Source organism: Pseudomonas sp. O39 (assembly GCF_045447295.1).
GTDB lineage: Bacteria > Pseudomonadota > Gammaproteobacteria > Pseudomonadales > Pseudomonadaceae > Aquipseudomonas > Aquipseudomonas antarctica_A.
Window position 1 is genome coordinate 1 of record NZ_JBJGXV010000029.1, and the last position, 56,367, is coordinate 56,367.

Annotated in this window: 52 protein-coding genes and 1 pseudogene (1 of these 53 only partly in view); 23 read left to right on the forward strand and 30 right to left on the reverse strand. The window is 59.8% G+C overall.

The window, feature by feature from the left end; translation table 11 throughout:
- The 4 genes and pseudogenes from ACI77D_RS26135 to hrpB all read right to left on the reverse strand — a co-directional run.
- Positions 1 to 1,146: pseudogene (locus ACI77D_RS26135) on the reverse strand (integrase); the annotation flags it as partial.
- Positions 1,143 to 3,068, reverse strand: coding sequence for a hypothetical protein (locus ACI77D_RS26140; protein ID WP_407017767.1), 1,926 nt, complete (start codon positions 3,066 to 3,068; stop codon positions 1,143 to 1,145). The gene ACI77D_RS26140 and the pseudogene ACI77D_RS26135, both read right to left, overlap by 4 nt.
- A complete protein-coding gene (locus ACI77D_RS26145; protein ID WP_407017768.1) occupies positions 3,061 to 4,530 on the reverse strand; it encodes a site-specific integrase in 1,470 nt (489 codons plus the stop codon). The genes ACI77D_RS26140 and ACI77D_RS26145 overlap by 8 nt, the downstream gene beginning before the upstream one ends.
- A gap of 194 nt (positions 4,531 to 4,724) precedes the next feature.
- Complete coding sequence (gene hrpB, locus ACI77D_RS26150; RefSeq protein ID WP_407017769.1) at positions 4,725 to 7,217, reverse strand: ATP-dependent helicase HrpB; 2,493 nt, start codon at positions 7,215 to 7,217, stop codon at positions 4,725 to 4,727.
- 252 nt (positions 7,218 to 7,469) lie between these two features.
- On the opposite strand from hrpB, the gene ACI77D_RS26155 reads away from it, so the two are divergent.
- Together ACI77D_RS26155 and ACI77D_RS26160 are read left to right on the forward strand one after the other, a co-directional pair.
- Positions 7,470 to 7,889, forward strand: coding sequence for a polyribonucleotide nucleotidyltransferase (locus ACI77D_RS26155; protein WP_128587755.1), 420 nt, complete (start codon positions 7,470 to 7,472; stop codon positions 7,887 to 7,889).
- Between the two features lie 15 nt (positions 7,890 to 7,904).
- The gene (locus ACI77D_RS26160; RefSeq protein WP_064454258.1) at positions 7,905 to 8,798 is read left to right on the forward strand and encodes a cation diffusion facilitator family transporter; all 894 of its coding nucleotides are present in this window, start codon (positions 7,905 to 7,907) and stop codon (positions 8,796 to 8,798) included.
- Here the strand turns inward: ACI77D_RS26160 and ACI77D_RS26165 are convergent.
- A complete protein-coding gene (locus ACI77D_RS26165; protein ID WP_407017770.1) occupies positions 8,795 to 9,886 on the reverse strand; it encodes a DUF6515 family protein in 1,092 nt (363 codons plus the stop codon). The two genes, ACI77D_RS26160 and ACI77D_RS26165, sit on opposite strands and share 4 nt — an antisense overlap.
- A 457-nt stretch (positions 9,887 to 10,343) precedes the next feature.
- Between ACI77D_RS26165 and ACI77D_RS26170 the strand changes: the two genes are divergently transcribed.
- Both ACI77D_RS26170 and ACI77D_RS26175 read left to right on the forward strand, forming a co-directional pair.
- Complete coding sequence (locus tag ACI77D_RS26170) at positions 10,344 to 10,823, forward strand: Lrp/AsnC family transcriptional regulator (RefSeq protein WP_003194418.1); 480 nt, start codon at positions 10,344 to 10,346, stop codon at positions 10,821 to 10,823.
- Between the two features lie 200 nt (positions 10,824 to 11,023).
- A complete protein-coding gene (locus tag ACI77D_RS26175) occupies positions 11,024 to 11,233 on the forward strand; it encodes a DUF2788 domain-containing protein (RefSeq protein ID WP_007975837.1) in 210 nt (69 codons plus the stop codon).
- On the opposite strand, the gene ACI77D_RS26180 is transcribed toward ACI77D_RS26175, so the two are convergent.
- The 4 genes from ACI77D_RS26180 to ACI77D_RS26195 form a co-directional block, all read right to left on the reverse strand.
- The gene (locus ACI77D_RS26180) at positions 11,228 to 11,863 is read right to left on the reverse strand and encodes a pseudouridine synthase (protein WP_407017771.1); all 636 of its coding nucleotides are present in this window, start codon (positions 11,861 to 11,863) and stop codon (positions 11,228 to 11,230) included. The genes ACI77D_RS26175 and ACI77D_RS26180 overlap by 6 nt on opposite strands.
- Positions 11,864 to 11,934: 71 nt before the next feature.
- Positions 11,935 to 13,407: an AMP nucleosidase gene (gene amn, locus ACI77D_RS26185; protein WP_162238864.1), complete on the reverse strand. Its 1,473-nt coding sequence runs from the start codon at positions 13,405 to 13,407 to the stop codon at positions 11,935 to 11,937.
- 182 nt (positions 13,408 to 13,589) lie between these two features.
- The gene (locus ACI77D_RS26190) at positions 13,590 to 15,239 is read right to left on the reverse strand and encodes an acyl-CoA dehydrogenase family protein (protein WP_407017772.1); all 1,650 of its coding nucleotides are present in this window, start codon (positions 15,237 to 15,239) and stop codon (positions 13,590 to 13,592) included.
- An 88-nt stretch (positions 15,240 to 15,327) separates the two neighbouring features.
- On the reverse strand, positions 15,328 to 17,706 hold the full coding sequence (locus tag ACI77D_RS26195; RefSeq protein ID WP_407017773.1) for a 7TM diverse intracellular signaling domain-containing protein: 2,379 nt from the start codon (positions 17,704 to 17,706) through the stop codon (positions 15,328 to 15,330).
- A 288-nt stretch (positions 17,707 to 17,994) separates the two neighbouring features.
- Between ACI77D_RS26195 and ACI77D_RS26200 the strand changes: the two genes are divergently transcribed.
- From ACI77D_RS26200 to ACI77D_RS26215, 4 genes are all read left to right on the forward strand, one after another.
- Positions 17,995 to 18,792, forward strand: a complete 798-nt coding sequence (locus tag ACI77D_RS26200) for a hydroxymethylpyrimidine/phosphomethylpyrimidine kinase (protein ID WP_064454263.1) — start codon at positions 17,995 to 17,997, stop codon at positions 18,790 to 18,792.
- Positions 18,793 to 18,824: 32 nt separating this feature from the next.
- Positions 18,825 to 19,454: a thiamine phosphate synthase gene (gene thiE, locus ACI77D_RS26205; protein ID WP_064454264.1), complete on the forward strand. Its 630-nt coding sequence runs from the start codon at positions 18,825 to 18,827 to the stop codon at positions 19,452 to 19,454.
- Positions 19,455 to 19,465: 11 nt separating this feature from the next.
- Positions 19,466 to 20,749, forward strand: coding sequence for a glutamate-1-semialdehyde 2,1-aminomutase (gene hemL, locus ACI77D_RS26210; protein WP_064454265.1), 1,284 nt, complete (start codon positions 19,466 to 19,468; stop codon positions 20,747 to 20,749).
- Positions 20,750 to 20,974: 225 nt separating this feature from the next.
- Positions 20,975 to 21,529 carry a tetratricopeptide repeat protein gene (locus ACI77D_RS26215; RefSeq protein ID WP_064454266.1) on the forward strand — a complete coding sequence of 185 codons (555 nt, stop codon included), beginning with the start codon at positions 20,975 to 20,977 and terminating at the stop codon, positions 21,527 to 21,529.
- A gap of 129 nt (positions 21,530 to 21,658) precedes the next feature.
- On the opposite strand, the gene ACI77D_RS26220 is transcribed toward ACI77D_RS26215, so the two are convergent.
- Entirely contained in the window at positions 21,659 to 21,985 is a 327-nt protein-coding gene (locus ACI77D_RS26220; RefSeq protein WP_003194436.1) for a DUF1820 family protein, read from the reverse strand.
- A 131-nt stretch (positions 21,986 to 22,116) separates the two neighbouring features.
- On the opposite strand from ACI77D_RS26220, the gene miaB reads away from it, so the two are divergent.
- From miaB to lnt, 5 genes are all read left to right on the forward strand, one after another.
- Positions 22,117 to 23,445: a tRNA (N6-isopentenyl adenosine(37)-C2)-methylthiotransferase MiaB gene (gene miaB / locus ACI77D_RS26225; RefSeq protein ID WP_053258162.1), complete on the forward strand. Its 1,329-nt coding sequence runs from the start codon at positions 22,117 to 22,119 to the stop codon at positions 23,443 to 23,445.
- A 226-nt stretch (positions 23,446 to 23,671) separates the two neighbouring features.
- Entirely contained in the window at positions 23,672 to 24,673 is a 1,002-nt protein-coding gene (locus tag ACI77D_RS26230; protein WP_407017775.1) for a PhoH family protein, read from the forward strand.
- Complete coding sequence (gene ybeY / locus ACI77D_RS26235; RefSeq protein ID WP_407017776.1) at positions 24,666 to 25,124, forward strand: rRNA maturation RNase YbeY; 459 nt, start codon at positions 24,666 to 24,668, stop codon at positions 25,122 to 25,124. Before ACI77D_RS26230 ends, ybeY begins: the two co-directional genes overlap by 8 nt.
- A 43-nt stretch (positions 25,125 to 25,167) precedes the next feature.
- A complete protein-coding gene (locus ACI77D_RS26240) occupies positions 25,168 to 26,007 on the forward strand; it encodes an HlyC/CorC family transporter (protein ID WP_015373027.1) in 840 nt (279 codons plus the stop codon).
- Positions 26,008 to 26,015: 8 nt separating this feature from the next.
- On the forward strand, positions 26,016 to 27,539 hold the full coding sequence (lnt, locus tag ACI77D_RS26245; protein ID WP_064454269.1) for an apolipoprotein N-acyltransferase: 1,524 nt from the start codon (positions 26,016 to 26,018) through the stop codon (positions 27,537 to 27,539).
- A 123-nt stretch (positions 27,540 to 27,662) separates the two neighbouring features.
- Here the strand turns inward: lnt and ACI77D_RS26250 are convergent, their stop codons facing one another.
- Positions 27,663 to 28,424, reverse strand: coding sequence for a YdcF family protein (locus ACI77D_RS26250; RefSeq protein WP_407017777.1), 762 nt, complete (start codon positions 28,422 to 28,424; stop codon positions 27,663 to 27,665).
- Between the two features lie 97 nt (positions 28,425 to 28,521).
- The gene (locus ACI77D_RS26255) at positions 28,522 to 28,839 is read right to left on the reverse strand and encodes a hypothetical protein (RefSeq protein ID WP_064454271.1); all 318 of its coding nucleotides are present in this window, start codon (positions 28,837 to 28,839) and stop codon (positions 28,522 to 28,524) included.
- Between the two features lie 261 nt (positions 28,840 to 29,100).
- Here ACI77D_RS26255 and leuS point away from each other — a divergent pair, with 261 nt between their 5' ends.
- From leuS to ACI77D_RS26280, 5 genes are all read left to right on the forward strand, one after another.
- Positions 29,101 to 31,707 (forward strand): leucine--tRNA ligase, encoded by a 2,607-nt coding sequence (gene leuS, locus ACI77D_RS26260; RefSeq protein ID WP_407017778.1) that lies wholly within the window; start codon positions 29,101 to 29,103, stop codon positions 31,705 to 31,707.
- 88 nt (positions 31,708 to 31,795) lie between these two features.
- Positions 31,796 to 32,401, forward strand: a complete 606-nt coding sequence (gene lptE / locus ACI77D_RS26265) for an LPS assembly lipoprotein LptE (RefSeq protein WP_064454273.1) — start codon at positions 31,796 to 31,798, stop codon at positions 32,399 to 32,401.
- 39 nt (positions 32,402 to 32,440) lie between these two features.
- Positions 32,441 to 33,478, forward strand: a complete 1,038-nt coding sequence (gene holA / locus ACI77D_RS26270) for a DNA polymerase III subunit delta (protein ID WP_064454274.1) — start codon at positions 32,441 to 32,443, stop codon at positions 33,476 to 33,478.
- A 240-nt stretch (positions 33,479 to 33,718) separates the two neighbouring features.
- Positions 33,719 to 33,883, forward strand: a complete 165-nt coding sequence (gene arfA / locus ACI77D_RS26275) for an alternative ribosome rescue factor ArfA (protein WP_003176285.1) — start codon at positions 33,719 to 33,721, stop codon at positions 33,881 to 33,883.
- A 61-nt stretch (positions 33,884 to 33,944) separates the two neighbouring features.
- Entirely contained in the window at positions 33,945 to 35,270 is a 1,326-nt protein-coding gene (locus ACI77D_RS26280) for a lytic murein transglycosylase (RefSeq protein WP_064454275.1), read from the forward strand.
- A gap of 502 nt (positions 35,271 to 35,772) precedes the next feature.
- Here the strand turns inward: ACI77D_RS26280 and ACI77D_RS26285 are convergent.
- From ACI77D_RS26285 to ACI77D_RS26345, 13 genes are all read right to left on the reverse strand, one after another.
- On the reverse strand, positions 35,773 to 36,705 hold the full coding sequence (locus tag ACI77D_RS26285) for an LD-carboxypeptidase (RefSeq protein ID WP_407017779.1): 933 nt from the start codon (positions 36,703 to 36,705) through the stop codon (positions 35,773 to 35,775).
- A gap of 183 nt (positions 36,706 to 36,888) precedes the next feature.
- Positions 36,889 to 37,890: a lipoyl synthase gene (gene lipA / locus ACI77D_RS26290; RefSeq protein WP_167353740.1), complete on the reverse strand. Its 1,002-nt coding sequence runs from the start codon at positions 37,888 to 37,890 to the stop codon at positions 36,889 to 36,891.
- A gap of 26 nt (positions 37,891 to 37,916) precedes the next feature.
- Positions 37,917 to 38,564: a lipoyl(octanoyl) transferase LipB gene (gene lipB / locus ACI77D_RS26295; RefSeq protein WP_064454278.1), complete on the reverse strand. Its 648-nt coding sequence runs from the start codon at positions 38,562 to 38,564 to the stop codon at positions 37,917 to 37,919.
- Positions 38,564 to 38,839, reverse strand: coding sequence for a DUF493 domain-containing protein (locus ACI77D_RS26300; protein WP_407017780.1), 276 nt, complete (start codon positions 38,837 to 38,839; stop codon positions 38,564 to 38,566). The genes lipB and ACI77D_RS26300 overlap by 1 nt, the downstream gene beginning before the upstream one ends.
- 85 nt (positions 38,840 to 38,924) lie before the next feature.
- On the reverse strand, positions 38,925 to 40,082 hold the full coding sequence (locus ACI77D_RS26305) for a D-alanyl-D-alanine carboxypeptidase family protein (protein ID WP_064454280.1): 1,158 nt from the start codon (positions 40,080 to 40,082) through the stop codon (positions 38,925 to 38,927).
- 178 nt (positions 40,083 to 40,260) lie between these two features.
- Positions 40,261 to 41,265, reverse strand: a complete 1,005-nt coding sequence (locus ACI77D_RS26310; protein WP_262666334.1) for a septal ring lytic transglycosylase RlpA family protein — start codon at positions 41,263 to 41,265, stop codon at positions 40,261 to 40,263.
- Positions 41,265 to 42,275 (reverse strand): lytic murein transglycosylase B, encoded by a 1,011-nt coding sequence (gene mltB / locus ACI77D_RS26315; RefSeq protein WP_064454282.1) that lies wholly within the window; start codon positions 42,273 to 42,275, stop codon positions 41,265 to 41,267. The genes ACI77D_RS26310 and mltB overlap by 1 nt, the downstream gene beginning before the upstream one ends.
- A gap of 17 nt (positions 42,276 to 42,292) precedes the next feature.
- Complete coding sequence (rodA, locus tag ACI77D_RS26320) at positions 42,293 to 43,396, reverse strand: rod shape-determining protein RodA (RefSeq protein ID WP_057703348.1); 1,104 nt, start codon at positions 43,394 to 43,396, stop codon at positions 42,293 to 42,295.
- Positions 43,397 to 43,427: 31 nt separating this feature from the next.
- On the reverse strand, positions 43,428 to 45,326 hold the full coding sequence (gene mrdA / locus ACI77D_RS26325; RefSeq protein WP_064454283.1) for a penicillin-binding protein 2: 1,899 nt from the start codon (positions 45,324 to 45,326) through the stop codon (positions 43,428 to 43,430).
- Between the two features lie 15 nt (positions 45,327 to 45,341).
- Positions 45,342 to 45,809 (reverse strand): 23S rRNA (pseudouridine(1915)-N(3))-methyltransferase RlmH, encoded by a 468-nt coding sequence (gene rlmH, locus ACI77D_RS26330; protein WP_003176297.1) that lies wholly within the window; start codon positions 45,807 to 45,809, stop codon positions 45,342 to 45,344.
- A 9-nt stretch (positions 45,810 to 45,818) separates the two neighbouring features.
- Complete coding sequence (rsfS, locus tag ACI77D_RS26335) at positions 45,819 to 46,313, reverse strand: ribosome silencing factor (RefSeq protein ID WP_003215432.1); 495 nt, start codon at positions 46,311 to 46,313, stop codon at positions 45,819 to 45,821.
- A gap of 69 nt (positions 46,314 to 46,382) precedes the next feature.
- Positions 46,383 to 47,027 carry a nicotinate-nucleotide adenylyltransferase gene (nadD, locus tag ACI77D_RS26340; protein WP_048724668.1) on the reverse strand — a complete coding sequence of 215 codons (645 nt, stop codon included), beginning with the start codon at positions 47,025 to 47,027 and terminating at the stop codon, positions 46,383 to 46,385.
- Positions 47,027 to 48,292, reverse strand: coding sequence for a glutamate-5-semialdehyde dehydrogenase (locus tag ACI77D_RS26345; protein ID WP_407017781.1), 1,266 nt, complete (start codon positions 48,290 to 48,292; stop codon positions 47,027 to 47,029). Before ACI77D_RS26345 ends, nadD begins: the two co-directional genes overlap by 1 nt.
- Positions 48,293 to 48,467: 175 nt before the next feature.
- Here ACI77D_RS26345 and ACI77D_RS26350 point away from each other — a divergent pair, with 175 nt between their 5' ends.
- Both ACI77D_RS26350 and ACI77D_RS26355 read left to right on the forward strand, forming a co-directional pair.
- Entirely contained in the window at positions 48,468 to 49,151 is a 684-nt protein-coding gene (locus ACI77D_RS26350; RefSeq protein ID WP_064454286.1) for a DNA-3-methyladenine glycosylase, read from the forward strand.
- Positions 49,152 to 49,264: 113 nt separating this feature from the next.
- Positions 49,265 to 50,581 (forward strand): bifunctional DedA family/phosphatase PAP2 family protein, encoded by a 1,317-nt coding sequence (locus ACI77D_RS26355; protein ID WP_407017782.1) that lies wholly within the window; start codon positions 49,265 to 49,267, stop codon positions 50,579 to 50,581.
- On the opposite strand, the gene ACI77D_RS26360 is transcribed toward ACI77D_RS26355, so the two are convergent.
- From ACI77D_RS26360 to ACI77D_RS26370, 3 genes are read right to left on the reverse strand one after another with little or no spacing between them, the layout of a single operon-like run.
- On the reverse strand, positions 50,575 to 51,168 hold the full coding sequence (locus ACI77D_RS26360) for an LON peptidase substrate-binding domain-containing protein (protein WP_064454288.1): 594 nt from the start codon (positions 51,166 to 51,168) through the stop codon (positions 50,575 to 50,577). The two genes, ACI77D_RS26355 and ACI77D_RS26360, sit on opposite strands and share 7 nt — an antisense overlap.
- 21 nt (positions 51,169 to 51,189) lie before the next feature.
- Positions 51,190 to 51,906 carry an LrgB family protein gene (locus tag ACI77D_RS26365; RefSeq protein WP_064454289.1) on the reverse strand — a complete coding sequence of 239 codons (717 nt, stop codon included), beginning with the start codon at positions 51,904 to 51,906 and terminating at the stop codon, positions 51,190 to 51,192.
- The gene (locus ACI77D_RS26370) at positions 51,903 to 52,256 is read right to left on the reverse strand and encodes a CidA/LrgA family protein (RefSeq protein WP_064454290.1); all 354 of its coding nucleotides are present in this window, start codon (positions 52,254 to 52,256) and stop codon (positions 51,903 to 51,905) included. Before ACI77D_RS26370 ends, ACI77D_RS26365 begins: the two co-directional genes overlap by 4 nt.
- 159 nt (positions 52,257 to 52,415) lie before the next feature.
- Here ACI77D_RS26370 and ACI77D_RS26375 point away from each other — a divergent pair, with 159 nt between their 5' ends.
- From ACI77D_RS26375 to ACI77D_RS26385, 3 genes are all read left to right on the forward strand, one after another.
- A complete protein-coding gene (locus tag ACI77D_RS26375; RefSeq protein WP_128587790.1) occupies positions 52,416 to 52,871 on the forward strand; it encodes a MaoC family dehydratase in 456 nt (151 codons plus the stop codon).
- A 105-nt stretch (positions 52,872 to 52,976) separates the two neighbouring features.
- Positions 52,977 to 54,695 (forward strand): C13 family peptidase, encoded by a 1,719-nt coding sequence (locus tag ACI77D_RS26380; protein ID WP_064454292.1) that lies wholly within the window; start codon positions 52,977 to 52,979, stop codon positions 54,693 to 54,695.
- A 29-nt stretch (positions 54,696 to 54,724) separates the two neighbouring features.
- Positions 54,725 to 55,366 (forward strand): oxidoreductase, encoded by a 642-nt coding sequence (locus ACI77D_RS26385; protein ID WP_064454293.1) that lies wholly within the window; start codon positions 54,725 to 54,727, stop codon positions 55,364 to 55,366.
- Between the two features lie 102 nt (positions 55,367 to 55,468).
- On the opposite strand, the gene ACI77D_RS26390 is transcribed toward ACI77D_RS26385, so the two are convergent.
- The gene (locus tag ACI77D_RS26390) at positions 55,469 to 55,753 is read right to left on the reverse strand and encodes a YceK/YidQ family lipoprotein (RefSeq protein ID WP_064454294.1); all 285 of its coding nucleotides are present in this window, start codon (positions 55,751 to 55,753) and stop codon (positions 55,469 to 55,471) included.
- Positions 55,746 to 56,367, reverse strand: the 3' portion of a protein-coding gene (gene ubiX / locus ACI77D_RS26395; RefSeq protein ID WP_003219402.1) for a flavin prenyltransferase UbiX. 8 nt of this gene lie beyond the right edge of the window; 622 of the gene's 630 nt are visible here — the last part of the coding sequence; its start codon lies beyond the right edge, outside the window; the stop codon is at positions 55,746 to 55,748. The genes ACI77D_RS26390 and ubiX overlap by 8 nt, the downstream gene beginning before the upstream one ends.

The following is a 56,367-nucleotide window of genomic DNA, read 5'->3' on the forward strand; positions in this document are numbered from 1 at the left end:
GACTGCCTGAGCTACTTCAACTGCCTTGATAACTTCTACTGGCGCGTACCATGTGCCTTCTTTTCTATAGCCTGTAAATTTTGTCGTACTTGATATCACCATTACGGTTAGGGGCTGATCGCGTACCAAACCGTGATCATCAATCACAGGTGGTCTAGAAATTTCCGACGAAAGACAGGAATAAGACATCCGCATCACTTCCTGTTCGCGCATACCGGTATATAGATGAATTACAGTTTTCGCCAAATGCTGAATTTTAAGCAAAACTGTCTGAACATCTTTTTTAAAGTCGCATTGAAATTCATCAACTAACACTTTCTCCAGGCCGTGCTCTCGAAGCGCTTGCGCCATGTCGGGTCTATAGTTAGCTTTTCCACCAAGCTTGCGACCTTTCTGGTTGCGTAAATTAATCCCGTAATGCTCGTCAGAAAACGATTTGACGAAAGACTGATAAGAACCAACCCCTTCGTAAAGCTGATCTAGCAGATCCGCTACCACATTGATCAGATTCAAATATATTCGCGTCGGTATCACGGGATACTGTTTAGACTCAGGCCTTCTAAGATCAAAGCGGTTGGGATTCAATATGTCGTACCCGATCCGCTCTCGGCCAACACGCACTAACTGGGACAATAGTCCGGACAAAGCTGATCTATCTGTTCCTGAAAATTGTTCACGAATGGCTGATGCTAGATAAACCGGAGTAGAAAAAATCTGTTGCAGAGACAGCACGCCGACAATTGGTTTTTGCTTCTGGGCGTAACCAAATTGAATCACCCCTCGAAGTATCCCCCAATACCTATACAGTGTCGCAACACTAAGTTTGCCGAGCCGCCCACCTCCACCAAAGTAAATCAGACAATACAAGAGATATTTTGCCTCTTCAACCAGTGCGTTCTGTTCGTCATCCTGATTGTCAAATACGACAAAGGATATCCTGCTAATTTTATTAGCTGACAACCTATAAGGATTGAAATCCCAAACGCTCTGCCCATATATAGCAGTAGGCTGACCGTTTGCGCTACGACACAATACAAAATCAGCGCCAGGTTTAGAAATTTTTACCGGAGCATTATCTGGCTCACAAGTAACAGAAAAATTTCCGCTACCAAAAAGACTACCTATCGACTCGACACCTCGTTTCAAAATACTACTCCTATCTGTTCGTAGCGACTCAAACGATTTTCCCAAAACGGGGTCAATATACCGTAGCTATAAACTTTCTCTCTGACGATCTCGACCAATTTCAGAGTAGATACGGAGCGTTCACCAATAGCGCTAATTATAAAATTAATTCTTATCGACAAGTCCTTAAACAGAGCATCAGCATGCCCTACGTCTGCGTTTATTTTCCGTACCGAATCAATTACATATTGCAAACTAAAGAGCTTATGCAAATCTTCTTCATCGGAATGACATATATAATGCGAACAGTATAAGCAGCCATATTGTGTTCTACAGTTCGGCTCGATAAACGAAGTGCCCCAGCCCCCTAGGGCAGATGGTTGATTAAAGTCATCACAATGACCGGCCGCAGTTGAGATTCTATCGCCAGAAGAAGTCTCACTACGCTCACGAACTACATCTGCGGCATGGCGCACAGACTGCCAAAACAGACTAAATTCCGTTTCCTGTTGCTCCAATGTAGCCTCAGCATAGGTCGACAGATTAACTGCTTCGGTGTGATTCAGCGACTTGGAAACTGTAGAAGGAGATAAGCGAGCCGAATGCTGTACGTTGCTCTTGTGCTTTCGCATTTTTCGCGAAGATAGCTTTGGAACCTTAGGGTCTAAAAAGACGCCTGAAATAGACCCATGAAATTTTTTCATCGTGCTCGACGCTGAAAACTCTTCAAAACTCCCATTGTTGCCTTGCGTACCTTTAGTCATAGCGAAGAATAAATTAGGCACCTCTTTCCCATTCAATATCCACTCGCGAAGTTTGAGGTACTGCCTTAGTAGCGGTAAACCGTTGTGTCGCCCGATGTTATATAAAGTAGTCTTCCCGCCAGCCCGAAACTTTATAGCTTTTAATTCCTTTTTCAGTGGTGACTTCTCAACCTCTATCGCCTCCTTATAGGTAAATTGAGAAAACTCGGTAGGTGAGGCACCTGTAATCAGCAGAAAGAGTCCGGCGTAAGCTTTTGCAGCGAGAGCGCTCAGATATAATCGATGCCAATGACGATTATTTTCATTAGCCGCATTGACATTTTCTTGCGCCCGCAATACGGCACGATTTGAATCAAACTTAACCACAGTTTCTCGGTCTAGTTTTTTCTTCGCGACCATATGTTCTGCCGGCGTCGCTACACGCCGCTGAACGGGATTATAAATTGCCGGGGGTATTTTAAACGGCCCAATCGCTCCGTGATTTGATGGAAACATCACAACTTCATAATCCCTTATATTCACCACGCAAGGATAAGAGCTATTATTCAAAACAAAGTCACTGCAATGCTGCGCTATTGCCAAGAAAACGTCTTTATATAACTGCACATGAGCATCACTTGGCGTTGCAGAACCACTGGGAGCGAGTATTTTTACAACACCAGATAAAATATAGTGAAAAGTATCAGGATATAATAACTCGATAATATTTACAGCCCCATCTTGATATCCACTTGCAGTCAAGGGCTTGATCTCTCCAACCATTATTCGGTGATTGAGATAAGACGTAAAATCTCGGTACGCTTGCTGCGCATATACGTCACTTGCGAAAATCTCTTTATAACCATTATTATTTAACCATTCAATAAAATACTCCGAGCGATAGTTCCACGTCAGAATTGAAGACTCACGCATTACGGCGTAGCTCTCAAGCAGCATCATAATCAAATTGCGACGACTCTCAACAAATGAAGATTTGACGACTGGCGTCCCACAATCATCATGACTATTAAGGTTTTTCCCTCGTACGAAATATGCCAAACTACCTATATCGATCGGTTTTTTCCTTATTTTTTTTGACAGCTGTAAGCGCAACAACTCAGGCTCGAGGATTGGCTGCATAGCATCCACAAGTGTAATTACATTAGTCTCACGGAGCTCCATTTTCGCCAATTCACACATGGCGGCTATCCACTATCAGCACATCGTAACTACCGTTAAATAGCTTTTTTTCCCATAACTCCTGGGCACATATTTTCTCATGCGTCATTTTAAACAACTTCAAATACCCCTCAGTAGTTTGCCGCGACTCATGATGCATTCGCTTTTGTATGAAATCTATATCGTCACCCACATGCATTAGCCCTTCTCGGATTAAAACCTGAAGACGCTGATATAGTTGGTAAGCAAAAGTTGCTCGTAACCAGTGGTAAGAAAAATCGCTGGGAAAACCTGATGTTATACTTTTTAGCAACTTACGCTTTATCGTCTCCGTCACCTGACCTGTTTGAGGTGACTTAGTCATAAAATATCTAGGATCAGATTTTTCCATATAGTAGCTATTACATTGATCAGATAAAAACAAGTAAACGTCATCCTCCTCAAATGACTGATCAGGAAAGAGCACTCGCAATTCGTTCAAGAATATGCTCTGCCGCTTTTTCATCGCTGGGCTGCTGGCCAGCACGATCAATTCTTCAGCAAGCTGTTTGGGAAAATATAGAGTCTGTGCTTTATCATTTTTTGTATCGATACCAGTCGATGGTCCTGCGTGCAATTTATAGGCTCCTTCCGATAACAGCCTGGTTTCTTCGAAAGCTTTTAAATGTTTTAGACGCATCGTTAAAACTGTTTGCTTGCGCGCACCGGTCATTAAGGAAGTGAGCAGTATCAATCTCTCAACTGTAGACCAAAATCCCCCCCCATTAATTGTTTCCAACAGCAGACGAAGCTCAATATTGGTAAGTGGTCTTAAGTCGTCGCCACCGTCTCTAACAAAACCAATTTGAATTGCGTTACTAGAAGGCGTGCGTCGAGTCTGACTACGCTTCATAACATCAATTACTTGGGCGCCTCGCGGGGTCTGAACAAGGAATTTAACTTGCTTAACCGTATCCACTCGCCTTATATCGAGTGGATGCCAATATTGCGATACATATTTGTAAAAGTGATATACCACCGAGGTATATTGATTTATTACACCACCACTTCGTTTTCCGGCAATCACTAAATTATTAAAATATTTATAGGTCGGGCGAAGAGGGGGGCGCGAACCAGAAAAGTCCAGCCAATCCAAGTTATTGGTCTCACAGAACAAAAGGTAGTCGAGTAATTTACTGCCACGACGCCGCACCTCATCAGTTCGCCGTTCTAAAGGGGATTTGTCGCGCATACACCAGAGAAGGTATGAGTTTGCTTCATGCCAAGGCTCGCCATTTGGATGAAGCAGGAATGGGACGTGGTAGAGATCGTGCGTATCTTCAGCGCCGCCTTCATTAACCTTATATACAACCTCCGAAGCCCCCCCTTCAAGCATTGAGCAAACAGCGCCAGGGATTTCTCGCGTGTAGAGATCAGCGAAAGCATCACGCGCGAGGGAGATGATTATCAGACGGCCTTCAAGATTTGGATTGGTGTAAGACATGGCTCACCTCGAATATGGTGAGTTCACGTTAAAGGTTGGGGCGTCGCGATGCCTCCCAAGTCGTTGCAGATTGTCCAGCCCCCTTGATTTACAAGGCGCACGCAACGTACCCGAGAGGTATGTGTCTTATGCGAGCACCATCAACTCTGTCAATGGTGCTCGTTATGGGAGAGCTCTCTAGTGAAAAGCGTCAATCACTTTTTGTTAAGCGATTCAACCCAAGGGTCCAACTTATGGAATAGCTTCGGATACCGGCCCTTCAAATCCTTCTTCACCTCGGTATACGTGCTGCGCCAGAAGTTCGCCAGGTCTTGCGTCACCTGCACTGGCCGTCGCGCCGGGGACAGCAGGTGCAGCTTGACCACCTGGCGCCCACCGGCGATGCGCGGTGTGTCCGCCAGGCCGAACAATTCCTGCAAGCGCACCGCCAGAATCGGTGGTTGTTCGCTGTAGTCCAAACGCACCGAAGAGCCCGACGGCACTTTCACATGCTGCGGCGCCAGCTCGTCCAGGCGTTGGGGCAGCGGCCAGGGCAGCAGGTTGTGCAGGAAACTGGAAATATCCAGGTTGGCGAAATGGCTCAGGCGCGAGACTTTGCCCAGATACGGCATCAGCCAGTGCTCCAGGCTGGCAAGCAACGCCTTGTCACTGATGTCGGGCCATTCGCTGGTTTTACCGGCGTCCAAGTGGCGCAGCAGCATGACGCGGGCCTGCCATTGGCGCAGTTCAGGCGTCCACGGCAGCAGCTCCAGGCCTTTGCGGCGCACAAGGTTGACCAGTGCCTGGCTGCGGGCGGACTCGTCCAGCCCGGTCAATGGTTCACGGCTCAGCACCAGTTCGCCGACTTTGCGCTGGCGTTCAGCACGCAAGACGCCTTCGCGTTCATCCCAATCCAACTGGTCGACGTTGCGCACTTGCTCGGCGAGCACCGTGTCGAACAGCGCCGGATCGAAGTCCGCCGCGAGGTAGATGCGTTCTTCACGCTGGCCCTGCCGGCTGCCGAGGTCGGCGATAACCAACCAGGGTTGTTTCATCAGGCTGTCGGCTTCGGCGAACAGCGCGGCGCGGCCGTTGGCCAGGCGGTACTCGGCGCCACCGGGGCGACGTTGCTGAGCGACACGGTCCGGGTAGGCCAGCGCCAACAAGGCGCCGAGCCAGCGCGGGTGGTCGGGGTCGGCCACGGCTTGAATCGCCGGGCCGCGTAAATAGCCACGGTATTGCCGCGCCAGTTGCTTGGCCCGCTGCACGCCACCTTGGGTGCCACGCGCGCGTTCTTCACCGGACATCAAGGCCAGGCGGCTGTGCAAATCGGCGCCGCCACCGCGCAAGATATCGCGCTCACCTAACAGCGCGGCCACATCACACGCTGTCGACGCCAGCCCCAGGTCCTGCCCGCGCAGCAGCAGATGGGCGATACGCGGATGGGCCGGCAACTCGGCCATTTTCTGGCCATGGGCGGTCAGTTTGTCGTCATTCAAGGCGCCAAGGCGCACCAGCAGATCCTGGGCCTGGGCATACGCGGCAGTCGGCGGCACATCCAGCCACACCAACTGCGTGGGCGTGACGCCCCAGCGCGCCAACTGCAAGGCCAGGCCTGCGAGGTCGGCGGCGAGGATTTCCGCGCTGCCGTACGCAGCCAGACCTTCGTGCTGGTCCTCGGACCACAGGCGATAACACACGCCCGGCTCCAACCGCCCTGCCCGGCCGGCGCGCTGAGTAGCGCTGGCACGGGAAATACGCTGAGTGTCGAGACGGGTCATGCCGCTGCCTGGGTCGAACCGCGGCACCCGCGCCAGCCCGGCGTCGATCACTACGCGCACACCGTTGATGGTCAGGCTGGTCTCGGCGATGTTGGTGGCCAGCACGACCTTGCGTTTACCCGCCGGCGCCGGGTCGATGGCGGCGCGCTGGGCATTAAGGTCGAGCTCGCCATGCAGCGGGCACAGCAGCACATCACTGCGATCCCCCAAAGCGTCGGCCAGTTGCTGGTTAACCCGGCGAATCTCCGCCTGCCCCGGCAAAAACACCAGCACGCTGCCGGTTTGGTCATGCAGGGCTTCGAGGATGGTCTGCACCACACGCGGTTCGATGAATTCACCGGGCTGGTACGGCCGCCCCCAGCGCATCTGCACCGGGAACATGCGCCCTTCACTGCGCAGGATCGGCGCGTCATCCAGCAGCCCGGCCAGGCGCTCGCCTTCGAGGGTGGCGGACATCAGCAGGATTTTCAGTGGCTGCTCATCGCGAAACAGGTCGCGGCCGTTCAGGCTCAGGGCCAGCGCCAGGTCGGCGTCGAGGCTGCGTTCATGGAATTCGTCGAAGATCAGCAGGCCCACGCCCTCCAGCGCCGGGTCGTCCTGCAGGCGGCGGGTGAGGATGCCTTCGGTGACCACTTCGATGCGCGTCGTGGGGCCGACCTTGCTGTCGAGGCGGATACGATAGCCGACGGTTTCGCCGACCTTTTCACCCAACTCACTGGCCAGGCGCTCGGCGGCCGCGCGCGCGGCGAGACGGCGAGGTTCGAGCATCAGGATGGTTTGCCCCGCCAGCCAAGGCTCGTTCAATAGCGCCAAGGGTACGCGGGTGGTTTTACCGGCGCCGGGCGGCGCTTCCAGCACGGCTTCATGGCGATTCGCCAAGGCGTCACGCAAGGCGGGTAAAACATCATCGATCGGCAACGAATTCATACTGGCTCCAAAGCAGAGCGGCGAGTATAACGGCGAACTGCCGGATGCCGGTGGTGGTCTCAAAGACACCACTGGCTTCGAAGATAAAAACGGTCAAAAGTGGGAGCGGGCTTGCTCGCGAAAGCAATCTGTCAGTCGACGAATATGTTTCTGAAAGACCGCATTCGCGAGCAAGCCCGCTCCCACATTGGATAGTCGTCGTCGCGTAGATCTGGCTTATAGTCACCTTTCAACCGTGTTCAGGAGAATTTTATGCGTATCGCTTCCCGTGTCATCGGCGGTGTCCTCGCCGTCACCCTGCTGAGTCAACTGACGGCCTGCGGTTCGATTTTCTACCCGGACCGCCGGGGCCAGATCGGCGGCAAGATCGACCCGGCGATTGCCGTGCTCGATGCCGTTGGCCTGCTGTTTTATGTCATCCCGGGGTTGATCGCATTCGGCGTCGACTTCGCCACCGGCGCTATTTATTTCGAGCCGGGCAAAACCGCACAAGTCGCGCCGGAGAAGTTGCACGAAGCCATCGGCGCCGACGGCAAAGTCGACAACGCCAAGCTGCAAACCATCATCCAGAAAGAAACCGGCCACACCCTGCCGCTGGATGACCCGCGCATGATCCAGTTCAAGGGCAGCGTGCAACAACTTGCGTCCCTGGGCCTGCAACCCGCCGCTTAAGGATTCGACCCGTTTATGACCAGCAGTCCCGAACACGCACGGCTCTTGCGCCTGGCCACCCGCGCTTCGGTGGGCGTGGCCTGTGCGCTGATTATCACCAAGGCCATCGCCTGGTGGCTCAGTGGCTCGGTGAGTATGCTCGCCGGGTTGACCGACTCGCTGCTGGACGGCGTGACCTCGCTGCTGAATCTGCTGGCGGTGCATTACGCGCTGCGCCCGGCCGATGATGATCACCGCTATGGGCATGGCAAGGCGGAATCGCTGTCAGGCATGGCCCAGGCGCTGTTTATCGCTGGCAGTGCGGTGTTGATCGCATACCAGGCGTACCAGCGCTTGCAGCACCCGGAACCGGTAGGCGCGCCGTGGTTGAGCATCGGGGTGATTGTGTTTTCACTGGTGATGACCGTGGCGCTGCTGATGTTGCAACACCGCGTGATCCGCGAAACCGGCTCCAACGCCGTGCGTGCCGACTCACTGCATTACCGCTCGGACTTGATGCTCAACGGCAGCATCCTGGTGGCGCTGGTGTTGGCCGGTTTTGGTTTCCATCAGGTTGACGCGTGGTTCGGCCTGGGGATTGCCGTCTACATCTTGTGGAGTGCGATCCAGATCGCCCGGGAAAGTTTTGCGGTGCTGATGGACGAGGAACTGCCGCCGGACGTCAGCCAGCACATGCTGGAACTGGCGCGTGGCATACCCGGCGTGCTGGGTGCCCATGATTTGCGCACGCGGATCTCCGGCAGCCATTGGTTTGTACAACTGCATCTGGAATTGCCCGGGGAATTGACGCTGTCAGTGGCCCATGGCATCAGCGACCAGGCCGCCGATGCCATTCACAAAGCCTACCCTCGGGCCGAAGTGCTGGTGCACGCCGACCCGCTGGAAGTCGTCACGGGCGCCAAGGCCTAATACTGCACCTGATACCCGCGACTGGTCAGGCAGTTGCCCTGGGCCTGGCGGTAGGTTTGTACCACTGCCGGGGCCGGGGCGTAGGAGACCGCCTGCGGATCGAAACCACTTTGCTGCACCGCCCAGCGATAGCAGTCATAGCCATCCTGCTGCACCTGGGCCGCTGATTGGCCGTTCGCCGGATAGGCAATCACGTCATAACCATTGCCTTGCGGCGCGGGTTGCGGCGCCGGCACTTCTGTCGGCGGTTGCACCACCACGTACTGCTGAGTGGCGCTTTCATAGGTGTAATAGGAACCTGCCGCGAGGAAGAACAACGCGCTGCCTACCCATACTTCCCGGGCGTAGTCCGGCAGGTATTGCACGCGGATGCCGTACGGCGGCGTGACCACTACGTAACGCGGGCCTTGCGGGCGATACCAGTAGCCGCCGGAGAAGAAGTAATCCTGGCCACGGTATGGCACGCGGTAATTGCGGTCGGGGAAGCGATCAACCATATAACCAGGGCGATATTGCGGCCCCGGGCCCCAGCCGTTGCCGTGCCCATCAGGGCGACCTGGCCAGCGGTTGTCATTGGGGTGGCCATTATTGAAGCCGCCACCTGGGCGTGCGCCATTCCCAGCCTGCCAATGCGGGTTGCCGTCGTTGCGGCGCGGGATGTCCTGATAGTTGCCCTGACGCGGCTCCTGGGTTTGTCGAACCGTGTCCGGGCGACCTTGAATCGGCAGATTATTCGCCGGTTGTGGCGCTGGCCGAGGCTGTTCGGCGCCTTGCGGGCGACCTTGCCACTGCCCGCCGCCGTGAGGCTGTTGCTCAGCGCGATCAAAATGCTGGTTTTGCGGGCGCGGCTGATTGTTCTCGACATGCGGGTTCTGTGGCCGCGGCTGGTTATTCTCCGGACGCGGTTGATTGTTCTGCGGGCGCGGCTGGTTATTTTGCGGGCGCGGCTGTTCGTTACCTTGCCGCCCGCCTTCCGGGCCTCTTTCATGCTGACCGCCCCCTTCGGAGCGCGGGTCGTCGGCCATCACTTGCGTGCCGACGGTAACCATCAGCAAACCTACACCTGCCATACGCCAGATGCGCTTCATGCTATTCCTCACTGCGGATTAGGGCCTCGAGTGTCCGGCCTCATAGTATGAGACTGGAAAAGCCTCACCCGGTTCTGAGACAGGTTATCAGTCACGAGAACTTTCTTTGCAGTTAAAAAGAGGCAGGTAAAACCCACGCAAAAGAAAAGGGGTGACCCGTCGGCCACCCCTTGAGAATTTCGTCCTGGCTCAACGCTTTTGACGTTGGCTCACCTCACGCCGTCTTGTGGACAGTGTGCAGCCTGGAGGCCGGCTCAACCCTGCTGGGGTGGCGGCCGCAGCGGGCCTGATTGGGCTCGCTGTAAGTGGACTGTTGTCCAGGCGGTGATTCTGTTGGTAATCATAGGCCCGACGCGCCGATAGATGATTGCGAAGATTGCGTCAATAAACAGTGCTTGCGCAATTTTTAACCCTTCATAGATAATTCGCCGCAATAGTTACGACAAAGGCTAACCCAATGAGCAAGCTTGACCGATACGACCTGAGTATTTTGGCGGAATTGCAGCGCGACGCGAGGATCTCCAACCAGGAGTTGGCCGAACGCATCGGCCTGTCGCCGTCGCCCTGCTCGCGCCGGGTCAAGCAGCTGGAAGATGACGGCTATATCGCGCGCCAGGTCGCCCTGCTCGACCGCAAGATGCTGGGCTTGAGCCTTACGGCCTATGTGCTGATCGGCATGGACCGCCACACACCCGAGCGTTTCGAGAATTTTGAAGCCGCGATCCGCACGCTGCCGCAAGTGCTGGAATGCAGTCTGGTGACCGGGATGGATGCTGACTATCAGTTGAAAGTGGTGGTGCCGGACATGGATCACTACCAAAAACTGCTGCTGGGCCATCTGACCCGCATTGAAGGCGTGACCAGCGTGCGCTCCAGCTTTGTGCTCAACCAGGTGCTCAACAGCACCGAGTTGCCGCTGACGCACCTGCGTACCTGATCTCAAACACATCGCCGATCAAATGTGGGAGCTGGCTTGCCTGCGATAGCATCAACTGGGGCTGGCTGATACACCGAGTTGCCTACATCGCAGGCAAGCCAGCTCCCACATTGACCGCGTCAAGACTCAGGTCAATATTGCGTCTGTAACGCTGCCGTATACTTGCCCGCCTGCCCTGTCGGAAGAAGCCCATGAACAACATCGATCCCGCCGTTTTTGAAGAATGGATGATGACCGGCCTGGTCACCATTCTGATCATTTTCATGGGATTCATCGTCTGGGACCTGGCGAAGAAATCCAAAGCCGGGCGCTTTGGCTCGTTCATCCTGTTCTTCGTATTGGGCCTGGGCGTGGCCGCCTTCATCATCAAAAGCGTGGTGATCGGCCTGATCGAGTCCGGCGCCCTATAACCGCGCCGGCACTTCCTTCCATTGGCCTTGATCCAGGCCATCAATCGACCAATCCCCGATACGCACGCGCACCAGGCGCAAGGTCGGCAAGCCCACCGCAGCGGTCATGCGCCGTACCTGGCGGTTACGCCCTTCGCGAATCACCAGCTCCAGCCAGTGCGTCGGCACGCTTTTGCGAAACCGTACCGGCGGGTTGCGCGGCCATAGCTCGGGCTCATCGAATTGCCGGGCTTCGGCGGGCAAGGTCATGCCGTCGTTAAGCTCCACGCCGTCACGCAGGCGTTTCAGTTGTTCTTCGGTGGGTTCGCCTTCGACTTGCACCCAGTAGGTTTTCGCCAGCTTGTGCTTGGGGTCGGCAATGCGCGCTTGCAGTTGGCCATCGTTGGTCAACAGCAACAGGCCTTCGCTGTCACGGTCCAGGCGGCCCGCCGGGTAGATGCCGGGGATGTCGATAAAATCCTTGAGGGTCGCACGCCCGCCTTCGTCGCTGAACTGGGTCAGCACGTCGAACGGTTTATTGAACAGGACCAACTTCGGCTCGGCCGGTGGCGCCTTGGCGACACGACGCGCTGCGGAGTGCGGAGGTTTCACGCCAAGGCGGCGCGAATCGGGACGGGTGGGACGGGACATGGCAAAGGAACATCTAACGGTCAGGACCGACAATGCTAGTGGCCTGACCGTTAAATGACCATCCCAACCGCTTAGCGGAACGGCGGTTCGTCGAAACTGCGCAGTTTGCGCGAGTGCAGCGAGTTGAGTTCGGTGCGCAACAGGTCCACCGCCTCGATGCCGATCTTCAAGTGCTGGCTGACCGCACGCTCATAGAACGCGTTGGCCGAACCCGGCAGCTTGATTTCGCTGTGCAGCGGTTTGTCCGAGACACACAGCAACGTGCCATACGGCACCCGCAAGCGGTAACCCTGGGCGGCGATGGTGCCGCTTTCCATGTCCACGGCCACGGCGCGGGACAGGTTGATCAACGGCCGTTCCTGGGCCCAACGCAGCTCCCAGTTGCGGTCGTCGTAGGTCAGCACGGTGCCGGTACGCAGGCGTTTTTTCAGCTCTTCGCCTTTTTCGCCCGTGACATTCGCCGCCGCTTGTTGCAAGGCCATCTGCACTTCGGCCAGGGCCGGGATCGGGATGTTCGGCGGCACCACGCGGTCGAGAATCCCGTCGCGGCGCATATAGGCGTGGGCCAATACGTAGTCGCCGATTGTCTGGGATTGGCGCAGGCCGCCGCAGTGGCCAATCATCAGCCAGCAATGTGGGCGCAGCACCGCGAGGTGGTCGGTGATGTTTTTCGCGTTGGACGGGCCGACGCCGATGTTCACCAGGGTCACGCCGTGGCCGTCAGTGGCCTGCAGGTGATAGGCCGGCATCTGGTAACGGTGCCAGACCACGCCGGCAGCAATCGCCGACGCTTCGCCGTGGTCCATGCTCTTGTCGATGATCACGTTGCCCGGCAGCACCATGCGGATAAACCGTGGGTCGCTGCGCAGTTGCTCCAGGCCATGCAGGATGAACTGGTCAACATAGCGGTGGTAGTTGGTCAGCAGGATCCACGGCTGCACATGGCGCCAGTCACTGCCGGTGTAGTGCACCAGGCGGCGCAGGGAAAAGTCCACACGGGCGGCATCAAACAGCGCCAGCGGCAGCGGGTCGGTGTTTTCCCAGTCATAGAGGCCGTCGGCAATGCCATCGGTGGCGGCAGACAAATCGGTGCTGGGGAACACGCGCGCGAGGGTCGCGGCGGTCACGCCGGAGCCGGCCAATTCGTCGCCCTGCTCCACCACATACGGGTAAGGAATGTTCTGCTGGCTGACGCCGACTTCCACCGTCACGGTGAAGTCGTGCATCAGCGGCACCAGTTGCTCCAGCAGGTATTTACGGAAGGCGGCCGGATGAGTGACGGTAACGCTGTAGGTCCCGGGCAGCTGGACCTTGGCATACGCGCGAGTAGTCTGTGGGACTTCGCCGTGGCAGTGGTAAGTCAGGCGCAGTTCCGGATAGCGAAACTGTGCGCGCTGTTCGGCGTCGGGTTCGACGCGGTCCTTGAGGTATTGCTTGAGGGCCTGATTGAGCGCGCCGGTAGCACGCTCATGAAGAGCCGCCAGCCGATCCACGGCTTCTTCGGCGGTTTGAACGACAACAAAAGCTTCGGTCACGGTAAGCATCCTGTGTTCTGACTTGCAGACCTTTATCTTGCCTGTATCCCGGCCTCACTGAAACAGTGGAATTGGATTGCGATCAATGTGGGAGCGGGCTTGCTCGCGAATACGGTCTGTCAGTTGCTGAATATGCGACTGATACGGCGCATTCGCGAGCAAGCCCGCTCCCACATTTTGACCGAGTTTAGTCAGAGGTTTGGGGTCGAGCGGGCGACAATCGCCTCAACATTCACACCGCGCGGCAAAGTGCCGTAAACCCGACCGGACGACTCGCCCAAGCGGCTGGCGATAAAACCATCACTGACCGCCGCATTCCCGGCCTCCAGCAGCAGCTTGGCCTGCAACGCCACGGCAATGTCCTCAGTCAATTGACGCGCCCGGTACTGGATATCTTGAGTGTCCATAAACGCCGACTTCAGCTGCTCAATATGCTGCGCCAGTTGCGGGCTGCCATGCCCATTCCCCAGCTCGACAAACAGCGCCTCCAGCACACCCGGCTCCTTGGACAGCGCCCGCAGCACGTCCAGGCACTGAACATTGCCGGAACCTTCCCACGTCGAATTCACAGGTGCCTCACGGTACAGGCGCGGCAGGATACTGTCCTCGACATACCCGGCACCGCCCATGCACTCGGCGGCTTCGTTGATCATCGCCGGCGCGCGCTTGCAGATCCAATACTTGCCCACCGCCGTCACCAGCCGGGCGAATTTGGCTTCCTGCTCGTTATCGAGGTGATCCAGCGCGCGGCCCATGCGCATGCTCAGGGCCAGCGACGCTTCACTTTCCAGGGCCAGGTCGGCCAGTACGTTTTGCATCAGTGGCTGTTCACTAAGGACGCGACCGCCGACCAAACGATGGGCGCAATGATGGCTGGCCTGGGTCAGCGCCTGGCGCATCAACGCGCTGGAGCCCACCATGCAATCGAAACGGGTCATGGCGACCATTTCGATAATGGTCGGCACACCACGCCCCTCTTCGCCGATCATCCAGGCCAGGGCGCCCCGAAACTCCACTTCGCTGGAGGCGTTGGAGCAGTTGCCAAGTTTGTTTTTCAGGCGCTGGATGTAGAACTCGTTGCGTGTGTCATCCGGCCGGTGCCGGGGCAGCAGGAAACAGGTCAGGCCTTTGTCGGTCTGGGCCAGGGTCAGGAACCCATCGCACATCGGCGCCGAGCAGAACCACTTGTGCCCCACCAGTTCATAGGCTTGCCCCGGGCCACCCGCCCCCACAGGGTAGGCGCGCGTGGTATTGGCGCGCACGTCGGTGCCGCCTTGTTTCTCGGTCATGGCCATGCCAATGGTGGCGCCGGCTTTGTGGGCGATGCCGACGTTGCGCGGGTCGTATTCGGTGTTGAGGATCTTCGGCAGCCAGATCTGCGCCAGATCCGGTTGCAGGCGCAGGGCCCGGACGCAAGCGAACGTCATGGTCAGCGGGCAACCGGTGCCGGCTTCGGCCTGGCTGTGCAGGTAAGTCATGGCGGCGCGGGCCACATGGGCGCCGGACTGCGGATGGGCCCATGGCAGTGACGGCAGGCCATGCTCGACGGCGGTGCGCATCAGTTCGTGATACGCCGGATGAAACTCCACCAGGTCAATGCGATGGCCATAACGGTCATGGCTGTTGAACACCGGTTTGTTCTGGTTCGCCAGGAACCCGGCCGCCATCAGTGGCCCACCGGCCAGCGCGCCATACGCATCGATACGCGTCTCGGCCCAGCCGGCGCCAAAGCGGCGCGACCACTCTTGCAGCGGCAGGTCGATGCGGTACAGGTTAGTGCCGTCCAGGGACGGCGGCTGGTTGGTGACGTCGTGGGTTTCGGCGAACTGATGCAGGTTCATGACGGGCCTCCTGGAAAAAGGCCACGTGCGTTGAGGCCTGAATTTCAGTTAAGCACCGTCATCCGGCTTAAAAAAGTGGCATACGCGCCTAATGTCCGGCGCTTTCGCCCTCTAGAGGGCACAACAGACGGCGCTCCAGCACGGCCTGCAATGCCTCGAAACGCACCGGCTTGGTGAGACGATCCGTAATGCCTACGCCATGACAGCGCTCGCGATCCGGCGCCTGCAGCGAGGTACTCAGGGCGATCACCGGCAGCTCGCCGCAGCCGGGCAATGCACGAATCTGACAGCACAAAGAGAAGCCGCCTTCAGGCACATCCAGCAGTACCGCATCAAACGTTTCGGCCTGCAAAAGGGTCAGTGCGGCCGCACCGTTATCCACGGTTTTCACCCGGTAACCCAGCTTGAGCAGCATGCCGCGCACCGCCAGTTGGCCCACGCTATTGTCGTCCACCAACAGCACCGTGCAATCCTGCGCAGTGCGTTGCGTGAGGGGCGCCTGCCCCACCGGCTTTGGCTCCGCCGGCACCGGGCTGACGCTCACTTCCAATTGGAAACGACTGCCCTTGCGCGGTTCGGAATGATGGGTCAGGCGCCCACCGAGCAGTTCAATCAACTGCCGGCAAATCGCCAGGCCGATACCCATGCCGCCGTATTCGCGGGTGGTCGAGCCGTCGAGCTGGAAGAACCGCTGGTACAACGTGGCCTCGTCGAGGAAGGCAAAGCCGATACCGCTGTCGGTCACAATAAAGCTCAAGCGCAGCCCGCCATCACTTTGCGGCACACCCACCACGCGCAAGCGCACAGCGCCTTCGTGGGTGAACTTGAAGGCGTTGTCCAGCAGGCAGTCCAGGCAGTGGATCAGTTTGTCCGCATCACCGATCACCCGGTCCGGCAGCTCATCCGCCACGTCGATGGAAAATGCCAGGCCTTTGCTCTGGGCGCTGGCGCTGAATTGCTGGCGCAAGGTGTCGAGTGCACCGCGCAGGCTGAACACCTGCGGCTGGGCCGTGAGGCGTCCGGCTTGCAATTCGGTCAGGGTGAGGATGCCGTTGACCATGCGCATCATGTCCCGCGCAGAACCGGCGGCGGTTTGCTGGTACTGCGCCAGGTCTTCGTCCAGCGGCACGGTTTGCATCAGCTCCAACGAGCCAATCACACCGTTCATCGGTGTGCGCAGCTCGTGGGTCAGGGTGGCGAGGAATTCGTCTTTCAGCCGGTTACTGCGGGCCAATTGCTGGTTGAGCACTTCAAGCTTCTGGCTGGCGTCGAACAGGATCTGTGCCTGCTGCTCGCGCATGCCGTTGATGCGATCCGCCAAGGCCAGGGAAAGCAGTGCCACTTCGATGGCCGAGCCGAGTTGGCTGGCGTACATGGTGAGGAACATATTGGGCAGGTAACCCAACACCATCAGGGTGTTGACCACCCCACCCAGCAGAAACGCCGACCAGGCAATGATGAAATAGCGCGCCATGCGCTGGCCGCAACACCAGGCCTTGATTGCAGCAATAAAGATGGTCACGGTGAACACCAGCGCCAAGCCAGTGGCCAGGCGCAGGGCCACGGCGTAGCTGGTCAACAACGCCAATACCATCACCACGCCACCGCAAGCAGCCAGCGTCAGCAATATGCGATTGAGCCAGCGGCTGTGCTGCGCGGTGTGCAGGAAGCTGCGGGCAAACAAGCTGCCGAACAGCGCTGCCGACCCGATCAGGAATGGCACCGCAGCATTCGCCCACCACGGGTTGTTAGGCCAGAAGTACTCCACGGCCACGCCATTGACCGACAGTTGGTAGACGCCAAACGAGGCGATATAGAGGATGTAATACAGGTAGCTGGTGTCGCGTACGCTCAAGTAGATGAACAGGTTGTAGACCAGCATCCCCAACAAGACGCCATAGATTGCGCCCAACACATACAGGCGCAGGGGCTGTTCTTCCAGGTAGGCGGTGGCGGACCAGAGCGTCAATGGGGCCTGGATCGAGCCTTCGCTTTGCAGGCGCAGGTAGACGGTGTGTTGCTGGTTGGGCAAAAAGTTGAGCTTGAAGAGGTAGTTGCTCGCGCGCACTTCACGGCTGGAAAAAGGCAACGTGCTGCCGGTGCGGGTGGCCAGTCGGTAGTTGCCAGTGCCGTCGTTCTGGTACAGGTCCAGATGATTCAGCGGTGGGTACGCCAACTCCAGGAACCAGGTGCGTGGCGCACGGGGGTCAATGGCGGTGTAATGCAGGTCGACCTTGAGCCAGAACACCGAACGCGAATAGCCGGCGTTGAGGGTGGCTTTGTCATGGGGTTTGAATTGAGCAGCGTAAGCGAGGGAACTGACGTCGGCGACGGTGAGGGAACCGGTTGGGTCTTCAAGCACTTGCATGACCCGGCCCAGCGGCAGGCTTCGAGTGTCCTGGTTGAACTCGGCGGCGCCGGCGAGCATCGGCAGCCCGCAGAATAATAAGATCAGCAAATAGCGCATAGAGCCCCAGCGTGGCCTGTCCGGTTGTGTCAAAAGCCCCCCATTCCTTTTGAGTAGACGTACACCGGCGATACAGTAAGTTGTTTGGGTGCACTTTAGCATAGCCAGTAGAGGCCATTGGACACCATTGAAATAATTTTTTGAAAGGCTCTATAACGGGCCTTTCAGCGCGTTTTTTCGACGTAAAAAGCAACCCATAAACAGCCATAAACACGCCTGTGCTGACACTGAAATTTCCCCTTCGCCCAACAGCCACGCAAAAAGCGTTTGGTGGTAAGCTCGCGCACCATGAATATCTACAGCTCTCGCCCCGTTGTCCTCTGTCTCTCCGGCCATGATCCCAGTGGTGGCGCCGGCTTGCAGGCAGATATCGAAGCCCTGCTCGCCCAAGGCTGTCATGCGGCACCGGCCGTCACCGCGTTGACCGTGCAAAACACCGTCAATGTCATCGACTTCCGCGTGCTCGACCGCGAGTGGGTAATGGCCCAGGCCAATGCCGTGCTCAGCGACTCCGAAGTGGCAGCCGTGAAGCTCGGCATGCTCGGTTCCACCGCGATGGTCGACACCGTGGTCGAACTGCTGCAGGCGCACCCGCACCTGCCGGTGGTGTGCGACCCGGTGCTGCGTGCCGGCGGCGGCGGCAGCCTGGGCAAGGACGAAGTGGGTTATGCCATGCGTGAGCGGCTGTTGCCGCTGTCGTTGATCGCCACGCCCAACTTGCCGGAAGCGCGCATTCTCGCCGAGTTGCCAAATGGCACGGCCGACGAATGCGCCGAGAAGCTGTTGCCGTTTATCAAGCATCTTCTTATTACCGGCGGGCACGGCGACGAGCACGAAGTGCACAACCGCCTCTACAGCCGCGACGGCACGCACCAGACCTTCACCTGCCAGCGCCTGCCCGGCAGCTATCACGGTTCAGGCTGCACGCTCGCCAGCGCCCTGGCCGGTCGGATCGCTCAAGGCGAAGGCCTGGTCAGCGCCGTGCAATCGGCGCTCAACTACACTTGGCGCACCCTGCGTGACGCTGAACAACTCGGCCAGGGCCAGTTTGTGCCGCGCCGGCTGCCGCTGGATTTCTGCTCGTAACTTTGTGCTTTTAACCGCAAGAGGCCTGCCCCATGAAACTACGTGGCCTTTACGCCATTACCGACAGCCAACTGTTGGCCGGCAAATTCCTCGCCTACGTCGAAGCGGCGCTGGACGGCGGTGTGACCCTGTTGCAGTACCGCGATAAAAGCAGCGACGAAGCCCGCCGCCTGCGTGAAGCCGAGAAGTTGCGAGAGCTGTGCTCGCGCTACAAGACCCATCTGATCATCAACGATGACGCCGAGTTGGCCGCGCGCCTGGGCGTCGGCGTGCACCTGGGCCAGACCGACGGCCCGCTGACCCCGGCCCGAGCATTACTGGGCCCCAAGGCGATCATCGGCGCCACCTGCCACAGCCAGATCGAACTGGCCGAACAAGCCGCCAAAGAAGGCGCCAGCTACGTCGCCTTCGGTCGCTTCTTTAACTCCAGCACCAAGCCCGGCGCACCCGCCGCCACCGTTGAAATGCTGGCCCAGGCCCGTACACGCTTGCAACTGCCGATCTGCGTGATCGGCGGCGTCACCCTGGAGAACGCCGAACCGCTGGTGGCCCACGGTGCCGACCTGCTCGCCGTGGTGCACGGTCTGTTCGGTGCCGACAGCACCCAGGAAGTCACGCGCCGTGCGCGCGCGTTCAACGATCTTCTTAAGTATTCAGTTTAGAGAGCCCGATCATGTCCCGTTCCGAAACCCTGTTTGCCAATGCCCAGAAACACATCCCCGGCGGTGTGAATTCCCCCGTGCGTGCGTTCAAGAGCGTGGGCGGCACGCCATTGTTCTTCAAGCATGCCGAAGGCGCGTACGTCACCGACGAAGATGACAAGCGCTACGTGGACTATGTGGGTTCCTGGGGCCCGATGATCCTCGGCCACAGCCATCCGGACGTGCTGGACGCAGTGCGCCAGCAACTGCAGCACGGTTTGTCCTATGGCGCCCCGACCGCCATGGAAACCGAGATGGCCGACCTGGTGTGCTCGATCGTGCCGTCGATGGAAATGGTGCGCATGGTCAGCTCCGGCACCGAAGCCACCATGAGCGCGATTCGCCTGGCCCGTGGTTTCACCGGCCGCGACAGCATCATCAAGTTCGAAGGCTGCTACCACGGCCACTCCGACAGCCTGCTGGTGAAAGCCGGTTCAGGCCTGCTGACCCAGGGCGTACCGAGCTCGGCCGGTGTGCCGGCAGCGTTTGCCAAACACACTCTGACGCTGCCGTTCAATGACATCGCCGCCGTCGAGCAGATGCTCAGCGAAGTCGGTCAAGAGGTCGCGTGCATCATCGTCGAGCCGGTCGCCGGTAACATGAACTGCGTGCCACCGGCGCCGGGCTTCCTTGAAGGCCTGCGCGAACAGTGCGACAAGCACGGCGTGGTGCTGATTTTCGACGAAGTGATGACCGGTTTCCGCGTTGCCCTCGGTGGTGCCCAGGCTTATTACGGCGTCACGCCGGACCTGAGCACCTTCGGCAAGATCATCGGTGGCGGCATGCCGGTGGGTTGCTTCGGCGGCAAACGCGAAATCATGCAGCACATCGCACCGCTGGGCCCGGTCTACCAGGCCGGCACCCTGTCGGGTAACCCACTGGCCATGGCCGCCGGCCTGACCACCCTGCGCCTGATCAGCCGCCCGGGCTTCCACGCCGAGCTGACTGACTACACCACCCGACTGCTGGATGGCCTGCAACAGCGCGCCGATGCTGCCGGCATTCCGTTTGTCACCACTCAGGCGGGCGGCATGTTCGGCCTGTACTTCAGTGGCGCCGACGATATCGTCACTTTCGATGACGTGATGGGCAGCGATGCCGACCTGTTCAAGCGCTTCTTCCACTTGATGCTGGAAGGTGGGGTTTACCTGGCACCGAGCGCCTTCGAAGCCGGCTTCACGTCGATCGCCCATGGCGAAGCGGAGTTGAAACTGACCCTGGATGCTGCCGAGCGCGCCTTCGCGGCCCTGAAGTAAGGGGCAGATAAATCTGACGCTGCCCCTGGCGGCGTCAGATTTGCTACCTTGCCTACAGAGATTTCCTACTTTTTTCGAGAAATCACCTGCAATCCGGCAGATAACTTGCCTACGCAGCAGAAAAACGAGTAAAGACTTTGTAAGCAGGGGCCTGCTTATTTCATAATGCGCGCTTATTGGACTCCCCGAGGGTCCGCGTGCCCCGTCAGAGGTAAGTCGATTCCCATGAAACGCACCGGCCGCACCCTGGTTCTGGGCTGCCTGTTGCTCCTTCAGCCGCTGCTGGCACATGCACAAGCAGGCGGCAACTCGTTGTTAATCCCAGCGATGGGTCGTTGCACCCTCAATACCCAGCCAGACAGCCAGGCCGAAGCCCTGAGCGCGTGCCAGAAACAGGCTGAAGGCGGGGATGCGCAGGCGCAATACGAGTTGGGCCAGTACTACCACGACGAAAAAAACCCTGCCCGCGACCTCAACAAAGCCCTGAGCTACTTCGAGAAGGCTTCGTTGCAGGGCCACGCCCAGGCACAATTCCAGCTGGGCAATATGTTCTTCAAAGGCGAAGGCGTGCCGGCCAATAACGTCCAGGCGTACATTGTGCTGAAAATGGCGGCGGTCAACGGTGCGGAAGACGCACTGGACACGGCCGACGAAGTTGCCGAGCACATGCAGCGCGATGAGTTGGAAGTGGCGACGCAGGTGCTGGGGCAGATCTTCCGCAATTACCTGCAGGAATTGCAGAGTGCCGATGGGCGTTCGCCCTTCTCGCCACTGCCCTGAATTATTCAGCGCTTCTACTACCGCTTTCGCGAGCAAGCCCGCTCCCACACTTAATCGAGTTCCAGCCTTGGAATGCGGTTAAGTGTGGGAGCGGGCTTGCTCGCGAAAGGGTCGACTCGGTCTAACGGCCTACTTCTCAGGCATCGGCATCGGAAACGGCATCACATTGCTGGTGCCACGTGCCTCGCTGATCTTCGGCGTGCCCAGGCGCTCCACTTCATCGATGCGCACAATCGAATGCATCGGCACAAAGCTGCGCACCACGCCTTCAAACTGCGCCTTGAGTTTTTCTTCGCCCGGGTCGACGACCAACTGGGTGCGCTCGCCAAAGACGAACTCTTCCACTTCCAGGAAACCCCACAGATCACTTTGATAGATCTGCTTGGCGTACATTTCGAACACCTGGCCCTGGTTAAGGAAAATCACCTTGTAGATTGGAGCTTCACGTTTCGTCATGGTGGGCGAATAACACATCGGGGATATAAAAGAGGGCGCGAACTATAGCATGGCACCCGATGCACAGCGCTAGGAACCAATGGACATGCCCCCTATAATGCGCGGTTCTTTACCACCAGTTGACGATTCCCATGGCCAAGAAGCTTTACATCGAAACCCACGGTTGCCAGATGAACGAGTACGACAGCTCGCGCATGGTTGATCTGCTGGGCGAACACCAGGCCCTGGAAGTCACTGCCCGCGCCGAAGATGCCGACGTCATCCTGCTCAACACCTGCTCGATTCGTGAGCGGGCCCAGGACCGTGTGTACTCGCAGCTGGGCCGCTGGCGCGAATTGAAACTGGCCAACCCGGAGATGGTGATCGCCGTCGGTGGTTGCGTGGCCAGCCAGGAAGGCGCTGCGATCCGCGACCGCGCGCCGTATGTCGATGTGGTATTCGGCCCGCAAACCCTGCACCGCCTGCCGGAAATGATCGACGCAGCACGCATCACCAAGCTGCCGCAGGTGGACGTGTCGTTCCCGGAAATCGAAAAATTCGACCACTTGCCCGAGCCGCGCATCGACGGGCCGAGTGCTTACGTGTCGGTAATGGAAGGCTGCAGCAAGTACTGCACCTTCTGCGTGGTGCCCTACACCCGTGGCGAAGAAGTCAGCCGGCCGTTTGACGACGTGATGTCGGAAATCATCCACCTGGCCGAAAACGGCGTGCGCGAAGTCACCCTGCTGGGCCAGAACGTCAACGGCTATCGCGGCCAGACCCACGATGGGCGCCTGGCAGACTTGGCGGAGCTGATCCGCGTGGTCGCCGCCGTCGATGGTATTGAGCGTATTCGCTACACCACCTCGCACCCGCTGGAGTTTTCCGACAGCCTGATCCAGGCCCACGCCGAGGTGCCGGAGCTGGTCAAACACCTGCACTTGCCGGTGCAGTCAGGCTCGGACCGCATCCTGTCTGCGATGAAGCGCAACCACACCGCGCTGGAGTACAAATCCAAACTGCGCAAATTGCGTGCGGCGGTGCCGGGTATCTGCATCAGCTCGGACTTTATCGTCGGCTTCCCTGGTGAAACCGAGAAAGACTTCCAGCAAACCATGAAGTTGATCGAGGACGTCGGCTTCGACTTCTCATACTCGTTCGTCTACAGCCAGCGCCCAGGCACCCCGGCCGCCGACCTGTTGGATGAGACGCCGGAAGCGCTGAAAAAAGAGCGTTTGAATGCGCTGCAGCACCGCCTGAACCAGCAAGGTTTCGAGATCAGCCGACAAATGGTCGGTTCGATCCAGCGCATCCTGGTCACCGATTATTCGAAAAAAGACCCCGGCGAGTTGCAAGGCCGTACCGAGAACAACCGAATCGTCAACTTCCGTTGCGACAACCCAACCCTGATCGGCCAGTTCGCCGATGTGCACATTGATGCGGCGCAACCGCACTCGTTGCGCGGCTCGCTGGTGCAGTAACCCACCCATATTTCTGACTGATTGAGATCAAAATGTGGGAGCGGGCTTGCTCGCGAAGGCGGTGGATCAGTTGATACATGTATTAGCTGACCCACCGCCTTCGCGAGCAAGCCCGCTCCCACATGGGAACCGTGCTGCACTTGGGCTAGATAAGTGCTTTCGTACCCGCGCCACTGGCGTTATCCTCTCTTTCATCTCAACAGCCAAAGGGCGGCTAAAAGCGACCTTGAACGCACCCATAGAACCCCATCGTTTTCTCCTCGAGCCTTTTGAGGCTCGCCGTTTCGCCAACCTGTGCGGACAGTTCGACGAGCACCTGCGCCTGATCGAACAACGCCTGAGTATCGAGATCCGCAACCGCGGTAATCAGTTCGAGCTTATTGGTGAACCCCAGCACACCACGTCTGCAGAACACCTGCTCCGCCGCCTCTACCGCGAAACCAAGGGCAGTGAGCTGTCGCCGGAGACCGTGCACCTGTACCTGCAGGAATCTGCCGTGGAAGACCTGGCCAACAACCCGGTGGCCGAAGCCAGCGTGGCCCTGCGTACCAAAAAAGGCATGATTCGCCCACGCGGCTTGAATCAGCAGCGCTACGTCAAGGAAATCCTCGGCAACGACATCAACTTCGGCATCGGCCCCGCCGGTACCGGCAAGACCTACCTGGCCGTGGCCTGTGCGGTGGATGCCCTGGAGCGCGAGCAAGTGCGCCGCATCCTGCTGGTGCGCCCGGCGGTCGAGGCTGGCGAGAAGCTCGGCTTCCTGCCCGGCGACCTGGCCCAGAAGATCGACCCGTACCTGCGCCCGCTCTATGACGCGCTCTACGAGATGCTCGGCTTTGAATACGTGGCCAAGCTGATCGAGCGCCAGGTTATCGAGATCGCCCCGCTGGCTTACATGCGTGGCCGTACCTTGAACAACAGCTTCATCATTCTCGACGAAAGCCAGAACACCACCGTCGAACAGATGAAGATGTTCCTCACCCGTATCGGTTTCGGTTCCACGGCCGTTATCACCGGTGACGTGACCCAGGTCGACCTGCCCAAGGGCACCAAGTCGGGGCTGGCGCAGGTGATCGACGTACTCAAGGACGTGCCGGGCATCAGCTTCACGCATTTCATGCCGAAGGACGTGGTGCGTCACCCGTTGGTGCAGCGCATTGTCGAGGCTTACGAGCGTTTCGAGCACAAAGATGACGCCCCCGCCAAGGACGTTCGCCGCGATGCTTGAGCTTGACCTGCAGCTGGCCACCGAAGCGCCCGCCCCCAGCGAAGCCCAGTTCCGCCAATGGTGCGCACTGGCCCTGCGCCAGCGCACCGCGGATTCGGAACTGACCATCCGCCTGGTGGACGAGCCCGAAGGCCGTGAACTGAATCACACCTGGCGCCAAAAGGATTACGCGACCAACGTGCTGTCCTTCCCCGCCGACGTACCGGATGAGTTACTGGATATCCCGTTGCTGGGCGATCTGGTGATCTGCGTCGAGGTGGTGGAACGCGAAGCAAAGGAACAAGGCAAGGAACTTGAGGCCCATTGGGCCCATCTAGTCATCCACGGCTGCTTGCATCTCTTGGGTTACGACCATATAGACGATGACGAAGCCGAGGAAATGGAAACACTGGAACAAACGTTGCTTGCAGAATTGGGTCACCGTGACCCTTACGCTGACGACGAAAACTGAAACGACACCTTACTGACACAACAAAGGATTTAGAGTAATCGCTATGAGCGAAGACCGATCGAGCAACGGGCAGAAGTCATGGCTGGGTAAACTGACCCAGGCTTTTGCCCACGAGCCGAAAAACCGCCAGGAGCTGCTTGAGCTGCTGCGCGAGGCCCATCAGAACAAGTTGCTGGACAGCGAAGCGCTGGCCATCGTCGAAGGCGCCATCCAGGTGGCTGACCTGCAAGTTCGGGACATCATGGTCCCGCGTTCGCAGATGATCAGCATCAAGGCGACCCAGACCCCACGGGAATTCCTCCCGGCCGTGATCGATTCGGCGCACTCGCGCTACCCGGTTATCGGTGAAAGCCATGACGACGTCATGGGTGTCCTGCTGGCCAAGGACCTGCTGCCGTTGATCCTCAAGGAGAACGGCGACAACTTCAACATCAAGGACCTGCTGCGTCCGGCCACCTTCGTGCCTGAATCCAAGCGCCTGAATGTGCTGCTGCGCGAATTCCGCGCCAACCACAATCACATGGCCATTGTGATCGACGAATACGGCGGCGTAGCGGGCCTGGTGACCATCGAAGACGTGCTGGAACAGATCGTCGGCGACATCGAAGACGAGCACGACGTCGAAGAGGACAGCTACATCAAGCCACTGCCCAGCGGTGACTTCCTGGTCAAGGCTCTGACGCCGATCGAGAACTTCAACGAGTTCTTCGACAGCGAATTCTCCGACGATGAGTTCGACACCGTGGGTGGCCTGGTGATGAGTGCGTTCGGGCACCTGCCCAAGCGTAACGAAACCACGGAGATCGGCGCGTATCGCTTTCGCATCCTGAATGCCGACAGCCGCCGCATCCATCTGATTCGCCTGACACCTATTGCCCGCTAAGGACTGACATGCGCCGTATGATCGCACCCGGCTGGCCCGGTAATTTGCTGGCTGTGGTGGCCGGCGCCATCACTACCCTGGCGCTGGCGCCGTTCGACTTGTGGCCGTTTGCACTGGTGGCAGTCGGATTGTTCTATATCGGCCTGCGCGAACTGACACCCCGTCAGGCCCTGGGCCGTGGCTGGTGTTTCGGGTTCGGCCTGTTTGGCGCCGGCACCAGCTGGATCTACTACAGCATCCACCACTTCGGCGGCGCTTCGGTGTTGCTCGCTGGCTTTTTGATGCTGCTGTTTACCGCTGCCATTGCCTGGTTCTTCGCCCTGCCCGCCTGGTTATGGGCACGCTGGTTGCGTCGTAATGAAGCGCCGCTGGCCGATGCGCTGACGTTTGCTGCGCTGTGGGTTGGCCAGGAGGCGTTTCGTGGCTGGTTCCTGACCGGTTTCCCATGGCTGTACTCCGGCTACAGCCAGTTGGACGGCCCACTCACCGGCCTCGCGCCGCTGGGCGGGATGTGGCTGATCTCCTTCGCCCTGGCACTGACCGCTGCCGTGCTGTGCAACCTGCCGCGCCTGCTGGCGAGCAAGCGCAACGGCTTTATCGGTGCGGGCCTGGTGCTGCTGGTTGCGCCGTGGGCCATCGGTTTGGCGCTCAAGCATCACGCCTGGACGACGCCTTCTGGCGCCCCCCTGAGCGTGGCCGCCGTGCAGGGCAATGTCGAACAAAGCATGAAGTGGGACCCCGAGCAGCTCAATGCGCAGCTGGCGCTGTACCGCGACATGAGTTTCAGCTCCAAGCGAGTCGACCTGTTGGTGTGGCCGGAAACCGCCGTACCGGTGCTCAAGGAATCCGTCGAAGGCTACCTGGGCATGATGGGCAAGTTCGCTGCCGACCGGCACACCGCGCTGATCACCGGCGTGCCGATCCGCCAGGAAGTGCACCACCAGAAGCGCTACTACAACGGCATCACGGTGGTCGGCGAAGGCGAAGGCACTTACTTGAAGCAGAAGCTGGTGCCCTTTGGCGAATACGTGCCGCTGCAAGACATGCTGCGTGGCGTGATTGCCTTCTTCGACTTGCCGATGTCGGACTTCGCCCGCGGCCCTGCCGATCAGGCGATGCTGCAAGCCAAGGGCTATCAGATTGCGCCGTTCATTTGTTATGAAGTGGTGTACCCGGAATTTGCCGCCGGCCTGTCGGCCCAGAGCGATCTGTTGCTGACGATCAGCAACGACACCTGGTTCGGCCGTTCCATCGGCCCGCTGCAACACCTGCAAATGGCGCAGATGCGCGCACTGGAGGCGGGACGCTGGATGATCCGCGCGACCAACAACGGCGTCACCGGCCTGATCAACCCGTTTGGGCAGATCACCGAGCAGATCCCGCAGTTCGAGCGCGGGATTCTCTACGGTGAAGTGGTGCCGATGCACAACCTGACGCCGTACCTGCAATGGCGCTCGTGGCCGCTGATCATCGTGTGCCTGGGCTTGTTTGGCTGGGCGCTGCTGGCGGGCCGGATGTCCAAAACGGTTTAACAGACACTGCAAAACCAATGTGGGAGCGGGCTTGCTCGCGAAAGCGGGGTGTCAGTCACTGTATGGGCTGGCTGAACCACTACATTCGCGAGCAAGCCCGCTCCCACATTTTGAATTGCGGCGTTATCGACAAAACAACCGATACCCCACCTGCCCCACCGCCTCATTGATCAACTGCCCGCTGCGCCACACCGACACAAACTCAGGCATCCAGCCGCCCAACGGTCGGGCATTGTCCACGCCCAAAAAGCCCACCGGCCCCGGCACCACAGTGAAACCGGCCTTCTCAAAGCTCCAGACTGCGCGCGGCATATGCCAGGCCTGGGTCACCACCACCACACGCTTGATGCCTTGCGGCAATAGAATCCCGGCGCTCATCTGCGCGTTTTCCCAGGTGGTACGGCTGCGCTCTTCCTTCCAGCGTACCGTAACGCCGAAATCATCCTGCATCGACACCGCCATAAGCTCGGCCTCACTCGGCGGCGTGTCGTAGTGCAAGCCGCCGCTGGTCAGCACCGGCAAGCCGGACGCCTTGGCCAGCCGCGCGGCATAACGCTGGCGTTCAAGCCCGATCCCGGTGGGTTGGTCGGTGCCCCATGCGGGGTCACCCCGTTCACGCCCGGAGCCCAGCACCACAATCGCATCGGCGCGCTGGGCCAGCGTTGCCCACTCTTCACGAGCCAAGGGCGGTTCGGTCTCCAGGGCATGTGCGCCCCATTGCACCGCCACCGGCAAGCTGATCAGCCACATCCCGCCCAACCCCACCGCAAAGCAGAAGCCCGCCAGGCGCGGGCGGCTTTTACGAAACCACCAGGCAAACGCCAGCAACAGCAAAAAAATACCGGGCGGCAAGAGCAATTGTTTAATGAAATAACGAAAAGGCATCGGGCATCTCCACAGATGCCCGAAGCCTAGATGCAACGGGGTTTAGCGACAATCTTTACCAGCCTATTTCGAGAAGGCTAACGGGTAACGCTGTGCTTCACTTGCACCGTACGGCCCGGTGTTTTTCGGGGCCGCGACCGGCAGCCACATCTTTCAGCCAGATCACCTTGGCCGAACGCGAGGGCCCTTGAACAGGCGGGGAAGCCTGCTCCTGAGAGGCACGGTGGTGATTCAATTCCAGGTAGACCTTGATCAATTCAAGCTCTGCCTGGCTCAAGCCTCGCAACTCCAGTTCCAGAGGCCGTTCATCACGCAATCGGCCTGCGGTTCTTGCAGCATCCAATGCCCGACCCAAACGGTCGATCAGTCCTTCGTACAACTGCGGTTTCGTTAAAGTTCGCTGCGATTCAACCATCCCTCACCTCATTGAAGATAAGACTCACTCCCCAATAAACAGCGTAGTCTCCATCGCTGCACCTGCCTGGCGCCGCGACAGACGGCCCTGCCTGCGCAATCAGGGTTTCCCTCGATAGAGTGGGGTCATGTATGCTACGGCGCTTCCTGTAACTCCACTTCCCGCAGGGTTTAGGCACGGACGCGCCGCTTTTTGGTGTCGATCAACCTGAACGTTGCACCGAAGAGGATTAGGCCACCCCTATTCAGTTCAAAAGTAGCCATGCACGAACAATATCAGCCCCGTGAAATAGAAAATGCCGCCCAAACCTTCTGGGACGAGCAAAAGTCCTTTGAAGTCAGTGAACAGCCAGGCAAGGAGACTTACTACTGCCTATCGATGTTCCCTTACCCCAGCGGCAAGCTACACATGGGGCACGTGCGTAACTACACCATCGGCGACGTCATCTCGCGCTACCAGCGCATGCTCGGCAAGAACGTCCTGCAACCCATGGGTTGGGACGCCTTCGGCATGCCGGCGGAAAACGCCGCGATGAAAAACAACGTGGCGCCCGCCAAGTGGACCTACGAAAACATTGCCTACATGAAGACCCAGCTGCGCAGCCTGGGCCTGGCGGTGGACTGGTCCCGCGAAGTGACCACCTGCAAGCCGGATTACTACCGTTGGGAACAATGGCTGTTCACTCGCCTGTTCCAAAAAGGGGTGATCTACAAAAAGAGCGGCACCGTGAACTGGGACCCGGTCGACCAGACCGTACTGGCCAACGAACAGGTCATCGACGGTCGCGGCTGGCGTTCCGGCGCGCTGATCGAAAAGCGCGAAATCCCGATGTACTACTTCAAGATCACCGCCTACGCGGATGAACTCTTGTCGAGCCTCGACGATCTGCCGGGCTGGCCTGAACAGGTCAAGACCATGCAGCGCAACTGGATCGGCAAATCCAAGGGCATGGAAGTGCAATTCCCGTACAACGTCGATTCGATCGGCGAAGCGGGCGCACTCAAAGTCTTCACCACCCGTCCGGACACCCTGATGGGCGCGACCTATGTCGCCGTGGCCGCCGAACACCCGCTGGCCACCCAGGCCGCACAGAACAACCCTGAGCTGCAGGCGTTCATCGCCGAATGCAAAGGCGGCAGCGTGGCCGAAGCCGACGTCGCCACCCAGGAGAAAAAAGGCCTGCCAACCGGGCTCTTCGTCGAGCACCCACTGACCGGCGAGAAGCTGCCGGTATGGGTCGCCAACTACGTGCTGATGCACTACGGCGATGGCGCGGTAATGGCTGTGCCGGCCCACGACGAGCGCGATTTCGAATTCGCCACCAAGTACAACCTGCCGATCAAATCGGTAGTACGCACCAGCTCGGGTGATACCAACCCGGCCCCGTGGCAAGATGCCTACGGCGAGCACGGCGAACTGATCAACTCCGGCGAATTCGACGGCCTGGACTTCGCAGGCGCCTTCGACGCCATCGAAGTCGCACTGATCAAGAAAAACCTCGGTGCTTCGCGCACCCAGTTCCGCCTGCGCGACTGGGGCATCAGCCGCCAGCGCTACTGGGGCTGCCCGATCCCGATCATCCACTGCGAAACCTGCGGTGATGTGCCGGTGCCGGAAGACCAGTTGCCGGTGGTACTGCCGGAAGACGTGGTGCCGGATGGCGCGGGTTCGCCATTGGCGCGCATGCCCGAGTTCTACGAATGCAGCTGCCCGAAATGCGGCGCACCGGCCAAGCGTGAAACCGACACCATGGACACCTTCGTCGAGTCCTCCTGGTACTACGCTCGCTACGCCTCGCCGCACTATGAAGGCGGCCTGGTGGAAAAATCCGCAGCCGACCATTGGTTGCCGGTGGACCAGTACATCGGTGGCATCGAGCACGCCATTCTCCACCTGCTCTACGCGCGCTTCTTCCACAAGCTGATGCGCGACGAAGGCCTGGTGAGCTCCGATGAGCCGTTCAAGAACCTGCTGACCCAGGGCATGGTGATCGCCGATACTTACTATCGCCGCGAAGCCAATGGCGCCTACACCTGGTTCAACCCGGCCGACGTCGAACTCGAGCGTGACAGCAAAGCCAAGGTCATCAGCGCCAAGCTGATCGCCGACGGCCTGCCGGTGGAAATCGGCGGCACCGAGAAGATGGCCAAGTCGAAGAACAACGGCGTCGACCCTCAGTCGATGATCGATCAGTTTGGCGCCGACACCTGCCGCCTGTTCATGATGTTCGCCTCGCCGCCTGACATGAGCGCCGAATGGTCCGACTCCGGCGTCGAGGGTTCGCACCGCTTCCTCAAGCGCGTCTGGCGCCTGGCGCACGCCCATGTCAGCCTGGGCCTTCCGGGCAAGCTGGACGTGGCGTCCTTGAACGATGAACAGAAAGCCATTCGTCGCAGCACGCACCTGGCCATTCGCCAAGCGAGCCAGGACGTCGGGCAGAACCACAAATTCAACACCGCCATCGCTCAGGTGATGACGCTGATGAACGTGCTGGAAAAAGCGCCGCAAGCCACCGAACAGGACCGCGCGCTGGTACACGAAGGCCTGGAAACGGTCGTGCTGCTGCTGGCGCCAATCACGCCGCACATCAGCCACGAACTGTGGAACCGTTTGGGCCACGACGGCGCGGTGATCGACGCCGAATGGCCGGTTCAGGATGACAGCGCCCTGGTACAGGACACGTTGCAACTGGTGATTCAGGTCAACGGTAAACTGCGTGGCCAGATCGACATGCCGGCCAGCGCCAGTCGTGAAGACGTGGAAGCGGCTGCGCGTATCAACGAGAACGTGCTGCGCTTTACCGAAGGCCTGACGATCCGCAAAGTGATCGTAGTGCCTGGCAAACTGGTCAATATCGTCGCCAGCTAATCGGATCGGGCGCAGGGCTTGAGCCCTGCGCCGAACTAAACCTTTAAGGCCTCGATAAGGCCCACATGGTTTCAAGGGGAGCAACAAAATGATCAAACGCAATTTGCTGGTGATGGGCCTCGCTGTGCTGCTGAGCGCTTGCGGCTTTCAGCTGCGTGGCACCGGCACCAACGAACTGAGCATCAAGGAACTGGACGTCAGCGCCCGTAACGCCTATGGCGATACCGTGACGCAACTGCGCCAGACCCTGGAAAGTAGCGGTGTGCGTGTCGCTGCCGGCGCGACCTACAAACTGGTCCTGGTGGACGAGAAAGAAACCCAGCGTAACCTCAGCTACGCCAGTGCCGGCCGTGCGTCCGACATTGAGCTGAACAGCCTGGTGATCTACGAACTGCAAGGCCGCGACCACCTGCCATTGATGGGTGACAAGGTTGAAGTGCAGAAGGTCGTGAGCCACGACGGTAACAACCTGGTGGGTTCGGACTCGGAGATCATCCAGGTTCGCAAGGAAATGCGTCGTGAGCTGGTGCAGCGTCTGATGGTCCGCTTGCAGCAGCTGACCCCGGACAAACTCGCAGCCTTGCAGCAAACTGCCGACAACAAGGCCAAGGCTGACGCCGATGCCCTGAAAGCCGCGAAAGAGTATGAAGACAACACGCCGAAACAATCGCCTGTTGAAGTCCCTGTCGAGTAAGCCAGACGGGGCGCCTTTGGCGCCCCGTTCGCCCCGCCTATGAAACTCGCCCCCGCCCAACTCGCCAAACACCTGCAAGGTGGCCTTGCGCCTGTCTATATCGTCAGCGGTGATGACCCGCTGTTGTGCCAGGAAGCCGCAGACGCCATTCGCACCGCCGCACGCCAGCAAGGCTTCGACGAACGCCAGGTGTTCAGCGCCGATGCCAGTTTCGACTGGGGGACGCTGCTGCAAGCGGGTGCGAGCATGTCGCTGTTCGCCGAAAAACGCCTGTTGGAACTGCGCCTGCCTTCAGGCAAGCCCGGGGACAAGGGTGCGGCGGCCTTGATGGAATACTGCTCGCGCCCCGCTGAAGACACGGTGTTGCTGATCAGCCTGCCCAAGCTGGATGGCAGCGCGCAGAAAACCAAGTGGGGCAAGGCGCTGGTAGAAGGCCCGCAAACCCAGTTTATCCAGATCTGGCCAGTGGACAGCAACCAGTTGCCGCAATGGATTCGTCAGCGCCTGTCCCAATCGGGGCTGTCGGCGACACAAGACGCGGTAGAGCTGATTGCCGCCCGGGTCGAAGGCAACTTGCTTGCCGCCGCCCAGGAAATCGAAAAGCTCAAGCTGATGGCTGACGAAGGGCAGATAACGGTCGAAACCGTCCAAGGCGCAGTGGCCGATAGCGCTCGCTTTGACGTGTTCGGGCTGGTGGATGCGATCCTTAACGGCGAACCCGCCCACGCGTTGCGCATGCTTGAAGGGCTGCGTGGCGAAGGCGTGGAGCCACCGGTGATTCTGTGGGCCCTGGCCCGGGAGCTGCGGGTACTGGCTAATATTTCCCTGCAATTCAGTCAGGGCACACCGTTGGACAAATGCTTCAGCCAGGCCAAACCTCCTGTGTGGGACAAACGGAAACCGCTGATGAGCAAAGCCCTGCAACGGTACTCGGCGCAACGCTGGGCGCAACTGTTGCTGGAAGCCCAGCGCATCGATGCGCAGATCAAAGGCCAGGCGGCGGGCTCGCCGTGGATGAGCCTGAGTCGTTTGTCACTGTTGATGTCTGGCCAGCGCCTGACATTGCCTGCTGAATAGCTGTTTCACCTGACAGCACAGAACCTATGTGGGAGCGGGCTTGCTCGCGAATACGGTGGTTCAGTCAACCTGTATAGTGACTGACACACCCTATTCGCGAGCAAGCCCCACCTTTTAACGGTGCACACGTTCAGATCTTCTATATTTCCTACACAGCGCCGGGCTTTACAGCGGCGCCACTTCGGCAGATGATTTGCACCGCTTCATCCCATCTCAAGCCCACATAAAGAGAGCACCGACATGAGCAAAAAGCCATCCAAGCATGGCCCCAACAAGGCCAAATCCATCATCGCCCAGCCACTGTTCCGCAGCCGTCAGGAACGCGCCGGCAAGGGCAAAGGCAGCTACCGCCGCGAAGCCTTCCAGTCTAATAGCTGGGAGGCTTCTTACTTTCTGGCTGCCTGAAGGCAAGCGCCCCTCCGGCATGATAAGGTCTGTACCTGATTTGTAATCCCTGGACCTGTGCATGCCCTCTAGTCTTTCCCGTCGTTGGCACCTTCGCCAATTGATTGCTGCCTCCAGCCTCATTCTGCTTGTCGCCTGCGCGGAAAAACCTACCGCCGCGGACGCTCAACCCCTGCCAAGACTCCAGACCGTGCCGGCCGTTGCGCCTGCTGTGGTTGCGCCCTTGGCTGTGGACAACCTTGATATCCAACCGACCCAGACCTTTGCCGAATGGCAGGCTGGCTTTCGAGTGGAAGCCCTCAAAGCGGGTATCACCGCTGCCGTTTTTGATAACGCCTTCGCTAACGTCACACCCGATATGGCGGTGATTCGCGCAGACCGCAGCCAACCGGAATTTTCCCGGCCAGTATGGGAATACCTCGACGGTGCCCTGTCGCCGGTGCGCGTGCGTAACGGCCAGGCCTTGCTGATCAAGTACGCCGATATCCTGCAAAGTATCGAGCAACGTTATGGCGTCGACCGCCAGGCGTTGGTGTCGGTGTGGGGTATGGAAAGCAACTTTGGCCAGTTCCAGGGCAATAATTCGGTGATTCGCTCCCTGGCGACCCTGGCTTATGAAGGCCGTCGCCCGGCGTTCGCCCAGGCACAACTGCTGGCGGCGCTGCAAATCATCCAGCATGGCGACATCCAGGCCGACCAGATGAAAGGCTCCTGGGCCGGTGCCATGGGCCAGACCCAGTTCATCCCGACCACCTACAACACCCACGCCGTCGACTTCGATGGCGACGGTCGTCGCGATATCTGGAACAGCCCAGCCGACGCCCTCGCCTCCACCGCGCACTACCTGCAAAGCTCCGGCTGGCAGAAAGGCCAGCCGTGGGGCTTTGAGGTGAAACAACTGCCGGCGAACTTCGATTACGCCCTCGCCGATGGCGGTATACGCAAAAGCGTTGGCGAGTGGATGAAGCTTGGCATCCAACTGCCACCGGGTGCGAGCATGCCGCCAAACGTCGACTCCTTGTCCGCCGCCCTGCTGCTGCCGGCAGGCTACCGTGGCCCGGCGTTCCTGGTGCTGGATAACTTCCGCGCAATCCTCAAGTACAACAACTCGTCGTCCTACGCGCTGGCCGTGGGCCTGTTGTCAGAGCGGTTTGGTGGCGCGGGTGTGATTCGTGGCGATTGGCCAAAAGATGAACTGCCGCTGAGTCGTTCCCAGCGCATTGATTTGCAGACGGCGCTCAGCGCCAATGGGTATGACGCTGGTAACCCGGACGGCATTATCGGCGCGAATACGCGTAAGGCGATCCGGGCAGCACAGCAGTCGTTGGGTTGGCCGGCGGATGGGTATCCGACGGTGAAGCTGCTGGAGTCGTTGCAGAGCCGGTAAATCGGCTTACGGCGACTGCCGCTTTCGCGAGCAAGCCCGCTCCCACATTAGACCGCACTCCAAAGTATGGACACGGTTGAATGTGGGAGCGGGCTTGCTCGCGAAGACGGCATGACAGGCGAAAATTACTTCAGAACAACATCCTGTTCCAACACCACCCGCTGCTCCCACATTAGACCGCACTCCAACGTATGGACACGGTTGAATGTGGGAGCTGGCTTGCCTGCGAAGACGGCATGACAGGCGAAAATTACTTCAGAACAACATCCTGTTCCAGCCCCACCCGCTGCTCCACATTAGACTGCACTCCAACGTATGGACACGGTTGAATGTGGGAGCTGGCTTGCCTGCGAAGACGGCATGACAGGCGAAAATTACTTCAGAACAACATCCTGTTCCAGCCCCACCCGCTGCTCCCACATTAGACTGCACTCCAACGTATGGACACGGTTGAATGTGGGAGCTGGCTTGCCTGCGATAGCGGCCTGACCAGCGACAAAAATCAGCAGTTGGACACGACATCCTGTTCCAACACCACCCGCTGCTCCCCGGCATCCAACCGCACCAACGCGCCCATTGGCAACGTCAGGTTCGGATCGCAGTGGCCACTGCGCCAGCCGGACAACACCGGTATGCACAACGGCTCGAAGGTCTGCTTCAGCAGTCGCGAAAGCGCAGCGTTATCCACACCCGACACATCCCCCACCAACACACCCGCCACCTGGGCCAGCTTGCCCGCCAGGCGCAAATGGGTCAGCAGGCGGTCAATCCGATAAATCGGCTCGTTGACGTCTTCGATAAACAGGATGATGCCTTCAGCGTCGATTTCGTAGGCTGTGCCCATCACCGCCGCGATCATCGACAGGTTCCCCCCGAGCAAACGCCCACACGCGATACCGGGCTCAATCGTCGTCAGCGGATAAGCCACCGGGTGCGCGAGCACGCTACCGGCGCGGAGTTGGCCACGTAGCATGCTGAACAAGGACGACTCGGTAGGCTGCTGCTTGTCACCGAGCAGGTCGGCGTTAAGCATCGGCCCATGAAAGGTCACGAAACCCGCATAACGGTTGATGGCAAGGTGCAGAGCCGTGATATCGCTATAACCCACGAACGGTTTGGGATTGGCGCGAATCAGCTCGAAATCCAGCCGGTCAAGCAAGCGCGGTGTGCCGTAGCCGCCACGCAGACAGAAGATGGCATCGATTTCAGGATCGGAGAAAGCAGCATGCAAGTCACGCAGGCGCACGTCATCACTGCCGGCCAGGTAGCCGTCGCGCTCATACACACCCGAAAATATCCGCAGTTCGTGGCCACGGGCGCGCATCCATTGCCCGGCTTTTTCAACATCCAGTGCGGCAGGACCGGCAGGGGCGATCAGGCCGATCACACCTTCGGCACGTAAAGCAGGCACAGCCGCCGCGAGTTGAGTCTTCATCCATGCTCTCCCTCTATATAACAACGCAGAACGAAATGTGGGAGCGGGACCTTGTGGGAGCTGGCTTGCCTGCGAATGCATCACCTCGATAAACGGATAGATCGAGGTGATGCATTCGCAGGCAAGCCAGCTCCCACACAAGCCCGCTCCCACATTGGATAAGCGGCGTTACGCAAACCCCTATCAGGAAACCAGGCTTGCCTTGACCAGCTTGGCCTGCTCATCAGCGTGGTACGAGGAACGTACCAGCGGGCCTGACGCCACGTTCTTGAAGCCCATCTTGTAACCTTCCTCGGCAAACCAGGCGAAGATGTCCGGGTGCACGAAACGCTGCACCGGCAAGTGGCTGCGGGACGGTTGCAGGTACTGGCCCAGGGTCAGCATGTCGATGTCGTGTTCGCGCATGCGCTTCATGACTTCGATCACTTCTTCGTCGGTTTCGCCCAGGCCCAGCATCAGGCCGGATTTGGTCGGGATGTGCGGCATCATCTGCTTGAATTTCTGCAGCAGGGTCAGCGACCACTGGTAGTCCGAACCCGGGCGCGCCGCCTTGTACAGGCGTGGCACGGTTTCCAGGTTGTGGTTGAACACATCCGGTGGCTCGGCCGCGGTGATTTCCAGCGCGACGTCCATGCGACCGCGATAGTCAGGAACCAGGGTTTCGAGCATCACGTTCGGCGACAGCTTGCGGATTTCGCGGATGCAGTCGGCAAAGTGCTGGGCACCGCCGTCACGCAGGTCGTCGCGGTCTACCGAGGTGATTACCACGTACTTGAGTTTCAGGTCGGCAATGGCGATGGCCAGGCTTTCCGGCTCGTTGACGTCCAGTGGCTTCGGCCGGCCATGGCCAACGTCGCAGAACGGGCAACGACGGGTGCAGATGTCACCCATGATCATGAAGGTGGCCGTGCCGCCGGAGAAGCACTCACCCAGGTTCGGGCAGGACGCTTCTTCGCACACGCTGTGCAGCTTGTGTTTGCGCAGCAGGGCCTTGATACGGTCGACTTCCGGCGAGACCGGGATGCGCACGCGAATCCAGTCCGGTTTTTTCGGCAGTTCGGTGGTCGGGATGATCTTGACCGGGATGCGTGCAACCTTCTCGGCGCCGCGCAGCTTGACGCCGGCTTCCACCTTGGCACGCGGGGCCGGGGCCGGACGTTCGGTAACATCCAGCGTCGGGATCATGGTTTGCACTGCATCAGTAGTCATAATCAGTCGATTCCGCCCGTGAGGGTCGTCTGCTCAGCATAGTCGAGGTGTTTGACGAGCTGCGCACGCAGCCGGGCACTTACCTCGGCAAATTTAATCGGTGTGGCGTGGTCGCTCAGTTGGGTCATCGCCAGCCCGGCGTAACCGCACGGGTTGATCCGCCGAAACGGCGCCAGGTCCATGTCCACATTCAGGGCCAGGCCATGAAAGGAACAACCGTGGCGAATCCGCAAACCGAGTGAGGCGATTTTCGCGCCGTCCACGTACACACCGGGTGCATCGGGCTTGGCCGCAGCGCTCACGCCGTAACTGGCCAACAGCTCGATCAGGCAAGCCTCCATGCGGCTTACAAGGTCACGTACGCCAAACCCAAGCTTGCGCACGTCCAGCAATAGATACGCTACAAGCTGACCCGGCCCATGGTAAGTCACTTGACCGCCTCGGTCGACCTGCACCACCGGGATATCCCCCGGCAGCAGCAGGTGCTCGGCCTTGCCAGCCTGGCCCTGGGTGAACACCGGCGGGTGCTCCACCAGCCAGATCTCATCCGGTGCCGAACTGCCGCGCTCATTGGTGAAGCGCTGCATGGCGTGCCAGACGGGCTCGTAGGCCATCTGGCCGAGCTCGCGAAAGCCCAGGACCTGTGACATCACAGCACCATGTGCACGAAGCCGGTGGCCCGCAGTTCGCTGTTGATGTCGTAGAGCTGGTCTTGACCGGTCGCAACGATGTGCAACTGGATCGTGGTGTATTTACCGTTGGAGCTCAAACGCTCGTCCACCCGGTTGTCGTTGATCGTCGCGTGTTTACGCACAATCTCGAGAATCTTGTCTTTGTTGCCCGCACCGGTATCGCTGATCACCTTGACGGGATAGTCCACGTTTGGGAATTCGATCTTTGGCGCCTTTACTTCTTTATCGGTCATGGCGTAACGGCCTCGTAAGCGTAAGCCGTGGCGACGGGCAAAGCCCCGTGTCGGATCAACACGGGGCTTTGCAGGTGCACACTTATCAGTTGAACAAGCTGTAGAAGAATAGACGGATGCTATCCCACACGCGGCGGAAGATACCACCTTCGTCGACGGCGTCCAGCGCGATCAGGTCGGCGCTGTGCACCACCTTGTCGTCCAGTTTCACTTCGACTTTACCGATAACGTCACCCTTGGCGATTGGCGCTACCAATTGCGGGTTCATGGTCATGCTGGCAGCGAGCTTTTTCAGCTGGCCTTTAGGCATGGTCAGGGTCAGGTCTTCAGCCAGGCCGGCTTTGACTTGATGGGTTGCGCCTTTCCATACCGGCGCCTGCGCCAGTTCAGTGCCCTTCTGGTAGAAGGTCTGGGTTTCGAAGAAGCGGAAGCCGTAGGTCAGCAGTTTTTGCGTTTCGGCCGCACGGGCCTGCTCGCTGTTGGTACCGAATACGACGGCGATCAGGCGCTGGCCATCACGTACGGCGGACGACACCATGCAGTAGCCGGCTTCGTCGGTGTGGCCGGTTTTCAGGCCGTCGACGGTCTTGTCGCGCCACAGCAGCAGGTTGCGGTTAGGCTGCTTGATGTTGTTCCAGAAGAATTCCTTCTGGGAGTAGATCGCGTAGTGCACCGGGTCGACACGAATAATCGCGCGAGCCAGCAGCGCCATGTCGTGAGCCGACGAATAGTGCTCCGGGTTCGGCAGACCCGTCGGGTTCATGAAGTGGCTGTTGGTCATGCCCAGGTCGCCAGCGGTTTTGTTCATCATGTCGGCGAACGCATCTTCGCTGCCGGCGATGTGCTCGGACAGGGCCACGCTGGCGTCGTTACCGGACTGGATGATGATGCCGTGCAGCAGGTCGCTCACGGTGACTTGCGAACCCACCTTGATGAACATCCGCGAACCGCCGGTGCGCCAGGCATTTTCGCTGACGGTGACCGGGTCGTTTTCGCCGATCTGCCCGCGACGGATTTCCAGGGTCGCGATGTAAGCCGTCATCAGCTTGGTCAGGCTGGCCGGTGGCAGGCGCTGGTCACCGTTGTTCTCGACCAGCACGTTGCCGCTGGCGGCATCCATGAGAACCCAGGCCTTGGCGGCCAGTTGCGGGGAAGCCGGCACCATTTCAACCGCCCAGGCGGCCGGAGTGATGATCAGCGAAAGAAGCAGGCACGTGCGTTTGGCTAAGGTGGTGATGTTCATCCGTCTCTCGAAATTGCTTATGGAAACTTGCCCTCGCGGGCAAAACTATTCAGACAGCCCGCTGCCAGACTGTCACGTGTTCGGTTGCCCGCTCACCCCTTGCCCCTGGGTTTTTATTGTTCAACGAGCCAACAACCAGGGCCCAGGCCCGCGTACGCGCCTGAGCCATCAATCTTTGTTATTCGGCGGTGACCACGCTGGGTTGCCCCAGATTGGCCAGGCGCACGCTATTCTGAACCTGCGCCACTTCGCTTGGCGACCCGATCGGCCCCATGCGCACACGGTGCAAGGTCTGCTGGTTACGCACGATGGAGCTGATGAAAACCGGCGCGTTGACCATGCCGCTGAGCTTGGACCTTAACAGTTCTGCCGCATCCGGGTTGGCGAAAGCACCCACTTGCAGGTACTGACCGCCCACGGTAGAAGCCCCCGGAGCCGCGCGAGGCACGACAACGGTGTCCGGCGCGTGCTGCGCCGGAGGTGGCGTCCACTGTTCGATCTTGCCGGCGGATGCAGTCACTTGCGGTTGCGGGGTTTGCGGCTCGTTGAGCATCAACGGTGCCGGTTTGCCACGCTGAGCCCAATACTGCGCCGGGTCGATGCCTTCTACTTTCACCCGCGCGGTGCCGATTTCGGCATAACCGAGTTTCTTGGCCGCGGCGTAGGACAAGTCGATGATCCGATCCGAATAGAACGGACCACGGTCGTTGACCCGCAGGATCACCGAGCGGTTGTTGTCCAGGTTGGTGACGCGTACGTAGCTGGGCAGCGGCAACGTCTTGTGGGCCGCGCTCATGCCGTACAGGTCATAGACTTCGCCGTTGGCGGTGTTCTGGCCATGGAACTTGGTGCCGTACCAGGACGCCGTGCCCGACTGGACATAGGTCTTGGAATCCTGCAGCGGAAAGTAGTTCTTGCCCAGCACGGTATAGGGGTTGGCCTTGTACGGGCCGGTGTGCAGGGTTGGCGTGGCATCCGGGATTTTCGAAACGTCGACATCCCACCACGGCGCGCCATCTTTGTGCGCGCGGTTGATGTCCAGCCCAGGCTTGGCACGGACGATAGCGCCGCCCTTTTGCGCTGGCGCGCGGCTGGTGGTGGTGGATGAGCAACTGACGACCAGCAAGGACAACGCGGCAAACGCCACCAGCTTGAGCGGTTTATTGAACGGCGGTACCCGCATTACTTGTTGCCCCGTGCTTGGACCAGCATGTCTGACAGCTGATGCACGGCCATGGCGTACATCACACTGCGGTTATAACGCGTGATTGCGTAAAAATTCTTCAGGCCCATCCAGTATTCCGGGCCGTTTTCGCCTTCAAGGCGGAACGCCGTCACCGGCATATCGTCGCGTGGCGCATTCTGACTCGACCAGCCCAGCGCTCGCAACTCCCCAACGGTCTTGACCGGCTCGATTCCCTGGGTCAGGCCCTCATCGGCGCGATCACCGGTGACATCGGCACGGATCACCACGGGCTCGCCAGCCACCCAGCCGTGGCGCTTGAAGTAGCTGGCCACGCTGCCAATGGCGTCGTCGGGGTTGCTCCAGATATTGATGTGGCCGTCGCCGTCGAAATCCACTGCATAAGCGCGAAAGCTGCTCGGCATGAACTGCGGCAAGCCCATCGCACCGGCGTAGGAGCCTTTGAGGGTCAGCGGGTCGACCTGCTCTTCGCGGGCCAGCAACAGGAATTCGCGCAGCTCCTTGCGGAAGAACTCGGCGCGCGGCGGGTAATCGAAGCCCAGGGTCGACAAGGCGTCGATCACCCGGTAGCTGCCGGTATTGCGCCCGTAAAAGGTTTCAATGCCGATGATCGCGACGATCACCTGAGCCGGCACACCGTACTCCTGCTCGGCACGGGCCAACACGGCTTCGTGCTGGCGCCAGAAATCCACACCGCGGGCCACGCGGGCGTCGGTGAGGAACATCGGGCGATAGTCTTTCCACTGTTTTACGCGCTCGGCGGGACGCGAGATCGCGTCGAGGATCGCCTGCTTGCGCTGGGCTTCACGGAATATGCCCATCAACTGCTCACCGGCGAAACCGTAGTCGCGGGTCATTTCACCGACGAATTCGGCGACCTGGGGTGAGCCATCGTAGTCACCGGCCTGCACCTCTTGCGTCGCGCCCAGCAGCCCAATCAGGCCCATCCAGGACGCGTGCCGAGTCGCCCAGCCGCGCATTACTTGCATTGACATCTTCACCTTATTCAAACCTGCGCGATCCACTTGCGATGCGTATGAATCGACATCAAAACCCCAAACGCAGACAGCAATGTCACCAGCGAAGTTCCGCCGTAGCTAATGAACGGCAACGGCACCCCAACCACCGGCAACAGGCCACTGACCATACCGATGTTGACGAAAACGTAAACAAAAAAAGTCATGGTCAGGCTGCCGGCAAGCAATTTGCCGAACAGCGTCTGCGCTTGCGCGGTAATCACCAACCCGCGACCAATCAACAGCAAATAAATCAGCAACAGCGCGCAAATGCCCACCAGGCCGAACTCTTCGCCCATTACCGCAATGATGAAGTCCGTGTGGCTCTCGGGCAAAAAGTCGAGGTGCGACTGAGTGCCCAGTAACCAGCCCTTACCAAATACACCGCCAGAGCCGATGGCGGCTTTGGACTGGATGATGTTCCAGCCGGTGCCCAACGGGTCGCTCTCCGGGTCGAGGAACGTCAAGATCCGCTGCTTCTGGTAGTCGTGCATAAAGAAGAACCACATGGCCACGGCCACCGGGATCGCCGCAGCCAGCACGCTGAGGATCCAGCGCCAGCGCAAGCCGCCCATAAACAGCACGAACGCACCGCCCGCGAGGATCAGCAGCGAGGTGCCGAGGTCCGGCTGGCGCACGATCAGAATGAATGGCACGCCGATCAATATCAGGCTGATCCCCACGTGCTTGAGCTGTGGCGGCAAGGTGCGCTTGGACAGGTACCAGGCGATCGTCGCTGGCATCAGGATCTTCATGAATTCCGACGGCTGGAAGCGAATCACCCCCGGAATGTTGATCCAGCGCGTCGCCCCCATGGCGTTGTGGCCCATCACGTCCACCACCACCAACAGCAATACGCCGGCGACATAACCGAGTGGCACCCAGCGCGCCATGAAACGTGGCTCCAACTGGGCAATCACCACCATCGACAACAGACCCAGGCCGAACGACGAGGCCTGCTTGATCAACAGGTCCCAGTTCTTGCCGCTGGCCGAATAAAGAACGAACAGGCTGCCGGCTGCAAGGGTCAGCAGCAGGATCAGCAACGGGCCATCAATGTGCATGCGCTGCAGCAACGTCGCACGCCGACGCATCACATCTTCGCTGGAGAGGATGCGGTCAAAATTACTCTTCACGGGCCGTAACCTCGGTGCTTGAAGGGGGGCCGCCATATTCGGGCTTGAGCTTGCCGTCGTCGGCCAACAGCCAGGCGTCCATCACTTGGCGCACCACGGGCGCTGCGACGCCGGAGCCGGACTCGCCGTTTTCAACCATCACCGCCACCACGATTTTCGGGTCGTCGGCCGGAGCGAAGCCGACAAACAAGGCGTGGTCACGGTGGCGCTCTTGAACCTTGGAACGGTCATATTTCTCGCCCTGCTTGATCGCGACCACCTGGGCGGTACCGCTCTTGCCAGCAATGCGATACTGCGCGCCGACCGCGGCCTTGCGCGCGGTACCACGGGCGCCGTGCATCACCTGCTGCATGCCGTGGTTGACCTTGGTCCAGTCGGACGGGTCGCGCAGCACAATGTCGGGAATCGGGTTCTCATCCAAAGGCTTCTCGCCCTCAATGGTCTTGGCCAGGTGCGGGCGGTTCCAGATGCCTTTGTTGGCCACCAGCGCCGTGGCCTGGGCCAGTTGCAGCGGCGTCGCCTGCATGTAGCCCTGGCCGATCCCGAGAATCAGGGTTTCACCCGGGAACCACGCCTGGCGCCGGGTCGCGCGCTTCCACTCCCGCGACGGCATCAAGCCGGGGGACTCTTCGAACATGTCCAGGGAGACTTTCTGACCAAGGCCGAACTTGCCCATATAGGCAGATAGCCGGTCGATCCCCAGCTTGTGGGCCAGGTCATAAAAATAGGTGTCGTTGGAGCGCATGATCGCGGTATCCAGGTCGACATAGCCGTCACCGGTGCGGTTCCAGTTACGGTATTTGTGATCGTAGTTGGGCAGCATGTAGTAGCCCGGGTCGAACACACGGCTCGATGCGGTCACGACGCCCGAATCCAGGCCGGCAATCGCCACCGCCGGCTTGATGGTCGAGCCTGGCGGATACAGCCCGCGCAGCACGCGGTTGAACAGCGGCCGGTCAACCGAATCACGCAGCTCGGCGTAGGCCTTGAAGCTGATCCCGGTCACAAACAGGTTAGGGTCGAAACTCGGTTGGCTGACCATCGCCAGCACTTCGCCGGTCTTGGGGTCCAGTGCCACCACGGCGCCCCGCCGACCGCCGAGCGCCATCTCGGCCGCTTCCTGCAGCTTGATGTCCAGGCTCAGCACAATGTCCTTGCCCGGCACCGGGTCGGTGCGCTTGAGCACCCGCAGCACGCGGCCCCGGGCGTTGGTCTCGACTTCTTCGTAACCCACCTGGCCGTGCAGTTCGGGCTCGTAGAAACGCTCGATGCCGGTTTTGCCAATGTGGTGGGTGCCGCTGTAATTCACCGGATCGAGGCTTTTCAGCTCTTTCTCGTTGATTCGGCCCATGTAGCCCACCGAATGCGCAAAATGCGCCCCTTGCGGGTAGTGCCGCACCAACTGCGCCACCACTTCCACACCGGGCAGGCGGAACTGGTTCACCGCGATCCGCGCGATCTGCTCTTCAGTCAGTTCAAACAGGATCGGCACCGGCTCGAAGGGCCGGCGCCCCTGCTTCATGCGTTTTTCGAAGATCACCCGGTCTTCCGGCGTCAGTTGCAGCACTTCGACGATGACATCGAGGATCTGCTGCCAGTCGCCGGAACGCTCACGGGTCATGCTCAGGCTGAAGCTGGGTCGGTTATCCGCGACCACCACGCCATTACGATCGAAAATCAGCCCACGGGTCGGCGGAATCGGCTGCACATGCACCCGATTGTTCTCCGACAGCGTGGAGTGATAGTCGTACTGGATCACCTGCAGGAAATACAGGCGCGCAATCAGCACCGCAATCAGACCCACCACCAAAAACGCGCCGAAAACGACCCGCGAGCGCACCAGACGTGCGTCTTTCTCGTGGTCCTTGATGCGGATCGGCTGGGTCATCGGGAGGGGCGCAGATTATTTGTGGTAAGGGTGCCCGGACAGAACTGTCCAGGCGCGATACAGCTGTTCACCGATCAGAATCCTTACCAACGGGTGCGGCAACGTGAGTGCCGACAGCGACCATCGCTGGTCCGCCCGCGCACACACTTCCGGCGCCAGCCCTTCGGGGCCGCCGACCATGAAGTTGACGGTGCGCGAATCCAGGCGCCAGCGGTCCAGTTCCACCGCCAACTGCTCGGTGCTCCAGGGCTTGCCGTGCACTTCAAGGGTGACGATACGCTCGTTGGGGCCGACCTTGGCCAACATGGCTTCGCCTTCCTGACGGATAAAGCGCGCCACGTCGGCATTCTTGCCCCGGGTGTTGAGCGGTATTTCCACCAGCTCCAGCGACAGCTCAGCGGGCAGACGCTTGGCATACTCGTGCCAGCCTTCTTCCACCCACTTGGGCATGCGTGAACCGACAGCGATCAGACGCAGGCGCACAGCCGTTCCTTATTCCTGGTCTTTGTTGAGCTTGTCGAAGTGCGCGTGGCCCACTTCCGGGCTGTGGTGCTTGCCATCTGCCGCACGGCTCTGCTCGGCGCCTTTCCACAGACGCTCCAGGTCGTAGAACTGACGGGCGTTGGAGGTCATCATGTGAACGATCACGTCGTCCATGTCCAGCAGCACCCAGTCGCTGTCGCCCTTGCCTTCTTCACCCAGCGGCTTCACGCCTTGGGCTTTGACGGCTTCGCGAACCTTGTCCAGCATTGCGCCGATCTGGCGGTTGGAGGTACCGGTGGCGATGATCATGAAGTCGGTGATGCTCTGCTTGTCGCGTACGTCCAGAACCTGGATGTCCTGGGCCTTAACGTCTTCCAGGGCAGCTACGGCGACTTTTACCAGCTCTTCGCCAGCCAGCTCAGGGCCGGTGTGCGCTTCAACTGGCAGCGGGGCGCTTTTGAAAGTGCCTTTACGCTTAACTTTGCTTACGTCTTTGTTCGTCATATAAAACTCGTTTTGCTCGTATGTTCGGGCGCTCGCTGCACGATTGTTCGTGCGTTCAAGCGCGCCTTTTCAGTTCGACGCACGGTAAAGCCCGTGCGCATCGATGTAGGCCAGGACCGCGTCAGGCACCAGGAAACGTACCGACTTCCCGCTGGCCAGCAGTTGACGGATCTGGGTGGCAGACACCGCAAGCGGGGTCTGCCAGACGAATGCAATATTCCCGTTCGGACCGGTCAGGGCCAAGGGGTCACTTACCGACCGCGCGGCCAGCAGGTTGCGCAAGGCATCCGGCGGTTCGCTGTCGGCATCCGGGCGTTGCAAAACCAGGATGTGGCAATGCTGGAGGAGTTCCTCCCAGCGATGCCAAGAGGGCAGGCCGCAAAATGCGTCCCAGCCCAAAAGCAGAAACAACTGGTCATCTGCGGCCAACTCGGCACGCATCAGCTCCAGGGTATCGACAGTGTAGGACGGTTTATCGCGCTTGAGCTCGCGGTCGTCCACCACCAGCGGCGGTATGCCGTCTACGGCAAGGCGCACCATTTCCAGGCGCTGCTGCGCTGACACCTGCGGCGTATCGCGATGCGGCGGCCGGGCATTGGGTGCCAGGCGCAACTCATCCAGCGCGAGGGCATCCGCGACTTCCAGGGCACTGCGCAAATGGCCGATGTGCACGGGGTCGAAAGTACCGCCGAGCAGCCCGATGCGTTTAGCCATCAAGTGCGCACATGACCGTCGCCGAACACCACGTACTTCTCGCTGGTCAGGCCTTCCAGGCCAACCGGGCCGCGTGCGTGAAGCTTATCGGTGGAGATGCCGATCTCCGCCCCCAGGCCATACTCGAAGCCGTCGGCAAAACGCGTCGAGGCGTTGACCATCACCGAAGCGGAATCCACTTCGTTGAGGAAACGCCGGGCATCGCTGAAATGCTCGGAAACAATGGCGTCGGTGTGCTTGGAGCCATACTTGTTGATATGTTCGATGGCCTGGTCCAGGTCATCGACGATGCGGATCGACAGGATCGGCGCCGTGTACTCGGTGTACCAGTCTTGTTCAGTCGCCTCGATCACGTCCGCGCCCAGCAGCGCACGGGTACGCTCGCAACCACGCAATTCCACACCCTTTTCCCGGTAGATGGCAGCCAGCGGCGGCAGCACGCGATCGGCAATGCCGACGTGCACCAGCAGGGTTTCCATGGTGTTGCACGGGGCGTAGCGGTGGGTCTTGGCGTTGTCGGCGATGCGGATCGCCTTGTCGATATCGGCGGCGACGTCGATGAACACGTGGCACACGCCGTCCAGGTGCTTGATCACCGGCACTTTGGCATCACGGCTGACGCGCTCAATCAGACCCTTGCCACCGCGCGGCACGATCACATCGACAAATTCCGGCATGGTGATCAGCGCGCCTACGGCGGCGCGGTCGGTGGTTTCCACCACTTGCACCACTTCGGCAGGCAACTCGGCCACCGCCAGGCCCTGCTGAATGCAGGCGGCAATGGCGCGGTTGGAATTGATCGCCTCGGAACCGCCACGCAGGATGGTCGCGTTACCCGACTTGAGGCACAGGCTCGCAGCGTCAATGGTCACGTTCGGGCGCGACTCATAAATAATGCCGATGACGCCCAGGGGCACACGCATCTTGCCGACCTGAATGCCGGACGGCAGGTAGCGCATATCGCTGATTTCACCGATGGGGTCAGGCAGCTTGGCCACCTGACGCAGGCCTTCGATCATGTCGTCGATACGCGCGGGCGTCAGCGCCAGGCGGTCCAGCAGGGCTGGCTCGAGGCCATTGGCGCGGCCGTTGGCCAGGTCCCGTTCGTTGGCGACAGCCAGCTCGGAGCGCGAAGCATCCAGAGCATCGGCGGCGGCCAACAGGGCGCGGTTCTTCTGCGCAGTGCTCGCACGGGCGATCAACCGCGAGGCCTGCCGGGCAGCGCGACCCAGGCGGGTCATGTAGTCAAGAACGGACTCAGTCATGGTCAGGGAGTCTTGGCAAAGAGGAAAGCGGCAGATTATAGCTGTGACGCCGCCCGACTGACAGCGGTGTGGGGCGGATGGTCGAAATGAACTGTAAAAACCTGGGGTTCAGCCGTAATTAAGGCGGGAGTTGTTATTATTCCGTCACATTTAGCCGTATTAACCCCAGACAGCCATGCCCAGTTTTGCTCCGCAGCCCCCCGCCAGCGCCCTGCCCGACAGCTTCTTCGACCGTGACGCGCAAGTTCTTGCGCGAGAACTACTCGGAAAAGTCATACGCCATCGCGTCGGCGATTTGTGGCTTTGCGCGCGAATTATTGAAACCGAAGCCTATTACGTGGCCGAAAAAGGCAGCCATGCGTCGCTTGGCTACACAGAAAAGCGTAAGGCTTTGTTTCTGGATGGCGGCCACATCTACATGTATTACGCCCGTGGTGGTGACTCGCTGAACTTCAGCGCCCAAGGCCCCGGCAATGCCGTGCTGATCAAATCGGCCTATCCCTGGGTCGATGCCGTGTCTGGCCCGGCCAGCTTGGCGCAGATGCTGTTGAACAACCCGGACGCCAGCGGCCACCCTCGTCCATCGCAGAAACTCTGCGCCGGCCAGACCCTGTTGTGCAAAGCCCTGGGCCTGAAAGTGCCGATGTGGGATGCCAAGCGCTTTGACCCCGCGTTGCTTTATGTCGAAGACGTAGGCCAGGCCCCGACGCACATTATCCAGACCACCCGCCTGGGCATTCCCAGCGGCCGTGATGAACACCTGATGTACCGCTTCGTCGATGCTGGCTACGCGCCCTATTGCACTCGGAACCCGCTGCGCCGGGGCCAGGTCGAAGGTCGTGATTATTTTTTGATTTGAATTGAACATTGAGACCGGCCGCGCAGCGGATCGAATGTGGGAGCGGGCTTGCCCGCTCCCACAATTGATCTTCAGCGTCTCAGGTTATGTATTGAATAAAGGGAGTTGATTGTATGGGCCAATGGCTCGATAGCATTACCGGCTGGCTAACCCTGAACCCCGAATGGCTGGCCGTGGCGGTGTTTGTGGTCGCGTGCGTGGAATGCCTGGCCATTGCCGGGCTGATCGTGCCGGGCACGGTATTGCTGTTTGCCATTGCCGCACTGGCGGGCAGCGGTGCGTTATCCCTGAGTGAAACCTTGTTGTTGGGTTTCCTCGGCGGTTTGCTCGGTGACGGGGTTTCCTACTTCCTGGGCCGACACTTTCATCAGAACATTCGGCGGCTTCCAGGTTTGCGCCACCACCCTGAGTGGATGAATGGCGCAGAAACCTACTTCCATAAATACGGTATCGCCAGCCTACTTGTAGGGCGCTTTATCGGCCCGTTGCGTCCGATGCTGCCGATGGTGGCCGGGATGTGCGACATGCCCTTCCCGCGCTTTGCCGCCGTGAGCATTGTGGCCGCAGCCGGTTGGTCGGTGGCTTATCTGCTGCCGGGCTGGGCGACCGGTGCCGCGTTCCGCCTGCCGCTGCCGGAAGGTTTCTGGCCGGAGGCCGGAATAGTCACTGCCTGCCTGGCGGTGTTGCTGGGGCTGAGTTTGAACAGCAGCCTGCGCGGCCATCGTCGCGCCACGTTGTGGATTGGCTGCGCCAGCCTGACGTTGTTGATCGCGCTGTTTATCGGCTACCCGCACCTTCATAACTTCGATCAGGGCCTTAGCGCACTGGTGCAGGAACACCGCAGCCCATGGCTGGACGAGGTGATGGTGCGGATTACCCAATTGGGTGAGTTCAAGAAGATGTTTGTCGCCAGCGCGGTGTTTACTGGCGTGTTGCTGCTGGCACGGCAATGGCGGCACGCCGTGTTTGTCGGTGCCACCTTGGCCGGGGCGGCGGTGATCAACACCGGCACCAAACTGTTTTTTGCCCGTGGTCGACCGGAAATCCTCACAGACCCGCTGACCAGTTTCAGCATGCCCAGCGGTCACGCCTCCGGCGCCTTCGCGTTTTTCCTGGCTCTGGCCGTGCTGGCCGGTCGTGGGCAACCCACGCGCTTGCGCCTGACCTGGATGTTGCTGGGCTGTATTCCGGCCGCCTTTATTGCGCTGTCACGGGTTTACCTGGGGGCGCATTGGCCCACGGACATCCTCGCCGGCACGCTGCTGGCAATGACGGTGTGCGCATTCAGTTTGACCCTCATCCAGTATCGAAGCCCGCTGCCGGCCATGCCGCAAAAAACCTGGTGGCTGCTGCTCCCGGTGCTGGTCGCGGTGCTCAGCGTTATCGCCCTCACCGGCACACCTCACGCCCTGTTGCGCTACGCCTACTGAGGGAACAGTTCGCCCTGCAATTCGTCGAGCAACATCTGGATTGCATCCAGGCGTTGCTGCGGATCGTCGAGTTGCAGCAGGTCGATCTTGTCGGCCTCGGTGAACGGCAACAGATAAGCCAGCTGATTGCCCAGGGCTTGCTGGCCATCGGCGTGGGTGCCCATGTCCAGCGAGGCGACCATCGGGTGCTCGGCCAGGGCCTGCAGCAACGCCAGCAGGTCAGCGTCCTCTTCTTCCAGAGGCTGGTCCGGCACTTCTTCGAGCCATTGCACCTCGGCCACCAGCAACTGGTCCTTCTGCACCCCGGCGTCACGCACGCGAAACCGGCGCCCGCCTTCGACGCGAATCCCCAGCAGGCCGTTATCCTGCTGTTTGAAATCGCGAATCAGCGCTTCACAGCCGACCAATGCGTAGCCGTCCGGGGCCACGCCCACTTCCCTGCCGTCGAGGATGCACACCACGCCAAAGCTTTCGCCCTTTTTCATGCAGCGGCTGATCATGTCCAGGTAGCGCGCCTCGAACAGTTGCAAATCGAGGGTGCAGCCAGGGAACAGCACGGTATTGAGCGGGAACAGCGCCAGACTCATAAAGGTTTCCTTAAACCCGGTTTAAACGATCACGGACACGGCAAGCGGCAGAAAAACCGCCGTGGCCACGCCCATCAGACTCATGGCCAGCGCCGCAAAGGCGCCGCACTCTTCGCTTTCCTGCAAAGCCACCGAAGTGCCGACGGCGTGGGCGGTCATGCCCAGGGCCATGCCGCGCGCCTCGGGGCTGTGCACACCCAATCGTGACAAGTAAGCCGGGCCGATCATCGCACCGATCACTCCGGTAATCAGCACAAACACCGCCGCCAACGCGGCCACGCCGCCGATCTGCTCGGCCACCAGCATGGCAATCGGTGAGGTAACCGACTTGGGCGCCATGGTCATCAGCATCCTGTGTTCGGCGCCAAACCACCAGCCCAGCAAGACGCACAAGCCGGTAGCCACCACACCGCCTATCACCAGCGTAGTAAAAATCGGCCAGAACAATTGGCGAATCCGCCGCAGGTTCAAAAAGAGCGGCACCGCCAGGGCCACGGTCGCGGGGCCGAGCAGGATGCCCATGATCTCGGTGCTCTTGCGGTACTCGGCGTAAGTCAGGCCGCAGGAGAGCAACACGCCGATGACCAGCAGCATCGACACCAGTACCGGTTGCAGGAAGATCCAGCGGGTTTTCTCGAACGCCGCCAGCACCAGTTGATAGGCTCCAAGGGTGATACCGATGCCGAACAGCGGGTGATGAATCACTGCCGTCCACGCGCCCTGCCAGTCGACGGTCATTGATCCTTCTCCTTGCGCTTGACCATGGACTGCATGAGTACGCCGACAAAGCCCATGGCAATCACCAGCGACAACACCAGTGCGCCGACAATGGCCCAGAAGTCCGCGGCGATGTCCTTGGCATACACCATCACGCCCACCGCCGGCGGCACCAGCAGCAACGGCAAATAACGCAACAGGCTGCTGGCGGCCAGGCTCAAGGGCTCGCCGACTTCACCGCGCCAGATCAGAAAACCGAGCATCAGCAGCAAGCCGATGATCGGCCCCGGCAGCACCGGCAACAGCAAATGATTGATGGCGGTGCCAATCAATTGAAACAGCACCAGCCATGTCAGGCCACGTAACAGCATGCGTTCTCTCCCCCTCGACGCCCGCCCGCATTATAAGCACGCCGGCCCTATGCTCCGGCATTCGCCAAAAGCATGGTGGGTTGACCGGGCTGGTTGCCCATGATGATCTAAGATGGATTTCGCACACCTATAAAAAACGATGAACCAAGGAGAGTCGCAATGCCCTATGTACCTGTAGCGCAACTCAAAGATTATGTCGGCAAGGAACTGGGACGTTCCGAATGGCTCACCATCGACCAGGCGCGTATCAACCTGTTCGCAGAGGCCACCGGCGATCATCAGTTCATCCACGTCGACCCGGTCAAGGCCGCCAAGACGCCATTCGGCAGCACCATCGCCCACGGTTTCCTGTCGCTGTCGCTGATGCCCAAGCTCATGGAAGACATCCTGATCATGCCCGAAGGCCTGAAGATGGCCGTCAACTACGGGCTGGACAGCGTGCGTTTCATCCAGCCGGTGAAGGTTGACTCCAAGGTCCGGCTAAACGTGACCCTCAACGACGTTACCGAGAAAAAACCGGGCCAATGGCTGCTGAAGGCCACCGCCACCCTGGAAATCGAAGGCCAGGAAAAGCCTGCTTACGTCGCCGAGTCGTTGTCACTCTACTTCGTATAAGGCTATGCCTGTGGCGAGGTGAGAAACCTTGCCACAGTGTATGTAAATTTATGTATGAAACTCGCAGCTGCGGCATACTCGGCGCTTAATTATCCGGATCCCGCTATGCGCCCACTCGCTCCCCTTGCCCTTGCCCTGTTGCTCACCGCTTGCGGAGACGGCGAATCGCTGTTACCGCCCGATGCGCGCCTGCCCGACGGCGGCCGCTACCGTGGCGATGTGGTCAATGGTTTGCTACAAGGCCAGGGCCGCGTGGACTACCCCAACGGCAGTTGGTACGCCGGCCAGTTCGACAAAGGCCAGTGGCACGGCCAGGGCGAATGGCATGGCAGCAACGGCGAGGTTTATAAAGGCCAGTTCCAGCAAGGCCTGTTCGACGGCCAGGGCAGCCTGACCACGGCGGGCAGCAGCTACGTCGGCGGTTTCAAGAACGGTCGACGCAATGGCGAAGGTACCCTCAAAGAGGGGCAAATGACCTATCGCGGCGAATTCAAAGACGACCAGTACTCCGGCCTCGGCCGCCTGGAATTGGCCGACGGCAGCCAATACCAGGGCCAGTTCGCCCACGGCAAACCGAATGGCGAAGGCCAGCGCAACGACGACAGTGGCAACCAGTTCAGCGGCCACTTTGTCGACGGCCAGCTCGAAGGCAACGGCACCTTCAACAGCGCCGACGGCGATATCTATGTCGGCCAGTTCAAACAGAACCAGCTCAATGGCAAAGGCCGTTATGAAAACGCCGACGGCGACGTGTGGATCGGCCAGTTCAAGGAAGGCGCACTCAGTGGCAAAGGCGAGCTGATTGGCGTCGATGGCAGCCACTATGTCGGCCAGTTCAGTGAATGGCGCTTCTCTGGCCAAGGCCGCCTGAACCTCACCGATGGCAGCTTCTATATCGGCGGCTTCGACAGCGACAGCTATCAAGGCATCGGCACCCTCGTACTCAGCGACGGCACGGTGCAGGCCGGCACCTGGGTCAACGGCATGCGCGTGCGCGATGCCGACGGCAAGCTGCTGCCCGACCCGCTGGAAATCGGCGTACTGGCCCAAGGCCGCTTGCTCGATGCCGCCCTCGCCGCCGTGCCGCCCTCAACGGGCGCCGTCGAGTTGTACACCCTGGCGCTGGCCGGTGATGGCAAGCAAAGCGTGTTCCTGCGTGAGGCCGATTACGTCAGCAACATGCTCGCCACCCGCTTCGGTGCGCGCGGGCAGATTCGCCTGGTCAACCACCGCGACCACATCGCCGACCGCCCCCTGGCCACCCGCGAAAGCCTGCGCCGTGCCGTGCAAACCCTGGCCGAGCGCACCGGGCCGCAAGACCTGGTGTTTATCTACATGACCAGCCACGGCACCCACGAGCACGAACTGGTGCTGGACCAACCGCGCATGGAGCTGGCGGACCTGCCCGCCGATGAACTGGCAGCCGTGCTCGCGCCGCTGAAGAACCGCGACAAAATCATCGTGATTTCCGCCTGCTACTCGGGCGGGTTTATCCCGGCACTGAAGGATGAGCGCACGCTGATCATGACGGCCTCCCGTGCCGACCGCGTGTCGTTCGGTTGCTCGGAAGAGGCGGACTTCACCTACTTTGGCGATGCCCTTTTCGCGCAAGCCTTCAACCAGACCGATGACTTGCAGCAAGCCTTCAAACTGGCCCAACTGCATGTAGCCGAACGCGAACAGGCGGACAACTTCGAAGCCTCCGAACCGCAGATCTGGGCCCCCAAAGGGGTGATTGCCCATTGGCAACTATTACGTAAACAGCAGGCACGAAAGGCGCTCGAAAGCGTCTCAATGAATAGCAAGGAAGCCAAAGGCAACTAAGCTGTAACGTGTAACAAGGGGGAAACACCATGTACCTGACACCTCAGCATATTTTGCTTGCCGGGGCCTCCGGGCTGACGGGCGAGCACCTGCTGGACCGCCTGCTCAATGAGCCCACGGTGACCCGCGTACTCGCGCCGAGCCGCAAACCACTGGCCGAACACCCACGCCTGGAAAACCCCGTGGGTGACCCGGCGGTGTTCCTGCCGCAACTGAGCGGCCAGGTGGACATCGCCTTCTGCTGCCTGGGCACGACCATCAAGCAGGCGGGTTCCGAAGCCGCCTTCAGCGCTGTCGACCTGGACATGGTGGTGGCCTTCGCCAAGCGCGCACGGGAAATGGGCGCACGGCACCTGATCGTCATCAGCGCCATTGGCGCCGACCCGAAATCCTCAATCTTCTACAACCGAGTCAAAGGCGAGATGGAACAGGCGTTGAGGGCGCAGGACTGGCCACAACTGACCATCGTGCGACCTTCATTACTGCTGGGCGAACGACTGGAACCGCGCTTGGCCGAGCAGGTGGTCGGGACATTGTCGCGCTTGATTCCGGGCAAGTATCACGGCATTGAAGTCTGCGAACTGGCCCGTGCCATGTGGCGCCTGGCGCTGGAAGAGCAGGACGGCGTGCGGGTGGTGGAGTCGGATGAGTTGCGTAAGCTCGGTAAATAACCGCGCGCTGCGCGTGCCGGCGTCATCGCAGGCAAGCCAGCTCGCGCATTTGCAATGCATCGCCGGGCTTGCCCGCGATGGGGCCAGCACGAGCGCCCTCGGCTACAGACCGCCCGTTGCGTTAAACCCCACTCCCAACACCGTCAACGCCGAGAGCGGCAACAGCAAGGTGTCGAGCACTGCACTGGCCGGCAGATCGACATGTGGATAGCTCGGTGCCTCAGCGCCAAAGCGATCTTTGGCGCAGCAGCCGCCGTTAATAGCATACAAATCCAGGCGCGTACCGGCATACACCACCGGTGCGCCAGGCTGCGCGGCATCCAGTGTGCGCGCCGTGGCGCAGCCCGTCAGTTGCAACGCCAACACCACCAGCAGCACCTTATTCATCACTGCTCAAATGGTGCTCGCCCCAACGCGGCAGCATGTCCTGAGGAATATTCAGCAGGTTGAGAATCCGCGCCACGACGAAGTCCACCAAGTCATCGATGGTCTGTGGCTGATGATAGAATCCGGGCGATGCCGGCAAAATGGTCACGCCCATGTTCGACAACTTGAGCATGTGCTCCAGGTGGATACTCGAATACGGCGCTTCGCGCGGCACCAGGATCAGCTGGCGACGCTCCTTCAAGGTCACGTCCGCCGCACGCTCGATCAGGTTGTTGCAGGCACCGGTGGCAATCGCCGACAAGGTGCCGGTGGAACACGGCACCACCACCATCGCCGCCGGTGCGCCCGAGCCGGAGGCCACTGGCGACATCCAGTCCTCTTTACCATAAACCTTGATCTGACCCGCCGCCGCACCGGTGTATTCGGTGAGGAACGCCTGCATCATCTGCACCTTGGGCGGCAGCGCGACATCAGTCTCGGTAGCCAGCACCAGTTGCGCGGCCTTGGAGATCAAAAAGTGCACCTCACGGTCTTCGCGCACCAGGCAATCGAGCAAGCGCAGGCCGTAGGGAGCGCCGGAGGCACCGGTCATCGCCAGGGTGACGCGTTCCGGG

What these genes read in the sequence shown, in the direction of transcription:
- lnt (WP_064454269.1), top strand. Translation starts at nt 26,016, where the DNA reads ATGCGCCGTATGATCGCACCCGGCTGGCCCGGTAATTTGCTGGCTGTG.
- ACI77D_RS26370 (WP_064454290.1), bottom strand. Translation starts at nt 52,256, where the DNA reads ATGCTGTTACGTGGCCTGACATGGCTGGTGCTGTTTCAATTGATTGGC.
- holA (WP_064454274.1), top strand. Translation starts at nt 32,441, where the DNA reads ATGAAACTCGCCCCCGCCCAACTCGCCAAACACCTGCAAGGTGGCCTT.
- ACI77D_RS26285 (WP_407017779.1), bottom strand. Translation starts at nt 36,705, where the DNA reads ATGAAGACTCAACTCGCGGCGGCTGTGCCTGCTTTACGTGCCGAAGGT.
- ACI77D_RS26310 (WP_262666334.1), bottom strand. Translation starts at nt 41,265, where the DNA reads ATGCGGGTACCGCCGTTCAATAAACCGCTCAAGCTGGTGGCGTTTGCC.
- ACI77D_RS26215 (WP_064454266.1), top strand. Translation starts at nt 20,975, where the DNA reads ATGAAACGCACCGGCCGCACCCTGGTTCTGGGCTGCCTGTTGCTCCTT.
- ACI77D_RS26305 (WP_064454280.1), bottom strand. Translation starts at nt 40,082, where the DNA reads ATGAACATCACCACCTTAGCCAAACGCACGTGCCTGCTTCTTTCGCTG.
- mrdA (WP_064454283.1), bottom strand. Translation starts at nt 45,326, where the DNA reads ATGACCCAGCCGATCCGCATCAAGGACCACGAGAAAGACGCACGTCTG.
- ACI77D_RS26280 (WP_064454275.1), top strand. Translation starts at nt 33,945, where the DNA reads ATGCCCTCTAGTCTTTCCCGTCGTTGGCACCTTCGCCAATTGATTGCT.
- ybeY (WP_407017776.1), top strand. Translation starts at nt 24,666, where the DNA reads ATGCTTGAGCTTGACCTGCAGCTGGCCACCGAAGCGCCCGCCCCCAGC.
- ACI77D_RS26385 (WP_064454293.1), top strand. Translation starts at nt 54,725, where the DNA reads ATGTACCTGACACCTCAGCATATTTTGCTTGCCGGGGCCTCCGGGCTG.
- hemL (WP_064454265.1), top strand. Translation starts at nt 19,466, where the DNA reads ATGTCCCGTTCCGAAACCCTGTTTGCCAATGCCCAGAAACACATCCCC.
- ACI77D_RS26360 (WP_064454288.1), bottom strand. Translation starts at nt 51,168, where the DNA reads ATGAGTCTGGCGCTGTTCCCGCTCAATACCGTGCTGTTCCCTGGCTGC.
- lptE (WP_064454273.1), top strand. Translation starts at nt 31,796, where the DNA reads ATGATCAAACGCAATTTGCTGGTGATGGGCCTCGCTGTGCTGCTGAGC.
- lipA (WP_167353740.1), bottom strand. Translation starts at nt 37,890, where the DNA reads ATGATCCCGACGCTGGATGTTACCGAACGTCCGGCCCCGGCCCCGCGT.
- amn (WP_162238864.1), bottom strand. Translation starts at nt 13,407, where the DNA reads ATGCTTACCGTGACCGAAGCTTTTGTTGTCGTTCAAACCGCCGAAGAA.
- mltB (WP_064454282.1), bottom strand. Translation starts at nt 42,275, where the DNA reads ATGCAAGTAATGCGCGGCTGGGCGACTCGGCACGCGTCCTGGATGGGC.
- miaB (WP_053258162.1), top strand. Translation starts at nt 22,117, where the DNA reads ATGGCCAAGAAGCTTTACATCGAAACCCACGGTTGCCAGATGAACGAG.
- hrpB (WP_407017769.1), bottom strand. Translation starts at nt 7,217, where the DNA reads ATGAATTCGTTGCCGATCGATGATGTTTTACCCGCCTTGCGTGACGCC.
- thiE (WP_064454264.1), top strand. Translation starts at nt 18,825, where the DNA reads ATGAAACTACGTGGCCTTTACGCCATTACCGACAGCCAACTGTTGGCC.
- ACI77D_RS26145 (WP_407017768.1), bottom strand. Translation starts at nt 4,530, where the DNA reads ATGTCTTACACCAATCCAAATCTTGAAGGCCGTCTGATAATCATCTCC.
- ACI77D_RS26200 (WP_064454263.1), top strand. Translation starts at nt 17,995, where the DNA reads ATGAATATCTACAGCTCTCGCCCCGTTGTCCTCTGTCTCTCCGGCCAT.
- rsfS (WP_003215432.1), bottom strand. Translation starts at nt 46,313, where the DNA reads ATGACGAACAAAGACGTAAGCAAAGTTAAGCGTAAAGGCACTTTCAAA.
- nadD (WP_048724668.1), bottom strand. Translation starts at nt 47,027, where the DNA reads ATGGCTAAACGCATCGGGCTGCTCGGCGGTACTTTCGACCCCGTGCAC.
- ACI77D_RS26365 (WP_064454289.1), bottom strand. Translation starts at nt 51,906, where the DNA reads ATGACCGTCGACTGGCAGGGCGCGTGGACGGCAGTGATTCATCACCCG.
- ACI77D_RS26155 (WP_128587755.1), top strand. Translation starts at nt 7,470, where the DNA reads ATGCGTATCGCTTCCCGTGTCATCGGCGGTGTCCTCGCCGTCACCCTG.
- ACI77D_RS26220 (WP_003194436.1), bottom strand. Translation starts at nt 21,985, where the DNA reads ATGACGAAACGTGAAGCTCCAATCTACAAGGTGATTTTCCTTAACCAG.
- ACI77D_RS26190 (WP_407017772.1), bottom strand. Translation starts at nt 15,239, where the DNA reads ATGAACCTGCATCAGTTCGCCGAAACCCACGACGTCACCAACCAGCCG.
- lipB (WP_064454278.1), bottom strand. Translation starts at nt 38,564, where the DNA reads ATGTCACAGGTCCTGGGCTTTCGCGAGCTCGGCCAGATGGCCTACGAG.
- ACI77D_RS26180 (WP_407017771.1), bottom strand. Translation starts at nt 11,863, where the DNA reads ATGTCCCGTCCCACCCGTCCCGATTCGCGCCGCCTTGGCGTGAAACCT.
- ACI77D_RS26350 (WP_064454286.1), top strand. Translation starts at nt 48,468, where the DNA reads ATGCCCAGTTTTGCTCCGCAGCCCCCCGCCAGCGCCCTGCCCGACAGC.
- ACI77D_RS26355 (WP_407017782.1), top strand. Translation starts at nt 49,265, where the DNA reads ATGGGCCAATGGCTCGATAGCATTACCGGCTGGCTAACCCTGAACCCC.
- ACI77D_RS26375 (WP_128587790.1), top strand. Translation starts at nt 52,416, where the DNA reads ATGCCCTATGTACCTGTAGCGCAACTCAAAGATTATGTCGGCAAGGAA.
- ACI77D_RS26140 (WP_407017767.1), bottom strand. Translation starts at nt 3,068, where the DNA reads ATGTGTGAATTGGCGAAAATGGAGCTCCGTGAGACTAATGTAATTACA.
- ACI77D_RS26195 (WP_407017773.1), bottom strand. Translation starts at nt 17,706, where the DNA reads ATGCGCTATTTGCTGATCTTATTATTCTGCGGGCTGCCGATGCTCGCC.
- rodA (WP_057703348.1), bottom strand. Translation starts at nt 43,396, where the DNA reads ATGCGTCGGCGTGCGACGTTGCTGCAGCGCATGCACATTGATGGCCCG.
- ACI77D_RS26165 (WP_407017770.1), bottom strand. Translation starts at nt 9,886, where the DNA reads ATGAAGCGCATCTGGCGTATGGCAGGTGTAGGTTTGCTGATGGTTACC.
- ACI77D_RS26170 (WP_003194418.1), top strand. Translation starts at nt 10,344, where the DNA reads ATGAGCAAGCTTGACCGATACGACCTGAGTATTTTGGCGGAATTGCAG.
- arfA (WP_003176285.1), top strand. Translation starts at nt 33,719, where the DNA reads ATGAGCAAAAAGCCATCCAAGCATGGCCCCAACAAGGCCAAATCCATC.
- ACI77D_RS26160 (WP_064454258.1), top strand. Translation starts at nt 7,905, where the DNA reads ATGACCAGCAGTCCCGAACACGCACGGCTCTTGCGCCTGGCCACCCGC.
- ACI77D_RS26345 (WP_407017781.1), bottom strand. Translation starts at nt 48,292, where the DNA reads ATGACTGAGTCCGTTCTTGACTACATGACCCGCCTGGGTCGCGCTGCC.
- ACI77D_RS26240 (WP_015373027.1), top strand. Translation starts at nt 25,168, where the DNA reads ATGAGCGAAGACCGATCGAGCAACGGGCAGAAGTCATGGCTGGGTAAA.
- ACI77D_RS26250 (WP_407017777.1), bottom strand. Translation starts at nt 28,424, where the DNA reads ATGCCTTTTCGTTATTTCATTAAACAATTGCTCTTGCCGCCCGGTATT.
- leuS (WP_407017778.1), top strand. Translation starts at nt 29,101, where the DNA reads ATGCACGAACAATATCAGCCCCGTGAAATAGAAAATGCCGCCCAAACC.
- ACI77D_RS26380 (WP_064454292.1), top strand. Translation starts at nt 52,977, where the DNA reads ATGCGCCCACTCGCTCCCCTTGCCCTTGCCCTGTTGCTCACCGCTTGC.
- ACI77D_RS26300 (WP_407017780.1), bottom strand. Translation starts at nt 38,839, where the DNA reads ATGACCGATAAAGAAGTAAAGGCGCCAAAGATCGAATTCCCAAACGTG.
- ACI77D_RS26390 (WP_064454294.1), bottom strand. Translation starts at nt 55,753, where the DNA reads ATGAATAAGGTGCTGCTGGTGGTGTTGGCGTTGCAACTGACGGGCTGC.
- ACI77D_RS26255 (WP_064454271.1), bottom strand. Translation starts at nt 28,839, where the DNA reads ATGGTTGAATCGCAGCGAACTTTAACGAAACCGCAGTTGTACGAAGGA.